The following is a 56,421-nucleotide window of genomic DNA, read 5'->3' as shown; positions in this document are numbered from 1 at the left end:
GCGTCGTCCCCGGCATCATCGCCACGATCGTCTTCGCGCTCCCGCCGGGCGTCCGCATGACCGAACTCGGCATCCGCCAGGTCGACGGCGAACTCGTCGAGGCGGCCCAGGCGTTCGGCACCACCCCGCGCAACACGCTGCTGCGCGTGCAGTTCCCGCTCGCGCTGCCGACGATCATGGCCGGCGTCAACCAGGTCATCATGCTCGGCCTCTCCATGGTCGTCATCGCCGGCATGGTCGGCGGCGGCGGGCTCGGCGGCGCGGTCTACCGCGCCATCGGCAACGTCGACATCGGCCTCGGCTTCGAGGCGGGCGTCTCCATCGTCGTCCTCGCCATGTACCTGGACCGCATGACCGGCGCCCTCGGCCGCCAGGTCTCCCCGCTGGGCCGCCGCGCCCTCGCCAAGGCCCGCGCCGCGAGCGCCGGCCGGCGCGGCGCGCAGCTGTGGGCCCACCGCCCGCAGCCCGTCACCGCCCTCGTCGGCGTCGTCCTCCTCGCGCTCGTCGCGGGCGGCACCGGCGTCCTCGGCGGCACGGGCGCCACCTCCACCGCGGCCGCCGGGGAGAACAGCGGCCACGGCAAGAAGATCAGCATCGGCTACATCCCGTGGGACGAGGGCATCGCGTCCACCTTCCTCTGGAAGGAGCTCCTGGAGCGCCGCGGCTACGAGGTGGAGACCAAGCAGCTGGAGGCCGGAGCCCTCTACACCGGTCTCGCGGGCGGCCAGCTCGATTTTCAGACCGACGCCTGGCTCCCCGTCACCCACGCCCAGTACTGGGACAGGTACAAGAACGACCTGGAGGACCTCGGCTCCTGGTACGGCCCCACCTCCCTGGAGCTCAGCGTCCCCTCGTACATGAAGGACGTGAAGTCGCTCGCCGACCTCAAGGGGAAGGGCGACCGCTTCAAGGGCAGGATCGTCGGCATCGAGCCCAGCGCCGGAATGATGGGCATCCTCAAGGACAAGGTCCTCAAGGAGTACGGCCTGGAGGGCGAGTACGAGGTCGTCGACGGCTCCACCCCCGGCATGCTGGCGGAGCTCAAGCGCGCGTACGACCGCAAGGAGCCGGTCGTCGTCACCCTCTGGTCCCCGCACTGGGCCTACTCCACCCACGACCTCACCAAGCTCGCCGACCCCAAGGGCGCCTGGGGCAAGGGCGACGGCGTCCACACCCTCGCCCGCAAGGGGTTCACCGCCGAGAACCCCGAGGTCGGCGCCTGGCTGAAGGAGTTCGAGCTGACGGAGAAGCAGCTGACGGACCTCGAGGCCGTCATCCAGAAGACCGGCAAGGGCAAGGAGCAGGAGGCCGTCCGCACCTGGCTGGACGGCAACCCCGGCCTCGCCGAGAAGCTGGCTCCGCAGTAGGAACCGACCCGGGTCCGCGGGTGCGGACGGCCCGGGAAACGACTCCCGTCCGAAAAGGGGTGGTCGCCGAGCGTGCTCGGCGACCACCCCTTTTCGCCACGGCGCGAAACCCCGGCCCAAAGCTGCGTAAGGTTCAGGTAACCGGACGTCCGCACGAGCACGAGGGAGGGAGCCACATGGACGAGAAGGAGTCGCCCCGCGTGGGCGCGGCCGTCAAGAGACGCCGCAGAGCGCTCCAGCTGACGCTGGCCGTCGTCGCGTCCCGCAGCGGTCTCTCGGTGCCCTTCCTCAGCCAGGTCGAGAACGAACGCGCCCGGCCGAGCCGCCGCTCCCTCGACCTGCTCGCCGGAGCCCTGGAGACCACGGCCGGGGAACTCCTCGCCGCCGCGGAGGCCTCCCGCACCGTCGACGTCGTCCGCGCGGACGAGGGCTCACCGGCGCTGCCCGAGGGCGTCCGGCCCGTCGTCCGCGGCCGCCACCAGCTGCACGCCATGGAGTTCACCGGCGAGCACGACCCCGGCCGCGAGTTCCAGCACCGCAACGACGAGCTGCTGTACGTCGCCGACGGCGCCGCCGAGGTCGAGGCGGAGGGCCGGGCCCACCGGCTGGGCCGCGGCGACACCATGTACCTCTCCGGCGGCGTACGGCACCGGTGGCGCGCCACCGAACCGGGCACCCGGCTCCTCGTCGTCGCGATCGCCGACCACGTCGAGGTCGAGGAGACGTGACGCCTGCCCGTCGTCCGGGCCCGGCAGGGGCGGGCGCGTGAGGGTCGTCTCGCTCGTCCCCTCGCTCACGGAGGCGGTCGCCGTCTCCACGCCGCCCGGCACCCTCGTCGGCGTCACCGACTGGTGCACCCACCCCGCCGGCCTCGGCCGCGACCGCGCCACCGCCCCCGCCCGGATCGGCGGCACCAAGAACCCCGACACGGCCGCCGTCGCCGCGCTCCGACCCGACCTCGTGCTCGCCAACGAGGAGGAGAACCGGGCCCCGGACCTCGACGCCCTGCGCGCCGCAGGGCTCGACGTCCTCGTCACCGAGATCCGCACCCTCGACCAGGGCTTCCGCGAGCTGGAGCGGGTCCTCGCCGCCTCCGGTGCCGGGCCGCGCCCCCGCTGGCTCGACGAGGCCGAGGCCGCCTGGGCGGCGGTGCGGCCGCTCGACGGCCCCACCGCCGTCGTACCGATCTGGCGCCGCCCCTGGATGGTCCTCGGCCGGGACACCTTCGCCGGCGACCTCCTCGCCCGGCTCGGCGTCCGCAACGTCTGCGCCGACCACCCCGAGCGCTACCCCCGGCTGCCGCTCGACGTGCTCCGCGCGGCCCGCCCCGACCTCGTCGTCCTGCCCGACGAGCCGTACCGCTTCACGCGCGAGGACGGCCCCGAGGCGTTCCCCGGGACCGCCGCCGCGCTCGTCGACGGGCGGATGCTCACCTGGTACGGGCCGTCACTGGCAGAGGCGCCGGCCGCGCTGTCCCGGGCGCTGCGAGCAGCTCGCCCCTGACGAGCCCGCGCACGGTGTGCGTCCCTGCCACCAGCCAGGCCGCGCACAGGAGGACGTACAGGCCGACGGCCAGCCACCGGAAGGCGTCGAGCCCGGTGTGGCGGGCGAGCCCCTCGGCGCCGGAGACGCAGGTGCCGACGGGGAAGGTGAAGGCCCACCAGGTCATCGCGAAGCCCATGCCCCGGCGCCGGGCCCGCAGCACCATCGCCCCGGCGAGCGCCAGCCACAGCAGCGCGAAGCCCATGACCGGCACGCCGTAGAGCACGGCGAAGGCGGCGAAACCGTGGGCGTACGAGGCGGGCAGCACGCCCGTGGCGGCGTCGGCGAAGACGTTCGCGGCGGTCGTCGACTGGCCCAGGGGGCCGAGGACGAGGAAGAGGGACGGGGTGAGGGCGAGGGGCAGCGGACCGACGGTCACGAGCCGGCCGAAGACCAGCGGCAGGATCAGCAGGGTGGCGAGCAGGCTGAGACCGAACATCGCGTAGCAGGCGAGCAGCAGGGTCTGCCGGGCCTGCCCGGCCGCCAGGTGGGGCACGAGCAGGGGGCCGAGCGCCGCCGAGACCATGGGCGCCACGACGGGCAGCAGCCACACCGGGGTCGCCTCGTCGATCCGGTGGTGCACCACCATCAGGTACGGCACGGCCACCGCGGCCGCCAGGCCGATCACCGTGCCCGCGACGAACAGGACGGTGTCGAGCGCGACCGCCGCGGGCAGCCCGATCCAGGTGCGGCCCACCGTCATCGCACCGCCGCCGACCGCGAGCAGCGCCATCGACAGACAGCCGTAGAAGGGCGCCATCGCCGGATCGAGGAGGTGCGCGCGGGCCTGGTCCCGGTGGCGGGCCCAGTGCGCGGCCCGTGCGGAGACGAGCGCGACCAGCATCGCGAGGGACAGCGCCCAGACGGTGGTGCAGAGGGTGCGGAGCCCGGGGACGTCCAGGGGGAGCGCGGCGCCCGCGGTGGCGACGGCGGCGGTGCCCATTACGGAGGCGTACCAGTTGGGGCCGAGGTGGCGGACCGAGCGCGTGAGCCCGGCCCCGGGCCCTGCGTCGGGGGCCTCGTGAGTGTCGGGGGCGTCGGGGGAGGGGCGGGTCGCGCGCGGGGCGGGGGTTCCCTGGGTGCCGAGGGTGGTGGCGGGGGCGGGGAGGGCCCGACGGGAAGGTGCGATGCTGGCCATGGTTCGACCCTCTCGCGCCGGAATGGGCCCCACCAGGGACGTTGGGGCTATGAGGCCATAAGCTGACTTTATGAGCAGTGAGCCGGGCGCGACGCCGTACCCCCTGTCCCACCGGGTCCCCGACCTCGGCGCGCTCGAACTGCTCCTCGCCGTCGCCCGTCACGGCAGCCTCGGCGCGGCCGCCCGCGAGGTCGGCATCACCCAGCCCGCCGCCAGCAGCCGCATCCGTTCCATGGAGCGCCAGCTCGGCGTCGCCCTCGTGGACCGCTCGCCCCGCGGCTCCCGGCTCACCGACGCGGGCGCGCTCGTCACGGACTGGGCGCGGCGGATCGTGGAGGCCGCGGAGGCCTTCGACGCGGGTGCGCAGGCGCTGCGGGCCCGGCGCGACTCGCGGCTGCGGGTGGCCGCCTCGATGACGATCGCCGAGTACCTGCTGCCCGGCTGGCTGATCGCGCTGCGCGCCGAGCGGCCCGACACGGCGGTCTCCCTCCAGGCGGGGAACTCGGCGGCCGTCGCGGAACGGCTCCTGTCGGGCGAGGCGGACCTCGGCTTCGTTGAGGGCCTCGCCGTCCCGGACGGCCTCGACGGCGCGGTCGTCGCCCACGACCGGCTCGCGGTCGTCACCGCGCCCTCCCACCCCTGGGCCCGCCGCCGCGGCCCGGTGGAACCGGCCGAGCTGGCGGCCACCCCGCTGGTGCTGCGCGAACGCGGCTCGGGCACCCGCCAGGTCCTGGACGCCGCCCTCGCGGCCCACGGCGGCCTCGCCGAACCGCTCCTCGAACTCGCCTCCACGACCGCCGTGAAGGCCGCGGCGGTGAGCGGCGCGGGTCCGGCGGTCCTGAGCGAACTGGCCGTCGCCGAGGAACTCGCCTCCCGCCGACTTGTCGCCGTCCCGGTCGCCGCCGTCGTCCTCCGCCGCGACCTCCGTGCCGTCTGGCCCACCGGCCACCGCCCCACGGGCCCCGCCCGCGACCTGCTGTCCCTGACGCGGGACCGCCCGAGCGGGCTGCGGGACGGCCCCTGAGGCCCGCCGTTCCCGCGGGTCTCAGACCCCGGGGGCCCGGTGCGTCACGCGGCCGTCGACGGCGGTGAGCAGCACCGGCAGCTCCGCCAGGTCCGTCGGGGCGGTGGCCAGGGGGTCGCCAGCGAAGGCCGTGAGGTCGGCGCGGAAGCCGACCGCGAGCCGGCCCGCCTCGTGCTCCTCGCCCGCCGCGTACGCCGGCGCCGTCGTCATGCCCCGCAGCGCCTCCAGCGCCGAGAGCGCCTGCTCAGGTCCGTGCGGCGGCAGGCCGAGGTCGCGGCTGGGGCGGCGGTGGCGGGCGCCCGCCATCACGCCCAGCGGCGGGAACGGCGCGATCGGCCAGTCCGAGCCGAGGACGACCGTCGCCCCGGCGTCCCACAGGTCGCGGCAGCGCCACGCCCGCGAGGCCCGCTCCTCGCCGAGCCGGCGGGACCAGTTGTCGGTGTGGTCGGCCCGCGTGAAGTCGCAGCAGTGCGTCGGCTGCATGGAGGCGACGACCCCCAGCTCCGCGAAGCGGCCCACGGTGTCGTCCGGCACCGTCTCGATGTGCTCGATCCGGTGCCGTACCCCGGCGCCGTCCGCGGCCCGCGCCGTGGCGACGGAATCGAGCACGTGCCGTACCGCCGCGTCCCCGATGGCGTGCGTCGCCGTGGGCACGCCCGCCCGGTGGAGCTCGCCGACGACACGGGTGTACGCCTCGGGGTCCGGCCAGAACGCGTGCGTCGACTCGCCGTGGCAGTCGGGCCGCTCCAGCCACGCGGTGCCGTTGTCGATGGTGCCGTCCATGAACAGCTTCACGCCCGCCACCCGCCACAGCGCGCCGCCCCGGCCCTGGAGGTCGATCAGCTCCCGTACGCCGTCCTCGTCCGTACCGGGCTGGCACCAGGGCGCGACCCGCAGCCGCAGCGGCAGCCGGCCGGCCGCGTCGAGTTCGGCGAAGAGGTCGAGGCTGTCGCCGTTGGCGTCCATGACGTGACCGCCCGTCAGGCCGCTCGCGGCCATCGCGCCGAGCGCGGCCGCCAGCCGTTCGAGCCGCTCGGCGCGGGTGGGCCGCGGGGCGACGCGCTCGACCAGCTCGCAGGCGGCGTCCTCCTGGAGGAGCCCGGTCGGGCGGCCCTCGGCGTCGCAGACCACCTCGGCGGAGGCCTGGTCGAAGGTCCGGGGGCCGTCGACCCCGGCGAGTTCGAGGGCCCGGCGGGAGGCCAGCGCGGAGTGCGCGTCGAAGAGGAGCAGAAAGGCGGGGACCCCGTCCAGGACGGCGTCGAAGGGCTCGGTCCCGACGGGCAGGTCGCCGAAGACGTTCGGGTCCAGGCCCCAGCCGAAGAGCCACTCCCCGCGCCCGAGCGCGCGCACCGCGTCCGCGAGCGACTCCCGTACGTCGGCGAGGTCGGCGCAGCGGGAGAGGTCGAGGCCGTGGGTGAGTTCGGCGCCCGTGACCGGGTGGACGTGGCCGTCGACGAGGCCCGGGGTGACGACGGCCCCGGCCAGGTCGACCACGGTCGTCGCGGGACCGGCCGTCGCGAGGACCTCGCGGTCCTCGCCCAGGGCGGCGATCCGCCCGTCCTCGCCCACGGCGAGCGCACTCGCCGCGAGGAAGGCGCCGGAGCCCGGATCGAGCAGGCGGGCCGAGTGCAGGACGAGGCGCGTGGTCACGTGTGGCTCCTTGCGGGGTGATGCGTACGTACGGTTCGTGGTGCGGGTGGCCGGTGCGGGTGCGAGGCCGCCGGTGGGGGTGCGAGGCCGCCGGTGGGGGTGGGGGGGCGAGGCCGCCGGTGCCGGGCCGCCGGTGCCGGGCCGCCGGTACGGGCCCGGCCCGGCCGCGGGCCGGGCCTACGCCTCCGTCGGCAGCGCCCCCGTCGCGCCCTCCGCGTCGAGGGTGCCGTGGGGGAGGCCCAGGGCCCGCTCCGCCGTCGTCACGGCCAGGCGGGTCACGGAGGCCGGACGGTCGCTGCGGTCGCTGTTGGCGTGGGCGCCGAGGCCGTCGAGGACGACCAGGATCTGGATGGCGGCCGCGCGCGGGTCCTCCGTGCGGAACTCGCCGAGCGCGACGCCCTCGCGGACGAGGGTCTCCAGACGGTCGTCCGAGGCGAGCTCCATCTCCGTGACCCGGTCGCGCAGCACCGGCCGGTAGCGGCTGAGGTGCCGGGCGTTGATCCAGAGGCGGCTGATGTCGTCGTACGCCTCGCCGCCGGAGAGGGCGAAGTAGCGCGCGAGGTACTGCGCCGGGGTGCCGTCGGGCCGGTCGGCGGGCAGCAGGGCGTCGAGCTCTCCCTGGGCGGCGACCGCGAACGCCTCCGCGACCAGGTCCTCGGCCGAGGGGAAGTAGTGGCTGATCAGACCGGGCCGGACGGCGAGTTCGTCGGCGATCCGCCGGAGCGTGACGCACTCCAGCCCCTCCGTCAGGGCGACCCGGGCGGCGGTCTCGACGATCTCCGCCCGACGGGCCTCGGGAGATTTCCGGATTCTCTTGCGCTGAACGCTTGACGGCATACCGGCGATGCTATTGAGTGTGCGACCAATAAGCAACCAGGTGGGCACGACACGCATCCGGAGGGCCGCATGGCTTCCACGCTCCCCGACCCCGGCGCCTCCCGCGCCGAGGCCACCCCGCCGGTCACCGACCGCCCGGGCCGCATCGAGGCCCACGGAATCGACCACATCCCCGACGCCGAACGGCACGGGCACCCCCGCGAGTTGTTCTCCGTCTGGGCCGCGGCCAACGTCAACTACCTCAGCCTGGTCATCGGCGGCGCCCTGGTCCTCATGGGCCTGAGCCTCTGGCAGGCCGTGGCCGTGATCGTCGTGGGCAACCTCTTCTGGGTGCTGACGGGCCTCCTCGCCACCTCGGGACCGGCCGCGGGCGCGCCCAGCGAGGTGATCACCCGCGCCCTCTACGGCGTCCTCGGCAACCGCGTGAACAACGCGATCGGCGGCTGGCTGGTCTCCGTCTGCTACTTCGCGCTCAACCTCGCCGCCGCCGCGACCGCCGCCTTCGCGCTCGTCGAGAAGGCCGGCGTCACCGCCGACACCCCGGTCAAGGTGGCCGTGATCGTGGTGATCGCCGCGCTCACCCTGGCGATCAGCGTCTACGGCCACGCCCTGATCATCATGCTCTACCTGCCGATCACCCTGGCCCTGGCCGGCGCCTTCACCGTCGTCGCCCTCGCGGTCCTCCGTCACGCCGACTTCTCGTACGTCCCCGCCGAGCCGCTCACCGGTGTCGACCTCTGGGCCGTGCTGATCGCGGGCACCACGATGATCGCCTCGGGTCCGCTCTCGTACACGACGAGCGCGGACTTCTCCCGCTATCTGCCGCGCGCGTCCTCGCCGAAGGCGATCGCCGGATGGACGGCCCTCGGCGCCTTCGTCCCCAGCGTCGTCGTCTCCTCGCTGGGCGCGTTCGCCGCGACGGCCGTGGACATGACGGACCCGCAGAGCGCACTCCAGGAGATCCTGCCGGGCTGGTTCGTGCCGGTCTTCCTGCTCGCGCTGGTCCTCGGCACGATCTCCGTCAACGCCCTGACCGCGTACAGCGCGGGCCTCGCCCTCCAGGCCGTCGGCCTGCGCGTCCGACGTACCGTCAGCGTCCTCCTCGACGGGGCCGTCGCCGTCGCCCTCACCCTCTACGGGCTGCTGGTCTCCGGCTTCCTGGACACCGTCAGCAACGCCCTCCAGGTGATCGTCGTCCTGATCGGCCCCCTGACGGCCGTCTACGCCACCGACATCGTGCTCCGCCGGAACCGGTACGACGGGCCCGCGCTCTCGGACGAGAGCCCCGCCGGCCCCTTCTGGTACGCCCACGGCGTCAACCCGGCGGGCGCCCTCGCCCTGACCGCGGGCGTGGCGGCGGCGGCCCTCTGCGTCAACACCCTCTACACGGGCCCGGTCGCCTCGGCCCTCGGCGGCGTGGACCTCTCGCTGCCCGCCGGCATGGCCGTCGCGTCCGTCCTGTACGCGGTGCTCGGCCGCCGCGCGGTCGCGTCCACCGTCGCGGCCACGACGGGCGCGGCCCGCTGAACGGCGGGGCGACCGGACGCCCATCCCGGCCGCCCCGCCGTGCGCCCACGTTCCTCACCGCGCCCCGCCGTCGCGGGCGCCCCGCCCGCCGCCGCCACCAGGCCCCGCATCACGCGCAGGTCCTCGCCCATCTCCGGGTGCCACTGCACCCCGAGCACCCAGGCGGGGGCCGCCAGCTCCACCGCCTCCACCGTGCCGTCCTCCGCGTGGGCCGACTCCGCGAGGCCCGCGCCCAGCCGGTCCACCGCCTGGTGGTGGTACGTCGGCACCTCGGTCAGCTCGGGCACGAGGGAGGCGTACAGGCTGCCCGGCACCGGCTTGACCGGGTGCCGGCCGATCACCCCGACCGCCTCCGTGTGGCCGTCGACGTGCTGGACCAGCGTCCCGCCGAGGGCCACGTTCAGGAGCTGCATGCCCCGGCAGATGCCGAGCAGCGGGGTCCCGGCGGCGAGGGCCGCGTCGATCAGGGCCAGTTCCCAGGCGTCCCGCTCACGGGCCGGGGGCCCGGTGCGGGGGTCGCGTTCGGCTCCGTACCGTACGGGCTCGACGTCCGCGCCGCCCGCGACGACCAGGCCGTCCAGCCGGGCCGCCATCGCGGCGGCGGCGCACGGATCGTCGGGCGGCAGCATGGCCACGAGCCCGCCGCAGGCCCGCACCAGCTCCGCGTACGCGGCGGGGAGCAGTGTGGCGGGCATGTCCCACACGCCCCACCGGGCCCGGTCGAGATAGGTCGTCACACCGATGAGTGGCTTGGCCACGGGGCTTCCTCCTGGGGAGCGGGGGAGTCAGTCGCGTTCGAGTTCGGCCTCGGCCGCGGCGAGCGCGGCGAACTCCTCCTCGGGCGCACGGGCGACCAGATGGTGCCGACTGTAGAACGCGAAGTAGGCGAGGGCGATCACGTACACCCCGAGCGCCATGAAGGCGGCCGTGCGGTCGACCAGGAAGGTCGCCACCAGCGCCGAGAGCGCGAGGACGAAGGCCGTGGACGAGGTCGCGATCCCGCCGGGCGTCCGGTACGGCCGGTGCAGCCCGGGCTCGCGCCGCCGCAGCACGATGTGCGAGAGCGCCATCAGGGCGTACGAGATGGTGGCGCCGAAGACGGCGATGTTCAGCATCCGCGCCCCGTTCCCGGTCCCGGCGGCGAGCGCGAAGCCGAGGGCGCCCGGGACGAGCAGCCCCAGGTAGGGCGACTTGCGGCGGCTGGTCAGGGAGAGGAAGCGGGGCAGGTAGCCCGCCCGGGAGAGGGCGAAGAGCTGGCGCGAGCCCGCGTAGATGAGGGAGAAGAAGGAGGCGACGAGACCCGCGAGGCCCGCGTAGTTCACGAACCGGCTGAGCGCGGTCGGCGCGCCGTCGCCCTGGAGCGCCACGACCAGCGGGTTCCCGGCCTCCTGCACGGCGGCCGAGCCCCGGGCGCCGGTCGCTGCGAGGAACGTCATCACGGCGAGCAGCACCAGGACGCCCATCGAGATCGCGAGCGCCTTCGGCATCGAGCGCACCGGGTCCTTCGCCTCCTCGGCGGCGAGCGGCACGCCCTCGACGCCCAGGAAGAACCACATCCCGAAGGGGAACGCGGCCCAGATCCCGAGGAGCCCGAAGGGCAGCCAGGAGCCGGCGCCGAAGGCCTCGGGGTCGACGGGGATGTCGTCGAGGCCGTCCACGTGGAAGTCGGCGAAGGCGCCGAGCGCGAAGACGACGAGGGCGGCGACCGCGATCGCCGTCACGATCAGGCTGAAGCGCAGCGCCTCGCCGACGCCCCACAGGTGGATGCCGATGAAGAGGGCGAAGCAGACCAGACAGATCGGCCAGCCGGACTCCAGACCGAACAGACCGAGGGACTCCACGTAGTCGCCGATGAAGAGGGAGATCGCGGCGGGCGCCAGGATGTACTCGATGAGGATGGCGGTGCCGGTCAGGAAGCCGCCCCAGGTGCCGAGCGCCCGGCGGGCGAAGCCGTAGCCGCCGCCGGCCGTGGGCAGGATGGCGGAGAGCTCGGCGAGGGCGAAGACGAGACAGGCGTACATGACGCCCATCAGGACGGTCGCGACGGCGAGTCCGCCGAAGCCGCCCTTCGACAGGCCGATGTTCCAGCCGGAGAAGTCCCCGGAGACGACGTACGCCACGCCGAGTCCGGTGAGCAGCAGCCAGCCGGCGCTGCCGCGCCGCAGGGCGCGGCGTTCGAGGTAGTCGTCCTTCGGTGGGGTGGTGTCTTCGAGCGTCATGGCAGCGGCTCCCCGCGACGGGCCCAATGGATTGGTCCCATACCTTTGCGGCGACCGTACGGGAAGCGCAACCCCCCTGCCCGCTTTCGCCTCAGGCCAGGAAGCCCCGCAGCAGCGCCGCCGTGCCCGCGCAGTGCTCCCGCATCACCTCGCGCGCCGCGTCCGCGTCCCCGTCGAGGACCGCCTCCACCAGCGCCGTGTGCTGGTGCTGCGAGTGCTCCAGATTGCGTACGAGCAGGGGGATGCCGTCCAGCAGGTCGTTGACCGTCGCCCGCACCGCCGCGTACTGCGCCGTCAGGCTCGGCGAACCCGACAGCTCCGCGAGCGTGAGGTGGAGCAGGGTGTCCTGGCGCCGGTAGTCGTCCAGCGGCGCGTCATGGGTCGCCGCGAGCGCCGCCCGCAGCCGCTCGGCGCCCGCCGCGTCCAGCCCGTGCGCCGCGCAGAGCCCGGCCGCGCCGACTTCCAGGACCTCGCGGAAGCGCAGGGTGTCCTCCATGTCGACCGAGGCGATCCGGCGGCGCAACTCCTCCTCGTCGGCCGTCCGGACGCGCGGCAGGACGAACGTGCCGCCGTACCGGCCGCGCCTGCTCTCCACCAGGCCCTGCTCCTGGAGGACCTTGAGGACCTCGCGCAGGGTGACCCGGCTGATGCCCATGCGGTCGGCCAGCTCCCGTTCGGCGGGCAGCCGCTCCCCGCCGGGCACCAGGCCGAGCCGTACCACCTGGAGGATCTGCTCCAGGGCCTCCTCGAAGCCGTTGCCCGCCCGCACCGGACGCAGCACGGGCGTCAGCCGGTCCGCCGATTCACTCGTACTGGCCACGTTCTCGTTTTCCCTTCCCCGACACTTCCCAAGTAATGGTCTTCCGCAATACCTTATGGCTCCCGGCAGGCCGAAGGAGGAGCAATCCCGTGGCAGACCGCACACCCCCGCTCACCGTCGAGGAGCTGCGCGTCCTCGTCGAGAGCGGTGAGATCGACACCGTCGTCCTCGCCTTCCCCGACATGCAGGGACGACTTCAGGGCAAGCGGTTCGCCGCCCCGTTCTTCCTCGACGAGGTCCTCGGCCACGGCACCGAGGGCTGCAACTACCTCCTCGCCGTCGACACCGAGATGAACACCGTCGACGGCTACGACATGTCCTCCTGGGACCGCGGCTACGGCGACTTCGCCATGCACCCCGACCTCACCACCCTCCGCCGCCTGCCCTGGAACGAGGCCACGGCCATGGTGACGGCCGACCTCGCCTGGTCCGACGGCACCCCCGTCCTCGCCGCCCCGCGCCAGATCCTCCGCCGCCAGCTCGACCGCCTCGCCGCACACGGCCTCACCGCCCACGTCGGCACCGAACTCGAGTTCATCGTCTTCAAGGACAGCTACGAGCGGGCCTGGGACGCCGGCTACCGCGGCCTCACCCCCGCCAACCAGTACAACATCGACTACTCCGTCCTCGGCACCGGCCGCGTCGAACCCCTCCTCCGCCGCATCCGCAACGAGATGACCGGCGCCGGACTCACCGTCGAGTCCGCCAAGGGCGAGTGCAACCCCGGCCAGCACGAGATCGCCTTCAAGTACGCCGAGGCCCTCGTCACCTGCGACCAGCACGCCGTCTACAAGACCGGCGCCAAGGAGATCGCCGCCCAGGAGGGCTACTCCCTCACGTTCATGGCCAAGTACAACGAGCGCGAGGGCAACTCCTGCCACATCCACCTCTCCCTCCAGGACGCCGACGGCACCAACGTCATGGCCGGGGACGACCCGCACGGCATGTCGCCGACCATGCGCCACTTCCTCGCCGGACAGCTCGCCGCCCTCCGCGACCTCTCCCTCCTCTACGCCCCCAACATCAACTCCTACAAGCGGTTCCAGCCCGGCTCCTTCGCGCCCACCGCCGTCGCCTGGGGCCAGGACAACCGCACCTGCGCCCTCCGGGTCGTCGGCCACGGCCGCTCCACCCGCTTCGAGAACCGCCTCCCCGGCGGCGACGTCAACCCCTACCTCGCCGTCGCCGCCATGGTCGCCGCCGGACTGCACGGCATCGAGCAGCGCCTCGAACCGCCCGCGCCCTGCACCGGGAACGCCTACACCGGCGACTACGCGCACGTCCCCACCACCCTGCGCGAGGCCGCCGAGCTCTGGGAGACCAGCGAGATCGCCAAGGCCGCCTTCGGTCCCGAGGTCGTCGCCCACTACCGCAACATGGCCCGCGTCGAGCTGGCCGCCTTCGACGCCGCGGTGACCGACTGGGAACTGCGCCGCTCCTTCGAACGCCACTGAGAGGAACGACTTGCTCCAGGTACTGAACCCGGCGACGGAGGAGCTCGTCGCCACCGTCCCCGCCGCCACCCCGGCCGACGTGGACGCCGCCGTCACCCGCGCCGCCGCCGCCCAGCGCGGCTGGGCCGCCGCCGCACCCGCCGACCGCGCCCGGCTCCTGCGCCGCTTCGCGACCGTCGTCGACGAGCACATCGAGGAGCTCGCCCTCCTGGAGGTCCGCGAGGCGGGCCACACCCTCGGCAACGCCCGCTGGGAGGCCGGCAACGTCCGCGACCTCCTCGACTACGCCGCCGGGGGAGTCGAACGCCTCAACGGCCGCCAGATCCCCGTCCCCGGCGGCCTCGACGTCACGATCCTCGAACCCCTCGGGGTCGTCGGCGTCATCGCCCCCTGGAACTTCCCCATGCCGATCGCCGCCTGGGCCACCGCGCCCGCCCTCGCCGCCGGCAACGCCGTCCTCCTCAAGCCGGCCGAGACCACCCCCCTGACCGCGCTCCGCCTCGCCGAACTCGCCCTCGCGGCCGGCCTCCCCGAAGGCCTCTTCCAGGTCCTCCCCGGCGAGGGCCCGGTCGCCGGGAACGCCCTCGTCGAACACCCCGGCATCGCCAAGATCGTCTTCACCGGCTCCACCCGGGTCGGCAAGGCGATCATGGCGAAGTGCGCCGGCCAGGTGAAGCGGGTCACCCTCGAACTTGGCGGCAAGAGCCCCAACATCGTCTTCGCCGACGCCGACCTCGAAGCCGCGGCCGCCGCCGCACCCATGTCGTTCCTCGACAACAGCGGCCAGGACTGCTGCGCCCGCACCCGCATCCTCGTCCAGCGCGACGCCCACGACCGCTTCCTGGAACTCCTCGCCCCCGCCGTCGAGGAGATCGTCGTCGGCGACCCCCTCGACGCACGCACCCAGATGGGCCCGCTCATCTCCCGCGCCCAGCTCGACCGCGTCCGCTCCTACGTCGGGGAGGGCCGGGAGGCCATCCGGGGCAAGGCCCCCGAGGGCCCCGGCTTCTGGTTCCCGCCGACCGTCCTCACCGATGTCGCCGAGGACGCCCCCTGCGCCGTCGAGGAGATCTTCGGACCCGTCGCCGTCGTCCTCCCCTTCGAGGACGAGGCCGACGCGATCCGTCTCGCCAACGCGACCGAGTACGGCCTGTCCGGTTCCATCTGGACCCGCGACGTCGGCCGCGCCCTGCGCACCTCCCGCGCCGTCCGCGCCGGCAACCTCTCCGTCAACTCCCACTCCAGCGTCCGCTACTGGACCCCGTTCGGCGGCTACCGCCAGTCCGGCCTCGGCCGGGAACTCGGCCCCGACGCCCTCACCGCCTTCACCGAAACCAAGAACGTCTTCCTCAGCACGGAGGCCTGACCGCCCATGACCAGCACCGAAGAGATCATCTGCCGCCGTCTCGTCGGCCGCACCGCCGTCATCACGGGAGCCGGCAGCGGGATCGGCCTCGCCACCGCCCGCCGGCTCGCCTCCGAGGGCGCCCACGTCGTCTGCGGCGACATCGACGAGGAGGCGGGCAAGGCCGCCGCCGAGGAGGTCGGCGGCACGTTCGTGAAGGTCGACGTCACCGACCCCGAGGAGGTCGAGGCGCTGTTCCGCACCGCCTTCGAGACCTACGGCTCCGTCGACATCGCCTTCAACAACGCCGGCATCTCGCCCCCCGACGACGACTCCATCCTGGAGACCGGCCTGGAGGCCTGGAAGCGCGTCCAGGACGTCAACCTGACCTCCGTCTACCTGTGCTGCAAGGCGGCGTTGCCCTACATGCGCCGCCAGGGCAGGGGCTCCATCATCAACACCGCCTCGTTCGTCGCGATCATGGGCGCCGCCACCAGCCAGATCTCCTACACCGCCTCCAAGGGCGGGGTCCTCGCCATGTCCCGCGAACTCGGCGTCCAGTTCGCCCGCGAGGGCATCCGCGTCAACGCCCTCTGCCCGGGCCCCGTCAACACCCCGCTCCTCCAGGAGCTGTTCGCCAAGGACCCGGAGCGGGCCGCCCGCCGCCTCGTCCACATCCCCGTGGGCCGCTTTGCCGAGGCCGAGGAGATCGCCGCCGCCGTCGCCTTCCTCGCGAGCGACGACTCCTCGTTCGTGAACGCCAGCGACTTCCTCGTCGACGGCGGCATCTCGGGCGCGTACGTCACCCCGCTGTAGCCCGTCACCGGGGCGGGCGGGAGCCGCGAGGCACCGGCCTAGAGGAAGGTCTTCCCCTCGCCCCGGTACGTCGGCACGGTGGCCGTGATCCGGTCACCCTCCACCAGCCGCAGGCTGTCGAACCGCTCGCACAGCTCACCGGCCTTCGCGTGCCGGAACCACACCTTGTCACCGATCCGCAGATCGTCCGCGGGCGACCCCAGCAGCGGCGTCTGCACCTCGCCCGCACCCTCCTGCGGGTCGTAGCGCAGCCCCTCCGGCAGATACGGCACGGGCAGCCGGTCCCGGCCCGCCGCCCCCGACGCCGGATAGCCGCCGCCGAGAACCGTGACCACCCCCACCCCCGGGCGACGCACCACCGGCTGCGCGAACAGCGCAGCCGGCCGGCCGCTGAAGGACGTGTAGTTGTCGAAGAGCCTCGGCACGAACAGCCCGGAACCGGCGGCGATCTCCGTCACCGCGTCCTCCGCCGCCGTGTGCTGCACGCTCCCGGTGCCGCCGCCGTTCACGAACTCCAGGTCCGGCGCCACCGCCCGTACGGCCCTGACGACCGCCGCCCGGCGCTCGGCCAGCTCCCGCCGGGCCGCCGCCTGCATCAGCCGCACCGCCCGCGACCGCACCGGCCGCCCCGCGACCGCGTCCCCGACCCCCGCCACGTGCCCCTCGTACGCCATGATCCCCACCAGCCGGAACCCCGGCCTGCGCCCCACGGAGCGGGCCAGCTCGGCGAGCGCGGCCGGGGTGCGCAGCGGCGAGCGCCGCGCCCCGACCCGTATCCGGCCGCCCAGGAGGTGCAGGGCCGTGTCCAGCTCCAGACAGACCCGCACCTCCTCCGCGCCCCCGGCCCGCGCGGCGTCGATCAGATCGAGCTGCGCCACGTCGTCGACCATCACGGTCACGGCGGCCGCCAGCTTCGGATCGCGCGCCAGCTCGGCGAAGCAGGTGCGGTCGGCGGAGGGATAGGCGAGCAGCACGTCCTCGAAGCCCGCGCGCGCCAGCCAGAGCGACTCGTCCAGCGTGAACGACATGATCCCGGCGAAACCGGGGCGCGCGAGCACCCGCTCCAGCAGCGCCCGGCACCGCACCGACTTGCTCGCCACCCGGATCGGCTTGCCCCCGGCCCGGCGCACCAGGTCGTCCGCGTTCGCGTCGAACGCCTCCAGGTCGACGATGGCCAGGGGCGCGTCGAGATGGGCGGTGACCCGGTCGTACCGGGCGCGGTCGGCGGCGCGGGGAGTCATGGCCCGAGCTTGCCAGACGGCCGGTAAGGGTGGGTAGCCCCTGGGTTCCCGCACCAGGCGGAACAGCCCGTAGAGTGACGGGCATTGTCGACAAGAACAGGGGGCGCGGATGAGCGACGACCACCCGCGTCCGATGTCCCGCATCACGGACGCCCTGCTCGCGCCCGCCCCCGGAACCCCCGCCCCGGCGCACCCGGCCGCGCCGCCCACGGGCCCGGCGGATCCCCGTTCCACCGGGGCGCCGCTTCCGGCCGAGGTCCCCGCCGCCCCCGCCGTCCCCGCCGGTTCCTGGGCCGCCCGGGCGCCGTACCCGCACGGCGGCGACGTACCCGCCGTCGAGACCACGACCCGGCTCCGCCCCGTCCGCGACGCGCACCGCCCCGTACCCCCCTCCGCCGCCGCACCCGCCCACGCACCCGCCCACGCCGAGACGCCGTTCGAGACCACCACCCGGCTGCGGCCCGTACGGGAGCGGCGGTCGGCAGGGCGGAACGCGGCCGTCGCCGCCTGCCTCGTCCTCGGCCTCGGACTCATCGGCGTGGCGCTCGCCGGGGTCTGGCTCGCCGCCTCCGAACCCCGCGGGCCCGTCGAACCCGCCGGGTACGCCGAGGCCAAGGAGCTGTGGCACAACGCCCCCGTCGACACCCTCTTCCCCCGCACCGTCTCCGGCCCCACCGCCGGACCCGGCGGCGCCGCCCGCACCTGGACCCGGATCGTCGTCGCCCCCGACGCCCCCTGCACACCGGCCGTCCTCGCCCGGAACCTCCTCGCCACGCTCCGCCCGCTCGGCTGCGAGCGCGTCCTGCGCGCCACGTACACCGACGCCACCGCCAGCAGCGTGATCACCGTCGGACTCGCCTTCACCCGCGCCGACGCCACCGCGCAGCGCGCCCTCGGTGACCGGACCTTCGCCATCCGCCTCGGCGACGACGTCCCACCCGCCCTCGCGGGCCCCGGCACGGTCGCGTCCGACTTCGGCGCCCGGCAGCGCGCCGGCTGGTGGCTGACCGCCCCCGTCGACCTGCCCGTCGTCATCACCGCCGTCTCCGGATTCGCCGACGGCCGGACCGTCGACCGCGCGCAGCGCGCCGACCGGGCCACCGCCCGGGGCCGTACGGACGCCGTCGCGCAGTCCGGCCTCGGCCACGAGGCCCGCGGCATCGCCGAGCGGTTCGAGTCGCAGCTGCGCACGACCGTCGCCGCCGCGACCAGGCAGGAGGAGGACGCCCGGTGACCCGAGCCCCGCTGCCCCGAACGCCGCTGCCCCGAACCCCGGTGACCCGAGCCGCCGCCCGTGCCCGTACGACCACGGCCGCCGCCCTCCTCGCCGCCGCCCTCCTGCCCGCCGCCGTCGCCACCCCCGCGCACGCCGACTCCATCCGCGACCGGCAGTGGGGCCTCGACGCCCTCCACACCGACGAGGCCTGGCGTACCACCAAGGGCGAGGGCATCACCGTCGCCGTCCTCGACACGGGCGTCGACGCCGACCACCCCGACCTCACCGGCTCCGTCCTCCCCGGCCGCGACCTCATCGGCTTCGGCGCCGCCCGAGGCGACCGCGCCTGGGCCCGCCACGGCACCGCCATGGCCGGCATCATCGCCGGACACGGCCACGGACCCGGCCGCGCGGACGGCGTCCTCGGCGTCGCACCCGACGTCCGCATCCTGCCCGTCCGCGTCATCCTCGAAGGCACCGACAAGGCCCGCGACAAGGCCCGCAAGAGCCGGGGCACCGCCCTGGCCCAGGGCATCCGCTGGGCCGCCGACCACGGCGCCGACGTCATCAACCTCTCCCTCGGCGACGACTCCAAGTCCGCCCACGCCGACGCGGGCGAGGACGCCGCCGTCCAGTACGCCCTCGCGAAGGGCGTCTCCGTCGTCGCCTCCGCCGGGAACGGCGGCGAGAAGGGCGACCACATCTCGTACCCCGCCGCCTACCCCGGCGTGATCGCCGTCACCGCCGTCGACAAGTACGGCACCCACGCCTCCTTCTCCACCCGCCGCTGGTACGCCACCGTCAGCGCCCCCGGCGTCGACGTCGTCATTGCCGACCCCGACCGCCGCTACTACGAGGGCTGGGGCACCAGCGCCGCCGCCGCGTTCGTCTCCGGCGCCGTCGCCCTCGTCCGCTCCGCCCACCCCGACCTCACGCCCGCCCAGGTCAAGCAGCTCCTCATCGACACCGCCCGCAACAGCCCCAAGGGCGGCCGCAGCGACGCCAAGGGGTACGGGACGGTCGACCCGGCCGCCGCCATCGAGGCCGGCGCCCGGCTGAAGGGCGGCGACCCGAAGAAGGCCACCACCGGCTACCGCGCCGCGTACTTCGGCCCCGGCCCGCTGCCGCCCGCCGAGGAGCCCCGCCGGTTCGGGCTGCTCGCCCCCGCCGCCGGAGGCCTCGGCGCGCTGCTCCTGCTCACCGCCTTCGCCCTCCGCCGCGCCCACCGCCCCCGCTGAGCACCCGGCGGCCCGGCGGGACCGGCCCGGCGGTTAGGCTCGGTGCGTGGCGCTCAAGAACATCCCGGACCCCGGCTTCTCCGACGACGACGGCACCGCCGACCCGCGGCTCGCCGCGGCCCTCGCGGCCTGGGCGGAGGACAGGACCGCGCACGGCCCGGTCCTGGAGGCCCTCAAGGGGGCCCGTCTCCTCGTCCCCGTCGTCGCCGTCCTCGGCGAGGTCGAGGTGGACCCGGTGACGGGGCTCAAGCAGGAGAAGACCAGCGACATGGCCGTCCCCACGCTGACGGCCGGCGACCGGCGGGCCCTGCCCGCCTTCACCTCGATCGCCTCGCTGGCCCAGTGGGACCCGGCCGCCCGGCCCGTCGCCGTCCCGCTCCACCAGGCGCTCGCGGCCCTCGCCCACGAGAAGGCGGACACCCTGGTCCTGGACCTGGCGGGCCCCGTCCCGTACCAGGTGGCGGGCCCCGCCCTGCTGGCCCTCGCCGAGGGCCGGGCCAGCACCGACCCGCTCGACGACCCGGCGGTACGGGACGCCGTGCGGGCCGCGGTCGCCGCCGAGCCCGCCGTGGTCCGCGCCCACCTGGGCCCCGGCGCCGCCGACGGCACCCTCGCCCTGGTGCTCGCCGAGGACGCGCCCACCGCGGAGGCCGCCCAGCGCGTGGCCCGCGCCCTGGCCGCCGACGAAACACTGAGGGCCCGCCTGGTGCGGGGCCTCGACCTGGCACTCCTGCCGGCCTCGGCCACGCCTCCGGGCGAGCCCTTCTACGTAAAGAACTGACTGCTGCCGTACGGCCCGGCGTCCTGGCCGTACACCGGCCCCGTGGCTGCGGTCTTCCGGGGGGCGACCCCCGTACCCCCGCGGCCCGGTCGGCGGGCCCGAGTCCTAGCCGTACACCGGCCCCGTGTACTTCTCGCCGGGGCCCTGGCCCGGCTCGTCCGGGATCAGGGAGGCCTCGCGGAAGGCGAGCTGGAGGGACTTCAGGCCGTCCCGCAGCGGGGCCGCGTGGAAGGAGGAGATCTCCGTCGCGCCCGCGTCCATCAGACCGGCCAGCGCGTGGATCAGCTTGCGCGCCTCGTCGAGGTCCTTGTGCCGGTCGCCCTCCTCGGTGAGACCGAGCTTCACCGCGGCGGCGCTCATCAGGTTGACGGCGACCGTCACGATCACCTCGACCGCCGGGACCTCGGCGATGTCGCGGGTCATGGCTTCGAAGTCGGGGTTGTCGGTGGAGTCGGTGGACTCGTGCTGGGGCGTCTCGCTCATGCCCCACACGATATGCCGGTCGGCGGCGGGCCCAGGACCCCTGTTCCTGTTCGCGAACAGGAACAGGGGCTGGTAGCATGGAGTAACGACCGGCCGGACACCTCTGTGCCCGGCCCACAAGTGGAGGCTCCGTACTCCCACCTGACCGCCCTCACGGGCGGCGGGTCACCGGTCAGGTGGCGCCCATCGTTCCGTACGGACGATGGAGCCGCCCGATGTGCGCCCCGCGGTTCACCGTGGTGGTGCTCCGGATTCCGTGGAGCCCCGCCTGTGTCCCGTCCGGGGCATTTTTCGTGTACCGGCTCGGTTGGTCTCAACTGTTTCACGTGACGTGTCCGTCCGCCAAGGCGGTCGCGTGGTGCTACCGAGGAGGATCCATCAGCGCCGAGCCCCGCATCAACGAGCGGATTCGCGTTCCCGAGGTGCGTCTTGTCGGCCCCAGCGGCGAGCAGGTCGGCATTGTGCCGCTTGCCAAGGCCCTGGAGCTCGCTCAGGAGTACGACCTCGACCTGGTCGAGGTCGCGGCGAACGCCCGCCCGCCCGTGTGCAAGCTCATGGATTACGGGAAGTTCAAGTACGAGTCGGCCATGAAGGCCCGTGAGGCGCGCAAGAACCAGGCGCACACGGTCATCAAGGAGATGAAGCTCCGGCCGAAGATCGACCCGCACGACTACGACACCAAGAAGGGTCACGTCGTTCGGTTCCTCAAGCAGGGCGACAAGGTCAAGATCACGATCATGTTCCGTGGTCGCGAGCAGTCCCGCCCGGAGCTCGGATACCGACTGCTGCAGCGCCTCGCCGAGGACGTGCAGGAGCTGGGCTTCATCGAGTCCAACCCCAAGCAGGACGGCCGGAACATGATCATGGTTCTCGGTCCGCACAAGAAGAAGACCGAGGCCATGGCCGAGGCGCGCGAGGCCCAGGCCGCGCGCAAGGCCGAGCGCCAGGGCGGTTCGACCGAGGCGGCCCCCGCGGCCCCCGAGGGCGCCGTCGAGGAGGCTTCGGCCGAGACTTCGGCCGAGAACACCGAGGCGTGATCGTGGGGGCTGCCCTCCGGCAGCCCCCGGGTACCGCCCGGTACACCCAATCGAAGAATTGACGCTCCCGGACGTCCGGTGTCCGCACCGGGGGAGCGCCACTGACGAGGAGATAACGGCGCTATGCCGAAGAACAAGACGCACTCCGGTGCCAAGAAGCGCTTCAAGGTCACCGGCTCCGGCAAGATCCTGCGCGAGCGCGCCGGCAAGCGCCACCTGCTCGAGCACAAGTCGTCCAAGCTGACGCGTCGCCTCACCGGCAACGCCGAGATGGCCCCGGGTGACGCCGCCAAGATCAAGAAGATGCTGGGCATCTGAGTTGATCTCCCGTCCTCGGCGACGAGGGCATCCGGCACAGACCGGGACCCATCCGATTTCCGGGTCGTGTGAGCATCACCGCGACCCCGCTACAAGGAGTTAAGAAGTGGCACGCGTCAAGCGGGCAGTCAACGCCCACAAGAAGCGCCGGGCGATCCTCGAGCAGGCCTCCGGCTACCGCGGTCAGCGTTCGCGCCTGTACCGCAAGGCCAAGGAGCAGGTCACCCACTCGCTGGTCTACAACTACAACGACCGCAAGAAGCGCAAGGGCGACTTCCGTCAGCTGTGGATCCAGCGCATCAACGCCGCTGCCCGCCTGAACGGCATGACGTACAACCGCCTCATCCAGGGTCTGAAGGCCGCCAACATCGAGGTGGACCGCAAGATCCTCGCCGAGCTGGCCGTCAACGACGCCAACGCGTTCGCCGCGCTGGTCGAGGTCGCGCAGAAGGCCCTCCCGGCCGACGTCAACGCCCCGAAGGCCGCCGCCTGATCTTCCAGGCCGCAGGACCTCTGCCCGGACCCGCAGGCGCGCACGCGCCTGCGGGTCCGGGTGCGTCCGCCCCCGTCCACTCGCAGCACCGCCACCGGCCCCGAAGAGAGAACCGCCGCACCCCATGGTCACCCCCGAGCTGATCTCCCCGCGTTCCCCGCGTGTCGTCGCCGCCCGGCGGCTCGCCAAGCGCAACTTCCGGGGCAAGGACCGCCTCTTCATCGCCGAGGGCCCGCAGGCCGTCCGCGAGGCCGTCGAGCACCGCGGCGCCACCGGCGAGCCCACCCTCGTCGAGCTCTTCACCACCGTCGAGGCCGCCGGGCGATACGCCGCGATCGTCGAGGCCGCCCGCGCCGCCGGAGCCCGCGTCCACCACGCCTCCGACGCCGTCCTCGCCGAGGTCTCCCAGACCGTCACCCCGCAGGGCCTCGTCGGCGTCTGCCGCTTCCTCGACTCGCCGTTCGAGGACATCCTCGCCGCCCGGCCCAAGCTGGTCGCCGTCCTCGCCCACGTACGCGACCCCGGGAACGCCGGCACCGTCCTGCGCTGCGCCGACGCCGCCGGGGCCGACGCCGTCGTCCTCACCGACGCCTCCGTCGACCTCTACAACCCCAAGTCCGTCCGCGCCTCGGTCGGCTCCCTCTTCCACCTGCCGGTCGCCGTCGGCGTCCCCGTCGAACAGGCCGTGGCGGGGCTCAAGGCCGCCGGCGTCCGCATCCTCGCCGCCGACGGCGCGGGCCAGGACGACCTCGACGACGAACTCGACGCCGGAACCATGGGCGGGCCCACCGCGTGGATCTTCGGCAACGAGGCCTGGGGGCTCCCCGAGGAGACCCGCGCCCTCGCCGACGCCGTCGTCCGCGTCCCCATCCACGGCAAGGCCGAGAGCCTCAACCTCGCCACCGCCGCCGCGGTCTGCCTCTACGCCTCCGCGCGCGCCCAGCGCCCCCGTACAGCCCGCTGAGACTCCATTCCGTAGCCCCGGGGCTCCATTCCGTCGCCTTCGCCCAGTAGAGTGACGCACTCGGGGGCCCACTGCGCACCACGGAGGGGTGGGGAACGGGGATGACGGTCGGCACGGACAGTCCCGCACAGGCACGGAGCGCCCCGCCGCACGCCCCGGACCCGTGGAGCGGCGTCGACCCCGACGACCTGCCGGACGGGCTCGTCGTCGCCGACGAGCACGGCCGGGTCGTCTGCTTCAACGCCGCCGCCAGCCGCATCACCGCCGTCCCCGGCCCTCGCGCCCTCGGCCTGCCCCTCGACCAGGCCCTGCCGCTCGAAGACCTCAAGGGCCGCCGCTGGTGGACCCTCACCGACCCGTACGGCGGCCTCGCCACCCGCAGGGGCCAGCCCGAGCGCAACCTGCTGCTGCCCGGCGGCCGCGAGGTCCTCGTCTCCGCCCGGTACGTCCGCCGGCACCCCACCGGCCCCGTCCACCGGGTCGTGATCTCCCTGCGCGGCACCGACGCCCGCCGTCGTACCGAACGCGGCCACGCCGAACTCATCGCCACCGTCGCCCACGAACTGCGCTCCCCGCTCACCTCCGTCAAGGGCTTCACCGCCACCCTCCTCGACAAGTGGGAGCGGTTCACCGACGAGCAGAAGCGCCTCATGCTGGAGACCGTCGACGCCGACGCCGGCCGCATCAAGCGGCTCATCGCCGAACTCCTCGACATCTCCCGCATCGACTCCGGCCGCCTGGAGGTCCGCCGGCAGCCCGTCGACATCGCCGCCGCCATCGGCCGCCACATCCAGGTGCACACCACCGGCGGCCAGTCGCCCGACCGCTTCTTCGTACGGATCAGGCCACAGCTGCCCGCCCTCTGGGCCGACCCCGACAAGATCGACCAGATCCTCGGCAACCTCCTCGAAAATGCGGTGCGCCACGGGGAGGGAACCGTCACCATCGAGGTGGCCCCCAGCACGGCGGGCGACGACGGAGAAGAGGGGACGGAGGTCACCGTGAGCGACGAGGGCCCCGGCATCCCCGAAGAGTCGATGAGCCGTGTCTTCACCCGTTTCTGGCGGGGCAGCAAGCGCGGCGGCACCGGACTCGGCCTCTACATCGTCAAGGGCATCGTCGAAGCCCACGGCGGCACCATCACCGTCGGACGAGGCCCCCGCGGCGGGGCCGAGTTCCGATTTATCCTGCCCGTCGGCACCCCGGCCCACCTCCTCTGACGTCTCATCCCGCGAGACCGTACGAGATCAGGAGCCGCCGGGCCGCCCACGGGCTCATGCGCGTCCCCCCACCCCGTTAGACTCGACCTTTGGCACGTTTGCGCCCTTGTCGTCGAGCGGGGTCGCCCCAGCCAGCCAAACGGAAGCACGGGAAGAGATGTCGGCACCGAATAAGTCGTACGACCCGGTCGAGGTCGAGGCCTTGAAACCGGAAGAGATCGAGCGCATGCGGGACGAGGCGCTCGCCGCCTTCGCGGCCGCAGGCGACCTCGACGCGCTCGCGCACGCGAAGACCGCCCACACCGGCGGCACCTCGCCGCTCGCGCTCGCCAACCGGGAGATCGGCGCCCTGCCCCCGCAGGCCAAGGCCGCGGCCGGCAAGCTCGTCGGACAGGCCCGCGGCGCGGTCTCCAAGGCCCTCGCCGCCCGCCAGGCCGAGCTGGAGGCCGAGCGCGACGCGCGCGTCCTGGTCGAGGAGGCGGTGGACGTCACCCTGCCGTACGACCGCGTGCCCGCGGGCGCCCGCCACCCGCTGACCACCCTCATGGAGCGCGTCTCCGACGTCTTCGTCTCCATGGGGTACGAGGTCGCCGAAGGCCCCGAGGTCGAGGCCGAGTGGTTCAACTTCGACGCCCTCAACTTCGTGCCGGACCACCCCGCCCGGCAGATGCAGGACACCTTCTTCGTCCAGGGCCCCGAGGGGACGACCGGCGACGAGTCCGGCGTCGTGCTCCGTACGCACACCTCGCCCGTCCAGGCCCGCACCCTCATCGACCGGGAGCCCCCGGTCTACGTGGTGTGCCCCGGCCGCGTGTACCGCACCGACGAGCTCGACGCCACGCACACCCCGGTCTTCCACCAGATCGAGCTGCTCGCCGTCGACGAGGGCCTCACCATGGCCGACCTCAAGGGCACCCTCGACCACATGGTCCAGGCGCTCTTCGGCCCGGACATGAAGACCCGGCTCCGCCCGAACTTCTTCCCCTTCACCGAGCCGTCCGCCGAGATGGACATGCTCTGCTACGTCTGCCGCGGCGAGTCCGTCGGCAACGCCGACCGCCCCTGCCGCACCTGCGGCAGCGAGGGCTGGATCGAGCTCGGCGGCTGCGGCATGGTCAACCCGAAGGTGCTCGTCGCCTGCGGCGTGGACCCGGAGAAGTACAGCGGATTCGCCTTCGGGTTCGGCATCGAGCGGATGCTGATGTTCCGCCACAACGTGGAAGACATGCGAGACATGGTCGAGGGTGACGTCCGGTTCACCCGGCCGTTCGGGATGGAGATCTGATGCGGGTCCCGCTTTCTTGGCTGCGGGAGTACGTCGACCTGCCGGCGACCGAGACCGGCCGTGACGTACAGACCAAGCTCATTTCGGCAGGCCTCGAGGTCGAGACCGTCGAGCAGCTGGGCGCCGGCCTGACCGGCCCCCTCGTCGTCGGCAGGGTCCTCACCATCGAGGAACTGACCGAGTTCAAGAAGCCGATCCGCTTCTGCACCGTCGACGTCGGCCGGGCCAACGGCACCGGCGAGCCCCAGGAGATCATCTGCGGCGCCCGGAACTTCGCCGAGGGCGACAAGGTCGTCGTGGCCCTGCCCGGCGCCGTGCTCCCCGGTGACTTCCGGATCGCCGAGCGCAAGACGTACGGCCGGGTGTCCCGCGGCATGATCTGCTCCAGCGAGGAGCTGGGCATGGGCGAGGACCCGAACCACGGCATCATCGTCCTGCCGCCGGAGATCGAGATCGGCATCGACGCCACCGCGCTCCTGGAGCTGTACGACGAGGTCCTCGACATCGCCGTCACCCCGGACCGCGGCTACTGCCTCTCGATGCGCGGCGTCGCCCGCGAGACCGCCATCGCCTACGGCCTGCCGCTGCGCGACCCGGCGCTCCTCGACGTGCCCGCCCCCAACGCGTACGGCTACCCGGTCCAGATCGCCGACCCCATCGGCTGCGACCGCTTCACCGCCCGCACCGTCGTCGGCCTCGACCCCGAGGCCCGGTCGCCGATCTGGCTCCAGCGCCGCCTCCAGAAGGCCGGCATGCGCCCGATCTCGCTCGCCGTCGACATCACCAACTACGTGATGCTGGAGCTCGGCCAGCCGCTGCACGCCTACGACCGGACCCGTATCGACGGCCCGATCGGCGTCCGCCGCGCCGAGGCCGGCGAGAAGATCACGACCCTCGACGGCACCGTGCGCGTCCTCGACGCCGAGGACCTGGTCATCACCGACAACCGCGGCCCCATCGGCATCGCGGGCGTCATGGGCGGGGCCAACACGGAGATCGCCGACCCGGTCACCGACCCCGAGACCGGCGCCGTCACCGGCTCCACCGAGGTCGTCATCGAGGCCGCGCACTTCGACGCCATCTCGATCGCCCGCACCGCGCGCCGCCACAAGCTGTCCTCCGAGGCGTCCAAGCGCTTCGAGCGCGGCGTCGACCCGCGGGCCGCCGCCGCGGCCGCCCAGCGCACGGTCGACCTGCTCGTGCTCCTCGCGGGCGGCACCGCCGAGGCCGGCGTCACGGAGGTCGTCGCGCCCTCCGCGCCGCGCACGATCACCCTGCCGGCGAACCACCCGGACAAGGTCGCGGGCGTCGACTACGGCCGCGAGACCGTCGTCCGCCGCCTCCAGGAGGTCGGCTGCGACGTCTACGGACAGGACGAGCTCGTCGTCACCGTGCCCTCGTGGCGCCCCGACCTGAACGAGCCGAACGACCTCGCCGAAGAGGTCATCCGCCTGGAGGGCTACGAGAACCTGCCCTCCACGCTGCCGAAGCCCCCGGCCGGCCGCGGCCTCACCGAGCGCCAGCGCACCCACCGCCGGGTGGGCCGTGCCCTGGCCGGCGTCGGCTACGTCGAGGCGCCGAACTACCCGTTCATCGGCGAGCAGGCCCTCGACCAGCTCGGACTGGACGCGGACGACGCCCGCCGCCGGGTCGTGACCCTGGTCAACCCGCTCTCCGACGAGGAGCCCGCGCTCCGCACGACGCTGCTCCCGGGGCTGCTCGGCGCGCTCCGCCGCAACGACAGCCGCGGCAGCCACGACCTGGCCCTCTTCGAGACCGGCCTGGTCTTCCGGCCGGACGGAGAGCCGGGCAAGGCCGTCCGGCTGCCCGTCGACCGCCGCCCCACCGACGCGGAGATCGCCGGCGTCAACGCCGCGCTGCCCCGGCAGCCGCTGCGCGCGGCCGTCGTCCTCGCCGGTGCGCGCGAGCAGTCCGGCTGGTGGGGCAAGGGCCGCCCGTCGGACTGGGCCGACGCGATCGAGGCCGGCCGGACCGTGGCCGCCGAGGCCGGCGTCGAGCTGATCATCAGCGCCGACCAGCACGCCCCGTGGCACCCCGGCCGCTGCGCCGCGTTCCACGTCGAGGTCGACGGCGAGAAGGTCCTCGTCGGCCACGCGGGCGAGCTCCACCCGCGCGTGGTGAAGGCGTTCGGCCTGCCGGCCCGCGCCTGCGCGATGGAGATCGACCTCGACCTGTTGGCGCAGGCGAACGAGGGCCCTGTCAAGGCCCCCCGCATCTCCGCCTTCCCGGTCGCCACCCAGGACGTCGCCCTGGTCGTCGCCACCGAGGTCCCGGCCGCCGAGGTCGAGGCCGCGCTGCGCGAGGGCGCGGGTGAACTCCTTGAGTCCATCCGGCTGTTCGACGTCTACACCGGCGACCAGCTCGGCGAGGGCAAGAAGTCCCTGGCGTACGCCCTGAAGTTCCGCGCCACGGACCGCACCCTGACGGTCGACGAGGCCACCGCGGCCCGCGACGCGGCCGTCGCCCTGGCCACGGACCGCACGGGCGCCACCCTCCGCGGCGCCTGACCCGCCACACCCCCGAAAGGGCCGCCCCGGACACCCCCGGGGCGGCCCTTTCGCCGTCCTGGCAGGAGAAGGGCATCCGGACGCGAGGGCCGTTTCTTGACGTACTCGGAGCCGCCGCGTGTGACGGACACCACGGGGTCCCGGGCGGCCTGGACGGGCAGTGGCCGCCCCCGTCCGGCCGACAGGGGAGTCGCGCGGGTTCCGGTCCCGGCGGCAGCGGCCCCTTCTCTCCGCACGCGGACGGGTCGTGTGCGAGCATCTGGCCCACAGAGCCGGGGGCCGGGCGTAGGAAGGCCCAGGGGGAGGAGTGGTGACATGCCGCTGGTCGCGATCCAGCCGTCCTTTGGAAATCCGACAGCGAGGCGCCACTGGCGCGACACCTTGGACCGGGAGGTGCCGTTCGGTTCGGCGCCTCACGTGGCCGCGTTGACTTCCGGACAGCATCGGGAGCTCACACGCGTCCACCCGTCGGGTGGGGCGCGCTTCTGGGGCGCCACGTCGGTGCAGGACAAGAAGATGTCCCTGCTGAGCACGGGCGACGTGGTGCTCTTCACGGGACAGAACCTGGTGCGTGGCATCGGGGAAGTGGGGGTCACCTTCAGGAACGCCGCCTTCGCCGACACCATGTGGAGCCGGGATCCCGTGAAGGGCAGCTGGCTCAACGTCTACAGCCTCCTGGCCTTTCGGCACGTCGAGATCCCCTATGCGGAGATATGGGACCTGCCGAGCTTCAACGCCGGGGACAACTTCATGGGGCTCCGGCTGCTCGACGGCGCCAAGGCCGAGGAGATCCTGCAGGGGCTCCGCATCGGAACGGTGACGGAGTCCCGGCGCAAGCTCGCGAAGGACATCGCGACGGCACGTGCCATCGCGGAAGGAACGAGCGTCGTCCCCGTCGAGGGCGTGCACACGTCGAAGGCCGTGTATGTGCGGGAGCAGCGCGAGATAGAGGTACGTCGCACCGAGGCGCTGTTGGTCAAGGAGTACCGGGCGACACTGAGCGGTTTTCAGGTCGATCGCCTGCGGACGCCGTCCGGCCTGACCGACCTGCACGTCGTGGGTGCCGGCGGCTCGGAGGTCGTCGAGGCGAAGAGCGGGAGCGACCACGAGTACGTGCGGCTGGCGCTGGGGCAGCTCCTCGACTACGCGCCGCACAGCCCGGAGCCGCCGGAGCGGCTCGGCGCCCTCTTCCCCGAGCGGCCGGCCGACCGGGACATCGCGCTCCTGCACCGCTACGGGATCGACTGCCTGTACCGTTCGGCGCCGTTCTCGTTCGAGCGGCTCAAGGCTCCGGAAGACGCCAGGAAGCACATGCGCGAGGTGTGGGGGCGGTGACCTGAGCAGGGGACGGCCGGGCTCCGGAGACGGGCACGCGCGTACGGATGTCCGACGGGTGTGCGCGTGGCGGAGCCCCGGCGGGGGGCGGCGTGGTGGGGGTGGTCACTCCTTCGGGTGAGGTCGTCGAAGGGCGTTCCCCCGGGGTGCGGGCGGTCGGGAGAATCGACGCGGCCGCAGGGGCGGACCTGTGGGCCGCAGGGCCTTCGGGCGCTGTCGGGGCTCGGGAAGGGCCGTGCATGATCCGTACCAGGTCGTTCGTCACCGATGGATCCCGGCTCCGCCGGCTGACCCCGCTCGCGCTGCCCACCGCCTGGGGTGCGGTGGCCGTGGTGTGGAAGTTCGGCTGTCCGCTGGCGAGGCAGCCGGGGCTGCCCATGCGGATCGCCACCAGCGTCGTCTTCCTCACCGTGGGCACCGGGCTCGTGCTCGGCGTCCGGCGCGGCCTTGCCCGGGAGCTCGCGCGGGTGCGGGCCGTCGCGGACGCCGCGCAGCAGGTGCTGCTGCGTCCGCCGCCCGCGCGGCTCGACGGGCTGGCGCTCGCGGCCGGGCAGTTGTCCGCGTCGCGCGGGGCGGCCGTCGGCGGTGACCTGTACGAGGCGGTGGCCACGCCGTACGGGGTGCGCATCGTCATCGGGGACGTGCGCGGGCACGGGCTCGGCGCTCTCGGGGCGGTCGTCGCCGTCCTCGGCAGCTTCCGCGAGGCCGCCCACGACGAGCCCGAACTCAGCGGTGTGCTGCGCCGGTTGGAGCGGGCGCTGCAGCGGCACCTGCGGGAGCGGGCGCGGGACGAGCATCCGGCGCGGGGCGGGGGCGAGCCGGAGCATCCGACGGCCGAGGAGTTCGTGACCCTGCTGCTCCTCGAGGTGCGCGCCGACGGGCGGCTCGCCGTCCTCAACTGCGGGCACCCCGGCCCGTACCGCATCGGGCGCCGGGCCGAACGGTTTCCCGTCGGCGACCCGTTGCCGCCGCTGGGCGCCTTCGAACTGCCGGCCGTGCTCGTCCCGTACACCGCGTCCCGGCTGCTCCCCGGCGAGACGCTCGTCCTGCACACGGACGGCGCCGAGGAGGCGCGCGACCGGCGCGGACGGTTCTTCGCGCTCGACGCGGCCCTCGCCGGGGCCACCCGGCAGTCGCCCGACGCCGTGGTCCGGCGGATCCGCACGGCGCTGCTCCGGCACACGGGCGGTCGGCTCGCCGACGACGTGGCGCTCCTTGTCGTGCGCAACGACCGCGTCCGGGTTCCGGCGCAGCCCGCCGAACCCGGGCTGCGCCGCCCCCGGCCCGCCCCCTCCTCCCACTGCTGAGAGGAGGGGCGGGGGCCGTGCGCCGCCCGCCCCGCCACGGAGTGTCGGGCAGATCGGCGGGGCGGGCGGCACGGACCGGGCGGCCGCACTGTTCGAGGGGGAGCCGGCGGCCCGGTCGTCGCCTTGCGGCGAGAAGGACAGTCAAGCGGTGCGGGGCCGGTCTCCGGCAGAGCGCGCGGACCGGAAGAACGGGTACTCCGTTCACACCCCGTGCGAAACAGGACCGCCAGAATCCGGCCACAGCCGAAATCGGCCACCGCTACGCTGAGTTCACCGAGCGACCGGAGGGGCCATGCAGCCCAACACCCTGCTGGACGCCCTCCTCGACGAGGCGGGCGTCTCCCACGCCGGGCTGGCGGCCCGCGTCAACCGGGCCGGCCGGGCCCGGGGCCTCACCCTGCGCTACGAACACACCGCCGTGGCCCGGTGGTTGAAGGGCCAGCGGCCGCGCGGCCAGGTGCCGGACCTGATCTGCGAGGTGCTGGCCGCGCGGCTGCACCGGCAGGTGACGCTCGACGACATCGGGCTCGGCGTGCCGGGCGGTCCGGTGCCCGCCCCCGGTTCACCGCTGTCCCACTTCGTGGAGCGGGCGGCCGCCCTCTGGCGCTCCGACGAACAGCAGCGCCCGCATCTCGTCGCCGCGCAGGCCGTCACCGGCACCCCGGCGGTGATGCCGGTCTGGGAGTGGGAGAACCCGCCGGAGGACGTGGACGTCTCGCGCGACGGCCGCACGAAGGTCTCCGCGGCCGACATCGTGATGCTGGGCGCGGCCCGGTCCCACTACGAGCAGATGTACCGGAAGGCCGGGGGGATCGCGACCCGCGCGCGGATCGTCGGCTTCCTCACCACCGAGACCGCCCCTCTGCTGCGCGGCGCCTACAACGACGCCCTGGGCCGCAGGCTGCACCGCGCCACCGGCGGCCTCGTCGCGGTGGCGGGCATCTGCGCGTACGACGCCGACGCGCACGGGCTCGCCCAGCGCTACTTCCACCAGGCGCTGCGCCTGGCGAAGGCGAGCGGCGACCGGGGGCTCGGCGCCTACGTCATCGCGCTCCTGGTCAACCAGTCGCTGTTCATGGGGGAGTACCGGCAGGCCGTCGCCTTCGCGGAGGCGGCGCTGCGGGCGGCGGGGCGGCGGATCACCCCGGCGCTCGCCGCCGACCTGACGGCGATGCAGGCGAAGGCGTACGCGCACCTGGGCGACGGGGCCGCCGCGTTGGCCTGCATCCGGCGGGCGGAGGCGGAGGCGGAGCGGATCAGCCCGGGGGACGAGCCGGCCGAGACCGGGTACGTACAGCCGGGGCTCGTCAACGTGCAGGTCGCGGAGGCCCTGCTCATTCTGGGTGATCTTCCGGCGGCCCACGAGCACGCTTCGGTGGCGGTCGGGGTGCCCTCGCACGACCGGGGGCGGGTGCACCGGCTGGCGATGCTCTGCCAGATCGAGCTGCGCCAGGGGGAGTCGGACGCGGCGGCGCGCACCGCCGTGGAGATGACGGAGCGGGCGCGGGGGATGGAGTCGCGACGGCTGCGCGACCGGCTGCGCGAGGTGCGGGAACACCTCCTGGCGAGCGGGGGAGGGGACGCCCGGGAGGCGGCCGCTCTCATCGACGGGGCGCTGCGCGTTCCCCTCTGACCCAGTACCTGCTGCGATATTGCCACCAAACAAGCGCCGACCAGTCGGAAGGTGGCAAGAACGTGCAGTGGACGAAACTGAGTGAACACTCTGTCTATGAGAATCGCTGGTTCCAGGTGAACCTCGCGGACGTCGAACTCCCGGACGGCCGCCACCTCGACCACTATCTGATCCGGCTCCGCCCGGTCGCCGTCGCGACCGCCGTCAACGAGGCCGACGAAGTCCTCATGCTCTGGCGCCACCGCTTCATCACCGACAGCTGGGGCTGGGAGCTGCCCGCCGGTGTCGTCGAGGACGGCGAGGACGTCGAGTCCGCGGCCGCCCGCGAGATGGAGGAGGAGACCGGCTGGCGGCCGGGGCCGCTCCGCCACCTCCTCACCGTCGAACCCTCCAACGGCCTCACCGACGCCCGGCACCACCTCTACTGGGCGGACCGCGCCACCTACACGGGACCTCCCGAGGACGACTTCGAGTCCTCGCGGCGGGCCTGGATCCCGCTGAAACAGGTCCCCGACATGATCGTCCGGGGTGAGGTCCCGGCCGCGAACATGGCGGCGGGGCTGCTGATGCTCCACCACCTGCGGCTGGGGTGACGCCACCTCGGCCGGGCCGGCGTCCGGGGCGACGCGCCGGCCCCGGACGTGCCGGACGGCCCGTACCTGTGCGGTGGTACGGGCCGTCCGGCCGGGGCGGCGGCGCCAGGGGTCGCGGCGCCGCCGCCCCGGGTCTGTGGTCGGGAGGACGTGTCCTGGATCAGGAGTTCCGGATCAGGAGTACGGGTCCCGGACCGGGAGAGCGGGGTCCCGGATCAGGAGTACGGGTAGAAGCCCGAGCCGGTCTTGCGGCCCAGCCGGCCCGCGTCCACCATGCGCTGCAGCAGCGGGGGAGCGGCGTACAGCGGCTCCTTGAACTCCGCGTACATCGAGTCGGCGATCGAGGCGATCGTGTCCAGGCCGATCAGGTCCGACAGCTTCAGCGGACCCATCGGGTGGGCGCAGCCGAACTCCATGCCGTTGTCGATGTCCTCGCGGCTCGCGATGCCCGACTCGAACATCCGGATCGCCGAGAGCAGGTACGGCACGAGGAGGGCGTTGACCACGAAGCCGGAGCGGTCCTGCGCGCGGATCGCGTGCTTGCCGAGCACCTTCTCGGCGAAGGCCTGCGCCCGGCTGATCGTGCCCTCGGAGGTGGTGAGGGCCGGGATCAGCTCGACGAGCTTCTGGACCGGCGCCGGGTTGAAGAAGTGGATGCCGATGACCTGGTCGGGGCGCGCGGTCGCCACGGCCAGCTTCACCAGCGGGATCGAGGAGGTGTTCGAGGCCAGGATGGCGTCCGGCCGGGTCATGACCTGGTCGAGGACCTGGAAGATCTCGGTCTTGACCTGCTCGTTCTCCACGACGGCCTCGATGACGAGGTCGCGGTCCGCGAACTCGCCCAGGTCGGTGGTGAAGCTGAGGCGGGCCAGCGTCGCGTCGCGCTCCTCCTCGCTGATCTTGCCGCGCTCGGCGGCCTTGGCGAGGGAGTTGTACAGCCGTGTGCGGCCGATCTCCAGCGCCTCGCCGGTGGTCTCGGCGACCTTCACCTCGAGCCCGCTCCGGGCGCACACCTCTGCGATGCCCGCGCCCATCTGGCCGCAGCCCACCACTCCGACGCGCTCAATGTCGGCCATGGAGTCCGTCACCTCGTGCCTCTCGCTTCTCACTGGCGGCGGGCCCGTGTGATTCCGGTGCGTCCGCCTCGATCCCACGACGTTACTCCGATTCGCACGATGATCGATCGTCCGGGAGGCAGGCATGCTGTCCGGGAAGGTGTGACGTATCCGACACAAGAGGGGTACAAGTGCGGCCTATCGACAGAAGAGGGTTCGTGACAGGGGTGGCGGGGGCGGCGTTCGCCGTGACGGGCGCCTCAGCGGCGGGCGCGGCGGCGAGCCCGCCGCCGGGGGCGGCGACCCCGCCCGGGGTGGCGACGACCCCGGCAGGGGCGGCGACCACCCCGACGGTGGCGGCGACCGCGCCCGGGGCGGGGAGGCCGCGCCGGGGCGGTGCCTTCCGCGGCGTGTGGGTCGCGACCGTCGCCAACCGGGACTGGCCCTCGCGCCCCGGGCTCACCGCCGCCGCGCAGCGCGCCGAGCTGCTCGCCCACCTCGACCGGGCGGTCGAGCGCCGGCTCAACGCGGTCGTCCTCCAGGTCCGGCCGACCGCCGACGCGCTCTGGCCCTCCCCGTACGAGCCGTGGGCCCAGTGGCTGACCGGCACGCAGGGCCGCGATCCCGGCTGGGACCCGCTGGGCACGGCCGTCACGGAGGCCCATGCGCGGGGCCTGGAACTGCACGCCTGGTTCAACCCGTACCGCGTGGCCAACCACACCGACCCGGCCCGGCTGACCGCCGGCCATCCGGCCCGGCTCCACCCGGACTGGGTGCTGCCCTACGGCGGGAAGCTGTACTACGACCCGGGGCTGCCGGAGGTCAGGACGTTCGTCCAGGACGCGATGCTGGACGCGGTGCGCCGCTACGACATCGACGCCGTCCACTGGGACGACTACTTCTATCCGTATCCGGTGGCAGGGGAGAGCTTCGGCGACGACGACACCTACGCGCGGTACGGCGGCGACTTCCCCGACCGGGCGGCCTGGCGGCGGAACAACATCGACCTGCTGGTCTCCGGGATGGCCGACCGGATCAAGGAGGTGAGGAAGGACGTCGCCTTCGGGGTGAGCCCCTTCGGCGTCTGGCGCAACAAGGCCGACGACCCGGAGGGCTCGGACACGGACGCGGGCCTGGCGGCCTACGACGACCTGCACGCCGACGTGCGCACGTGGATCAGGGAGGGCTGGATCGACTACGTCGTGCCCCAGCTCTACTGGCACATCGGCCTGCGCTCCGTCGACTACGCCAAGCTGCTGCCCTGGTGGGCGCGGACGGTGCGGGGGACGGGGGTCCGGCTCTACGTCGGCGAGGCCCTCTACAAGGCGGGCGACCCGGCCCAGCCGGCGGCCTGGCAGGACCCGAAGGAGCTGTCGCGCCACCTGACGCTCGCCGCCGAGTACCCGGCGGTCCAGGGGCACTGCTTCTTCGCGGCCACGGAGGTGACGAAGGACCGGATCGGCGCCATGGCCGCCGTGGTCGCCGACCACTACCAGGACCGGGTGAGCCCGCCAGGAAGAACCGCGCGCGGAAACACACCGGGCGGACAGACCCCGCCCGCATAGACCCCGCCCGCATAGACACCGCCCGGACAGACCCCGCCCGGACAGACCCCGCCCGGACGGACCGCGTCACCCCACCGCGGCCGCGGGGCGCGCCTTCGGCAGCGGCGCGCCCGCGTGGCCCGCCCGCCCGCGCGGGCTCAGAAGGTTTGTTCGTGCGGGCGTACGACGGTGTCGGGACCCGGCGACATCAGGGTCTCGTGACCGTCGTCGAACCTCACGCGGTACGGGGGAGTGCCGTTCTCCCCCAGCACCTCGACGACCTCGGCCGTTCGGTCGTGCTGACCGACGGTCCGGCCGTGCACCAGCAGCTTGTCGCCCACGCTCGCGTGCATGCGGCTGACCTCCTCCTCGCCCCTCGTACGGGTGCTCGGGGCCTCTGACTGTCATTGTGTCCCACGTCACCCCCGCCCGTCGCGTCAGCTCTTCGCCCGCTGGGTGACCGCGATGCAGACCAGGACCGCCACGGCGGCGACCGGCGCGGCCAGCGGCAGGCTCTCGCCCAGCAGGGAGACGGACCAGAAGAGGGTGAGCAGCGGCTGGGCGAGCTGGAGCTGGCTCGCGCGGGGGATGCCGATCGCCGCCATGCCGCGGTACCAGACGTACAGGCCGAAGAAGGTCGAGCCGGCCGCCACCCAGACCAGGCCGATGACGCCGTGGGCGTTCAGCCGCACCGGCTCCACGGACAGCGCCACCGCGGAGGCGGCCGCCATCAGCGGGAGGCAGAGGATCAGCGCCCAGCCGATGACCTGCCAGCCCGGCATGAGGCGGGCGAGGCGCCCGCCCTCGGTGTAGCCGGCGGCGCAGACGAGCAGCGCGCCGAAGAGGTAGAGGTCGCCCGTGGAGACCGCCCCGCCGCTCTGCTGCACCGTGAAGGCGATGACGACGGCGGCGCCGGAGACGGCGGCTATCCAGAAGGTACGGGACGGGCGCCTGCCGGTACGGATCGCGGCGAACGTCGCGGTGGTGAGCGGCAGCAGGCCCACGACCACGGCGGCGTGCGAGGTGGTCGAGGTCCGCAGCGCCAGCGTCGTCAGGAGCGGGAAGCCGATCACCACCCCGCCGGCGACGACCGCGAGGCCCAGCCAGTGGCGCCGGTCCGGCAACGGGACCCGGCCCGCGAGGAGGAAGACGCCCGCGATGAGCGCGGCCAGCGTCGAGCGCACCGCCACCAGGGACCAGGGGCCGAAGCTCTCCAGGCCCCAGACGGTGGACGGGAAGGTCAGTGAGAAGGAGACCACGCCCAGGGCGGCGAGCAGGGTGCCGCGCGACTGCGGGGAGGTGGTGACCGCTATCGCGGTCGGGGCGGTAGCGCTATTCTGTGCTGTCATGAATGAGCGTAGCAGTGTCGCCGAGCTGGCGAACTCCCTGAGGTCTGAGCTCAACCGCTACTCACCAGGTGGAAAGCTGCCGTCGAGTCGCGCACTCGTCGAGCGCTACCGGGTCTCCCCGGTCACGGTCACCCGCGCCCTCGCCCAGCTCGCCGCCGAAGGGCTCGTCGTCACCCGCCCCGGCGCGGGAGCCTTCCGCGCCGAGCCCCGTACGCCCACGCCCGCGACCGGCGACACCTCCTGGCAGGAGGTCGCCCTCAGCGCCGACCCCGCGGGTGAGCTCGTCCCCCGCTCCGTCGACGCCTCCGGGGTGCTCGCCACCCTCGCCGCGCCGCCGCCCGGCGTCGTGGAGTTCAACGGCGGCTACCTCCACCCCTCGCTCCAGCCCGAGCGCGCCCTCGCCGCCGCCCTCGCGCGCGCCGGGCGGCGCCCCGGCGCCTGGGGCCGGCCGCCCACCGAGGGACTTCCCGAACTGCGCGAGTGGTTCGCCCGCGAGATCGGCGGCAGCGTCACCGCCGCCGAGGTCCTCATCACGGCGGGGGCGCAGTCCGCCCTCACCACCGCGCTGCGCGCCCTCGCCGCGCCCGGCACCCCCGTGCTCGTCGAGTCGCCCACCTACCCGGGCATGCTCGCCGTCGCCCGCGCCGCCGGGCTCCGGCCCGTCCCCGTGCCCGTCGACCCGGAAGGCGTCCGCCCCGAACTCCTCGAAGCCGCCTTCCGCGCCACCGGCGCCCGCGTCCTCGTCTGCCAGCCGCTCTTCCAGAACCCCACCGGAGCCGTGCTCGGCACGGAGCGGCGGACCCAGGTCATCCGCATGGCCCGCGCCGCCGGGGCCTTCGTCGTCGAGGACGACTTCGCGCGCCGCCTCGCCCACGAGGACGCGGGACCGCTGCCGCCGCCGCTCGCCGCCGAGGACCCCGACGGAGTCGTCGTCCACGTCTGCTCGCTCACCAAGGTGACCTCGGCCAGCCTGCGCGTCGGCGCCCTCGCAGCCCGGGGCCCCGTCCTGGAGCGGCTGCGCGCCATCCAGGTCGTCGACAGCTTCTTCGTCCCCCGGCCCCTCCAGGAGGCCGCACTCGAACTCGTCGGCTCCCCGGCCTGGCCCCGCCACCTGCGCGCCGTCTCCCAGGAGCTCAGGAACCGGCGCGACGCGCTGGCCGGCGCCCTCGCCCACCACCTGCCCGACCTCGCCCTGCCCCACATCCCCTCCGGCGGCTACCACCTCTGGGTCCGCCTGCCCGAGGCGCTCCCCGAGGCGTCGCTGCTCGGCGCCGCCCTGCGCGCCGGGGTCGTAGCGGCCCCCGGGCGCCCGTACTTCTCCGCCGAACCCCCCGCCGGGCACATCCGGCTGAGTTTCGCGGGTGTCGCCGGGCCCACGGAGATCGCGGAGGGCGTCCGGCGGCTGCGCTCGGCGGTCGACGAGCTCCTCGGCCGGCCCGTTGCCGCCCCCGCCCCGGCGAAAAGCGGCTGACAGGATCCGGCGGCCCTGGCAGCCTTCCGCCCATGAGCGACAGCACGGCCCCCGAGCCCGTCGTCCGACACGGGGCGTACGAGATCTCGGCCGACCCCGCCCGGATCGACGCGGCCCGCGTCCACCACTGGCTCTCCACGGACGCCTACTGGGCCCTTGGCCGACCTCGGGACACGCAGGACCGCGCCATCGCCGGCTCGTTCAACCTCGGCGCCTACCACCGCGAGACCGGCGACATGGCCGCGTACGCGCGCGTCGTCACCGACTACGCCACCTTCGGCTGGCTCTGCGACGTCTACGTCGACCGTCCCGCCCGCGGCGCCGGCCTCGGGACCGCCCTCGTCACCGCCGCGCGCGACCACCTCGCCCCGTACGGACTGCGCCGCATCATGCTGGCCACCGCCGACGCGCACGGTGTGTACGAGAAGGTCGGTTTCACGCCACTCCAGAACCCGGACAAGTGGATGGCTCTCGGGCAGCACTGACCCGCTCGTCCCTCCCGTTCCGGTGGCGACCCCTTGACCCGCGGCCCCACCGGCCCCACGATCCCGCCATGAGTCTTCGGGTGACGCTCGTCGCGGCGGCACGCAGCTCCTCCCTGCTCGCCGAACGCTTCGACGACGACCGGCCACTGGACGAGGCCGGCTGGTACGAGGTGCAGCAGGCCGCGCCCGCGCTGATCCCGCTCGGCGCGGCCGAACTGCGCTACTGCTCCCCGACCGCGCGCAGCCGCGCCACCGGCACCGCGCTCGGCTACGCCCCCCTCGCCCAGCTCGCGCTGCGCGACTGCGACATGGGCCGGTGGCGCGGGCTCACGCTCGCCGAGGTCGCCGCCCTCGAACCCGCCGCCGTCGACGCCTGGCTCGCCGACCCCCGCACCGCCCCGCACGGCGGCGAACCGCTCCTCGCCTTCATCTCCCGCATAGGGACCTGGCTCGACACCCGCCCCGCCGAGGACGGAGCCATCGTCGCGGTGGCCGAACCCGCCGTCGTCCGGGCCGCCCTCGTCTACGCCCTGAGGGCCCACCCCGCCACGTACTGGAACGTCGACGTGCGACCCCTCTCCACCGTCACCCTCACCGGCCGCCCCGGACTCTGGCACCTCCAGCTCGACGCGGCCCTGCGCTGAACCCCGCCCGGCGCGCGGCGGGCCGGGCGGCCGCGACCGGCTAGCCTGAGAGCACGATGAACCGTTTGACCACGTCATGGGGCGCCTTCACGCTCACCCGTCACCCCGAGGACCCGCGCGACCCCCTGCGCGCCTGGGACGCGGCCGACGAGTACCTCCTGGGCCACCTCGCCGAGACCGGCACCGACCTGTCCGGCACCGTCGCCGTCCTCGGCGACCGCTGGGGCGCCCTCGCCACCGCGCTCCACGCCGCGGGCGCGGGGGGCGCCGAGCCTGCGGGGTCCGCCGGGTCCGCCGGGGGGCTCGTCCAGATCTCCGACTCGTACCTCGGCCGCGAGGCCACCGCGGCCAACCTCGCCCGCGCCGGCGCCGCCCCGGACGCGGTCCGCCTCCTCACCACCCAGGACCCGCCCCCCGAGCGGATCGACGTCCTCCTCGTCCGCGTCCCCAAGAGCCTCGCGCTCCTGGAGGACCAGCTGCACCGCCTCGCCCCCGCCGTGCACGAGGGGACGGTCGTCGTCGGCACCGGCATGGTCAAGGAGATCCACACCTCCACGCTCCGGCTCTTCGAGCGGATCCTCGGCCCCACCCGCACCTCCCTCGCGGTGAAGAAGGCCCGGCTGATCCACACGACCCCGGACCCGGCCGCCGCCCCGGGCCCGAACCCGTGGCCGTACCGCTACGACCTCCCCTCCGACACCCCCGCGCCGGACCTGGCCGGACGGACCGTCACCAACCACGCCGGCGTCTTCTGCGCCGACCGGCTCGACATCGGCACCCGCCTCCTCCTCGGCCACCTGCCCCGCGGCCTCGGCGCGGCCCGCGTCGCCGACCTCGGCTGCGGCAACGGCGTCGTCGGCCTCGCGGTCGCCCTCGCCGAGCCCGAGGCCCAGCTCGTCTTCACCGACGAGTCGTACCAGGCGGTCGCCTCCGCGGAGGAGAACTTCCGCGTCCACGCCGGCACCGGACGCCCGGCCGAGTTCCTCGTCGGCGACGGCCTCGCCGACCTCGCCCCCGGCTCCCTGGACCTGGTCCTCAACAACCCGCCGTTCCACAGCCACCAGGCGACCACCGACCGCACGGCACGCCGGATGTTCACCGACGCGCGGCGCGCCCTGCGCCCCGGCGGCGAGCTGCGGGTCGTGGGCAACCGGCACCTCGGCTACCACGTCGCCCTGCGCCGGATCTTCGGCAACAGCGACGTCGTCGCCAGCGACCCGAAGTTCGTCGTCCTGCGCGCCGTCAAGCGCCCGGACGGGAAGGCGGCCGGGGGCCTGCGGTAGGCGAGGGCCGGCGTCGGGGGCGCGGGGCCGGGAGCCGGCCGACGGCCCCCGGGCAGCGCCCGTCCTCCACGTCGTCACCCGTCGGGGAAGGTCAGGTCGAGGGCGGCCACCCGGTCCTCGCCCGTGACCACGTCGAGGGTGACGATCCGGTCGCCCCGCAGGGTGCACGCCATCGCCGAGACCGGCCTGCCCGCCGTGAACCCGACCACCCCGACCGCCCCGCCGATCAGCGCGGCCCGCGAGGTGTCGGCGAGCCGGGCGAGGGCGGCGGCGCACTCGGCGCCGGCCGGTGCACCGTGCACGGCCCCGCGCGCGGTACGGACGACCAGGGCCGGGTCCAGGACCGCCGCGAGGCCCCGCGCGTCGCGCGTGCGGACGGCCACGAGGAACCGTTCCACCACCCGGCGCTCCCGGCCCGAGGTGGCGTCCGCCGGGCGGCTCGCGCCCCCGCCCCGGAGGCGCTCGCGGACCCGCCGGGCGATCCGCGCCGTCTCCTCCGGCGGCCGTCCGGTGATCCGGGCGGCCTCGTCATCCGGCAGCCCGAAGAGGTCGTGGGCGACGTACGCCAGGCGCTCGGCCGGTTCCAGGGACTCCAGGACGACGAGGAGGGCGAGCCACACGGCGTCGACCCCGACCGGAGGCAACCCCGCCGCACCCCTCCCCGCCCCCGCCGCACCCCTCTTCGCCCCCGCCCGTGAACCCCGCGCCGCCCGCTCCTGGAGGCGCCGGACGCACGCCAGCCCCACGCTCGCCGCCAGCCAGCTCCGTACCGTCGCCGCCCCACCGCCCCGCCCGATGTCCGCCCGGGCCTCCGCGAGGACCGCCTCGGCCTCCTCGCGCGAGCCGAGCACGTACAGGGCCATGCCCCGCAGGCGCTCCCGGTCGGCGTCGAACCGTGACGTGAGCGCGGTCGCAAAGGTGTCGTCGTGCACGGGCCTCACTCCTCGTCGGTGCCGTCGCCCGTATGACGCACCTCCCGCGCCCGATGTGACGGTCCCCTCGGAGGGCCGCAGGACGGCCTGGGGGCGCCCCTCAACAGGGCGTTGCATAAAACTACAGCGCCACGTATAGTCATGCCATCCATGAGGAGGACTTCGATGACGGTACGAGCAGCAGTGGCGGGCGCGAGCGGGTACGCCGGAGGGGAACTCCTGCGCCTTCTTCTCACCCACCCCCACGTCGAGATCGGCACGCTGACCGGCCACTCCAACGCCGGCCAGAAGCTCGGGGCGCTCCAGCCCCACCTGCTGCCGCTCGCCGACCGCGTCCTCGCGCCGACCACGGCCGAGGAGCTCGCCGGCCACGACGTGGTCTTCCTCGCCCTGCCCCACGGCCAGTCCGCCGCCGTCGCCGAGCAGCTCGGCCCGGACGTCCTCGTCGTCGACATGGGCGCGGACTTCCGCCTCGTGGACCCCGCCGACTGGGAGACGTACTACGGCTCGCCGCACGCCGGGACCTGGCCCTACGGCCTCCCCGAACTGCCGGGCGCCCGCGCCGCGCTGGAGGGGTCCAAGCGCATCGCGGTGCCCGGCTGCTATCCCACCGCCGTCTCGCTCGCGCTCTTCCCCGCGTACGCGAACGGGCTCGCCGAGCCAGAGGCCGTGATCGTCGCCGCCTCCGGCACCTCCGGCGCGGGCAAGGCCCTGAAGCCGCACCTCCTCGGCAGCGAGGTGATGGGCAACATGTCCCCGTACGGCGTCGGCGGCGGCCACCGGCACACCCCCGAGATGATCCAGAACCTCAGCGGACCGGCGGGCGAGCGGGTCACCGTCTCCTTCACGCCCACGCTGGCCCCGATGCCCCGCGGCATCCTCGCCACCTGCACGGCCGCCGCCAGGCCGGGCGTCACCGCCGAAGCCGTACGGACCGCGTACGAGAAGGCCTTCGCGGACGAGCCCTTCGTGCACCTGCTGCCGGAGGGGCAGTGGCCGGCCACGGCGTCCGTCCGCGGTTCCAACGCCGTTCACGTCCAGGTCGCCCTCGACGCCAACGCGCACCGGATCATCGCGATCAGCGCCATCGACAACCTCACCAAGGGCACCGCCGGCGGCGCGGTGCAGAGCATGAACATCGCCCTCGGGCTCCCCGAGGACACAGGACTCTCCACGATTGGAGTCGCTCCGTGAGCGTCACCGCAGCGAAGGGATTCACGGCGGCCGGCATCGCCGCCGGGATCAAGCAGAACGGCACCCCGGACCTGGCCCTCGTGGTCAACACCGGGCCGCGCCGCGCCGCCGCGGGCGTCTTCACCTCCAACCGCGTCAAGGCCGCCCCCGTCCTCTGGTCCCAGCAGGTCCTCGCCGACGGCGAGCTGACCGCCGTCGTCCTCAACTCCGGCGGCGCCAACGCCTGCACCGGACCGCAGGGCTTCCAGGACACCCACGCCACCGCCGAGAAGGCCGCCGAGGTCCTCGGCATCGGCGCGGGCGAGGTGGCCGTCGCCTCCACCGGCCTCATCGGCGTCCTGCTGCCCATGGACAAGGTGCTCCCCGGCGTCGAGAAGGCCGCCGCCGAACTCTCCGTCCACGGCGGCGAGAAGGCCGCCCTCGCCATCAAGACCACCGACACCGTCCACAAGACCGCCGTCACGGGCGGCGATGGCTGGACGGTCGGCGGCATGGCCAAGGGCGCGGGCATGCTCGCCCCCGGCCTCGCCACCATGCTCGTCGTGCTCACCACGGACGCCGACGTCGACGCGGCGGGCCTCGACGACGCCCTGCGCCGGGCCACCCGCGTCACCTTCGACCGGGTCGACTCCGACGGCTGCATGTCGACCAACGACACCGTGCTCCTCCTGGCCTCCGGCGCCTCCGGCGTCACCCCGGCGCGGGACGAGTTCGCCGCCGCCGTCCGGTCCGTCTGCGACGACCTCGCCCGCCAGCTGATCGGCGACGCCGAGGGGGCGAGCAAGGACATCCGCATCGAGGTGATCAACGCGGCGAGCGAGGACGACGCCGTCGAGGTGGGCCGCTCCATCGCCCGCAACAACCTCCTCAAGTGCGCCATCCACGGCGAGGACGCGAACTGGGGCCGGGTGCTCTCCGCGATCGGCACCACCCGGGCCGCCTTCGAGCCCGACCGGCTCAACGTCGCCATCAACGGCGTCTGGGTCTGCAAGAACGGCTCGTTCGGCGAGGACCGCGACCTCGTCGACATGCGGTACCGCGAGGTCACCATCACCGCCGACCTGGCCGCCGGCGACGAGTCGGCCGTCATCTGGGCCAACGACCTCACCGCCGACTACGTGCACGAGAACAGCGCCTACTCGTCATGAGCGGCCCCCGTACGAGCGGCACGAGCACGACCAGCGACACCAGCACGAGCACGACCAGCGACACGAGCGACGACTCCACCGACCCGGGGAAGAATCCTGTGAAGAATCCTGCCGGCGGCGCCCGCAAACACACCGCGCTCCCCAAGGCGCAGATCCTCATCGAGGCGCTGCCCTGGCTCACCCGCCACCACGGCAAGACCGTCGTCATCAAGTTCGGCGGCAACGCCATGGTCGACGACGCGCTCAAGGCCGCCTTCGCCCAGGACGTCGTCTTCCTGCGCCACGCCGGTCTCCGTCCGGTCGTCGTGCACGGCGGCGGCCCCCAGATCAGCGCCGCCCTCGACAGGCACGGCCTCGTCAGCGAGTTCAAGGCCGGGCTCCGCGTCACCACGCCCGAGGCGATGGACGTCGTACGGATGGTGCTGGCCGGCCAGGTCCAGCGCGAGCTCGTCGGACTGCTCAACCAGCACGGCCCGTTCGCCGTCGGTCTCACCGGCGAGGACGCGCACACCATCACCGCCACCAAGCACCAGCCGGTGATCGACGGCGAGTCCGTCGACATCGGCCGCGTCGGCGAGATCACCGCCCTCGACACGGGCGCCATCCAGGCGCTGCTCGACGACGGCCGCATCCCGGTCATCTCCTCCATCGCACGCTCCCAGGACGACGGACATGTCTACAACGTCAATGCTGATACGGCGGCTGCGGCTCTCGCTGCGGCGCTGGGCGCCGAGACCCTGATGGTCCTGACCGACGTCGAGGGCCTCTACGAGGACTGGCCCAACAGCGACGAGGTCATCAGCCGGCTCACCGCGAGCGAGCTGGAGAAGCTGCTGCCCGAGCTCTCCAGCGGCATGGTCCCCAAGATGGAGGGCTGTCTGCACGCCGTACGGAACGGGGTCACGACGGCCCGCGTCATCGACGGCCGCGTCCAGCACTCCATCCTGCTGGAGATCTTCACCGACGAGGGCATCGGCACGATGGTCGTGCCGGACGGACAGGGGGAAGCATGACCAACGGGGAACTGACCGAGCGGTGGCAGGGCTCGCTCATGAACAACTACGGCACGCCCAGGCTGCCCCTGGTGCGCGGCGCGGGCGCCAGGGTCTGGGACGCCGACGGCAAGGAGTACCTCGACTTCGTCGGCGGCATCGCCGTCAACGCCCTCGGCCACGGCCACCCGGCGGTCGTCGAGGCGGTCTCCCGCCAGATCGCGAGCCTCGGCCACGTCTCCAACCTGTTCGTCGCCGAGCCGCCCGTGGCCCTCGCCGAGCGGCTGCTCGGCCTCTTCGGCCGCCCCGGCAAGGTGTTCTTCTGCAACTCGGGCGCCGAGGCCAACGAGGCCGCGTTCAAGCTCGGCCGACTCACGGGCCGTTCGCACATGGTCGCCACCGACGGCGGCTTCCACGGCAGGACCATGGGCGCCCTGGCGCTGACCGGCCAGCCCGGCAAGCAGGGCCCGTTCCTGCCGCTCCCCGGCGACGTCACCCACGTCCCGTACGGCGACGTCGAGGCGCTGCGGGCCGCCGTCACCGAGGAGACGGCGTTCGTCGTCATCGAGCCGATCCAGGGCGAGAACGGCGTCGTCGTCCCGCCCGTCGGCTACCTCAGGGCCGCCCGGGAGATCACCCGTGCCACCGGCACCCTCCTCGTCCTCGACGAGGTGCAGACCGGCATCGGCCGCTGCGGCCAGTGGTTCGAGTACCAGGCGCACGAGGGCGTCGACCCCGACGTGGTCACCCTCGCCAAGGGCCTCGGCGGTGGCCTCCCGCTGGGCGCGACCGTCGCGTTCGGCCCGGCGGCCGAGCTCTTCGCCCCCGGCCACCACGGCACCACCTTCGGCGGGAACCCGGTCGCCTGCGCCGCCGGCCTCGCCGTCCTGGACACCCTCGGTGCCGACGCGGCCCTCGACCACGTGAAGGCGGTCGGGGAGCGGCTCCGCCACGGAATCGAGGGTCTCGGCCACCCCCTCGTCTCCCACGTCCGTGGTGCGGGCCTCCTGCTGGGTATCGTGCTCACCGGGCCCCTCGCACCCCAGGTGCAGCAGGCGGCCCAGGACGCCGGCCTCCTGGTGAACGCGCCCGCGCCCGACGTCGTACGGATCATGCCTCCGCTGGTCCTGACCGACGCCGAGGCGGACGCCTTCCTCCGGGCCCTGCCCGGGGTCCTGGACGTGGCGAACGGGCAAGGACGAACCGGAGAATGAGACGACGATGACCGACGCGCAGGAGAACGAGCACTGGGGGTCCCCCCAGGCAGAGCCTGGGGGAGGGCCGTCCGTTCCGCAGACCCGCACCGCACGCCACCGCAGGATCGTCGACATCCTCAACCGGCAGCCGGTGCGCTCGCAGAGCCAGCTCGCCAAGCTCCTCGCGGACGACGGGCTGAGCGTCACCCAGGCGACGCTGTCCCGGGACCTCGACGAGCTCGGCGCGGTGAAGATCCGCAACACGGGCGGCGAGCTGATCTACGCCGTGCCCAGCGAGGGCGGGTTCCGCACCCCGCAGGCACCGCTCGGCGAGTCCGCCAAGGAGGAGCGCATGCGCCGCCTCTCCGGCGAGCTGCTGATCTCCGCCGAGGCCTCGGCCAACCTCGTGGTCCTGCGGACCCCGCCGGGCGCCGCCCAGTTCCTCGCGTCGGCCATCGACCAGGCCGAACTCCACGCGATCCTCGGCACGATCGCGGGTGACGACACCCTGCTGCTCATCTCCCGCGACCCGGTCGGCGGCCAGGCGCTCGCCGACCACCTGCTGCGGCTCGCGCAGAAGGGCGCCTGAGGCGCGTCGGAGTCGCAGGACCGCTCAGTACGCCGTGATCGCCGTCGGACCCTCCCGGGTTCCGACGGCGATGTGCGGTCGGCGCGACGGATCGGCCCAGGCGAGGATCGCGCGCATCGCGTCCGCCGGGACGGAGACGCAACCGGCGGTCGCCCCCTCCCCGTTGACGTGCAGGAAGATCCCGGCGCCCCGGCCCCGCATCGGGCGCTCGTAGTTGTAGCCGATGACGAGTGCGTGCGCGTACTGCGTGCCGTACGTCACGAGGTGCTCGGCCTCGTCGGCCCGGCAGTCGCGGGGCAGCCCCTCGACCCAGCGGTTGTACGCACGGGAGTCGTTGTCCTGGCACCACCAGGACCGGTCGGTGACCCTGGCGTACGGGTAGGCCGTACCGGCGGGTGCGGGCCGGATGCCGAAGGCGTACGGGAGCCGGTAGAGCCCGGTGGGCGTGGTGCGGGTGCCCTGCCGCCGCGTCGCGCCCTCGGCGAGGCCGTTGGCCCCGAACCGCGCGGGCGCCGACCCGGCCGCCACCCACCGCCCGCCGCGCCGGTCCCACCAGGTGACGGTGCCGCCGGTGGCCGAGGGACCGGCGGCCTCCGCCGTGATCAGCTGGGTGCCCCCGCCGGTGTCCGCCATCCGTGCGGGCAGCGGGACCGGGGGAGCGGCGGAGGAGGCGGAGGAGGGCGACGGGGCGGTGCCCAGGGCCAGCAGGGCCGCGCCGAGGACGAGAAGGGTGCGCATGGCGGCGACGCTAGGCGCCCGCGCTCACCACCGCCCGTCGTGCGGGGCCAACGGGCGCAACGGGCCGTCGGGGCCTTCGGGGCCGACGGGGGCTACGCCCGGGGCTGCCCGGCGGGCTGCGGAGGGAGCGGCAGCGGAAGACCGGGGAGGCCGTCGAGGCTGGTGGCGATGTGGTCCTTGCGCGTGCAGTACGCGTTGAACTCCTCGTCCGACTTCCGGTTGAAGTACTCGGCGTGCAGCGACCGCTCCTCCTGGTACTCCATCAGCGGGACGGCGTACCCGCACGCGTCGCTGACCCGCCGGGCGTGCACCACGATCACCGCGCGGGCACTGCCCTGCCCTTCGACGGCCTCGGCCGGGAACCGCGCGAAGAGCTCGCTCCAGCGCGGGTCGTCCCGCAGCACGACCTCGCCCTGGCCGTGCACCCGCACCACGGTCGGCGGCCCGCTGAACGCGGTCCACATGAGGGTGATGCGGCCGTTCCCGGGCTCCCGCAGGTGTGCGATGGTCTCGGCGCCGCTGCCGCCGAAGTCCACGTAGGCGAGCGTCAGTTCGTCGAGGACGACGAGGGTGCCCCGGCGTCCCTTCGGCGAGAGGTTGACGTGCCCGTCACCGGAGAGGGGCGCGGTCGCGGTGAAGAAGACCGGCTGGGCCTCGATGAAGGCACGGAGCCGCCCGTCGATGCGTTCGTACGTTTTTCCCATGGTCCGATTATCCGCTCTGGGGGGCGGTCGCCGCGGGGGCGTCTCATCCACCGGCCCATCGCCTCACGGGCGTTCGGGTGCCCGGCCGCGTGGACTCAGCGCCTCGCGTCCCGCCGTGCCGCCGCGCGCTCCCGCATCTCCCGGAGCCAGGAGGGGAGTCGAGGCGCGTGACGCTCCCTCAGGAAGCGGATCTCCGCCGCGTACGGCCCGGTGGCGCCCAGCCGGTTCCGCAGCCCGCCCACCGCCCGCTCCCTTGCCATCGCCCGCACACGGACGTCCGGGTCGTCGACCAGGCGCAGCGCCGCGAGGAGCGACTCCGGTTCCCGGCGGCCCCGGATCAGGGCGAGGCCCGCGGCCCGGCGCGCCCGCGGGCCGCCGGGAGCGGCGAGGTCGAGCAGCAGCGCCAGGGGCACGGCCTCCGCGTCCCCCCGCAGCGCGTCACCGGCCACCCGCACCACCCTCGGTGACGGGTCGTCGAGGAAGGGCAGGGCCTCCCGCCATCCCAGGCCGTGCCGGTCGGCCAGCTGCGACAGCGCCTCGGCCCGTACGTCCTCGTACGGCAGCGAGAGGATGCGGCGCAGCGCCTCCGGCCGGTCGCGCAGCGCGCTCAGGGCCGTCGCCCGCACCACCGGGTCCGGGTCGGCGGCGAACGGCTCCGGCCCGTCGCCCGGCAGCGCGCCCCGCATCCGCAGCGCGGCGAGGGCCCGGGCGCGTACCGCCCCGCTCGGGTGACGGGCCAGGGAGCGCAGCAGCGGGAGGTCCTCCGGCCCGCCCTGCTCGGCGAGCCCGCTGACGGCTCCTGGCGTGACGGTCGCCGGGTCGGCGCACGCCGTCCTGTACGCGCTCCGCGGCTCACCGCCCGCCGCCCGGAACTCGCGGCAGGCGACGGCGCGCACCCGCGCGTACGGGTCGGTCAGGTGTCGCTTCAGTTCGTCACCCCGCCCGGCGGCCCGCAGCCGCGCGACGGCCGCCGCCCGTACGACGGCGTCCCGGGCCGCCACCAGGCGGTCGAGATGCGGGTCCCCGGCGCCGTCGGCCGTCAGCGCCTCCACGGCGCGCCGCCGGAGTACGGCGTCCCGGTGGGTGAGCGCGAGCCGGGCGAGGTCACCGGCCCGGAGGGCCCCCGCCTCCTGCGCGGCGGCCAACGCCGCGTGCCGCAGCGAAGCGTCCCGGCAGTCCTCCAGAAAGACATGGAACCGCTCAAGAGGGTCCTCGATGTCCCCGTCCCCACCCGCAGACCCGTCCGCCTCCCGGTCCGCGAGTCCGCCCTCGCCCGCAGGCCTGTCCCCGCTCGCAGGCCCGCCCCCGCCAGCGCGTTCCGCCTCCGCCACCATCCCGAGCGCCATGCGGAGCGCCTGGACCCGGACGCCCGTGTCCGGGTCCCCTTCCGCGAGGTCGTACGCCTCCGCCGCAGTCAGCCGCCCGGCCGCGGCCGCGGCCCGCAGCGCGGCGATGCGGAACTCCGGGCGTCGGCTCGCCCACAGTTCGGCCACCGCCTCCGCCGGTGCCCCGCCGATCCGGGCGAGGACGGCGTCGCGGACCCAGGCCCCGTGGCGGCGCAGCCCCAGGACGAGGGCGAGCGGCGCCAGGGCCCGCAACGCGTCCTCGTCGGCATCCGTGAGCGCCCGGCCGGCGACCGATCTGGCCCGCTCGCGGACCGTCTCGTCCGTGTCCGTGCAGCGGACGAGGACGAGGGGCAGGACGGCGGCGGGCGGCGCCCCGCCCTCCGCGTGGTCGAGCGCGGCGGCACGGACCCGGGGGTCGTCGTGGCAGAGGGCGATCGCGAGCTCGGACTCGCCGGGCGGCGCGGGCCACCACACCCCCGCGGGGGTGCCCGCCGCCGCGTCGGCCTCGTGCCAGTGCGGTGACCTCCGCCAGTCCGCGACCTCGCGGGCATCGAACGTGTGGAAGCCGACGCTCAGGGTGCTCCGCATCCTCGACCGCACGCCCCACGTGCACGACCACACGTCCCGGTCCAGCCTCAGCCAGTCCTCGGCCCGGCCCGCTCCGACGGCCGCGGCGATGCCCTTCCCGTGCAGCAGTCGTTCTCCGGGGGAGTGGTGCCGGGTCGGCAGGAGCGGCGGCAGCGGATGGTGAGCGGTCATGCGCGGGACTGTAGTGCCGGTTCGCGGCGCGCCGCCCGCGTATATTCCCCCGCCGAGGCCGTGGATTGACGAAACATGCGGCACTCTGCATACTCATGCATAGGGCAGGTGGCCCGCCCGTGCACAACCGCCCACGTTCGACTGAGGAGCATCAGCTGTGAGCAGCAACAACGGTGACGTCCGGCTCTGGGGCGGCCGCTTCGCCGACGGCCCCGCCGAGGCCCTGGCCAAGCTGTCCGCGTCGGTCCACTTCGACTGGCGCCTCGCGCCGTACGACATCGCCGGCTCCCGCGCCCACGCGCGCGTGCTCCACTCCGCCGGACTGCTCACCGAGGGCGAGCTGACCCGCATGCTCGCCGGGCTCGACCAGCTGGAGGCGGACGTCGCCGACGGCTCCTTCGTCGGCACCATGGCCGACGAGGACGTCCACACCGCCCTGGAGCGGGGCCTCCTGGAGCGCCTCGGCCCGGACCTCGGCGGCAAGCTGCGCGCCGGCCGCTCCCGCAACGACCAGGTCGCCACCCTGTTCCGGATGTACATGCGGGACCACGCCCGGATCATCGGCGGCCTGATCGCCGACCTCCAGGACGCGCTCGTCGGCCTCGCCGAGGCCCACCCGGACGTCGCCATGCCCGGCCGGACCCACCTCCAGCACGCCCAGCCCGTGCTCTTCGCCCACCACGTCCTCGCCCACGTGCAGTCCCTCTCGCGGGACGCCGAGCGGCTGCGCCAGTGGGACACCCGGACGGCGGTCTCCCCGTACGGCTCCGGCGCGCTCGCCGGGTCCTCGCTCGGGCTCGACCCGCAGGCGGTGGCGAAGGACCTCGGCTTCGAGCGCGGCTCGGCGGGCAACTCGATCGACGGCACTGCCTCCCGCGACTTCGTCGCCGAGTTCGCCTTCATCACGGCGATGATCGGCGTGAACCTCTCCCGGATCGCCGAGGAGATCATCATCTGGAACACGAAGGAGTTCTCCTTCGTGACCCTGCACGACGCCTTCTCGACCGGCTCGTCGATCATGCCGCAGAAGAAGAACCCGGACATCGCCGAGCTGGCCCGGGGCAAGTCCGGCCGCCTCATCGGCAACCTCTCCGGTCTGATGGCGACCCTCAAGGCCCTCCCGCTCGCCTACAACCGCGACCTCCAGGAGGACAAGGAGCCGGTCTTCGACTCCTGCGACCAGCTGGAGGTCCTGCTGCCCGCCTTCACCGGCATGATGGCCACGCTCACCGTCAACCGGGAGCGGATGGAGGAGCTCGCCCCGGCCGGCTTCTCGCTCGCCACGGACATCGCGGAGTGGCTGGTCAAGCAGGGCGTGCCGTTCCGGGTGGCGCACGAGGTGGCGGGCGAGTGCGTGAAGGCCGCCGAGGCCGAGGGCAAGGAGCTGGACGAGCTCACCGACGAGCAGTTCGCCAAGATCTCGGAGCACCTCACCCCCGAGGTCCGTACGGTCCTCAACGTCCCCGGCGCCCTCGCCTCCCGTAACGGCCGGGGCGGCACGGCCCCCTCGGCGGTCGCCGCCCAGCTGGTCGAGGTGAAGGCGGACCTGGTCGTCCAGCACGCCTGGGCCGACGCCAAGAAGCGGTAACCGTCGCGCACGTCCGCAGCGCCGTCGCCCTCCCCCTCGGGAGGGCGACGGCGCTTCGTCATGTCCCTGGGCGCCCGCCACCCCTCGCGATGAGACATTGATGTCTCATTTGGTGTACGGTTGTCTCATGTCCCTCGATCGCCGCACCCAGGTGCTCCACAGCGCCGCCGCCCTGCTGTCCCGCAAAGCGACCGCCACCATGGACGAGGTCGCCAGGAACGCCGGGATCGGCCGCGCCACCCTCCACCGGCACTTCGCCGGCCGGGACGCCCTGATCAGGGCCCTGGAGGAGATGGGCATCGCGGAGCTGGAGGCCGCGCTCGACGAGGCGGCGCTCGACGAGGGACCCGCCGACGAGGCGGTCCGCCGGCTCGTCGCCGGGGTGGAGCCCGTGGCCCCGCTGCTCTCGTTCCTCGTGACCGAGAACCAGCTGTTCGAGGGCGACGAGCAGAACGAGGGCTGGGCCCGCCTCGACGCCCGGGTCGGCGCCCTCTTCAGGCGGGGCCAGCAGGAGGGCACCTTCCGCATCGACCTGAGCCCCGCCTGGCTGACCGAGGCCCTCTACGGGCTCGTCGGCAGCGGCGCCTGGGCCGTCATGGACGGCCGGGTCGCCCCCAAGGACTTCCAGTACATGATCACCGAGCTGCTGCTCGGTGGCGCACGACGGAGCGTGGAGTGATGAGCAGGACCCAGCAGCTGAACCCGACGACGGGGACGGAGGTGAGGAGCCCCGGACGATGGCTCGCGCTGTCGGTCCTCGTGCTCGCGGTTCTGCTGGTCGCGGTCGACGCCACCGTGCTCGGCCTCGCCACCCCCTCGCTGAGCGAGGACCTCAAGCCGACCGGCACCCAGTTGCTCTGGATCGGCGACATCTACTCGTTCGTGATCGCCGGTCTGCTCGTCTCCATGGGCTCCCTCGGCGACCGCATCGGCCGCAAGAAGCTGCTGCTCGTCGGCGCCACCGCCTTCGGCGCCGTCTCGGTGCTCAACGCGTACGCCACCAGCCCCGAGATGATGATCGTCGCCCGCGCGCTCCTCGGCGTCGCCGGCGCGACCCTGATGCCCTCGACGCTCGCGCTGATCCGGAACATCTTCCACGACCCCAAGGAGCGCAGCCTCGCCATCGGCATCTGGGGCGCCACCGCCTCCGCCGGCGCCGCCATCGGCCCGGTCATCGGCGGCGCGCTGCTCCAGCACTTCTACTGGGGTTCCGTCTTCCTCATCAACCTGCCCGTCATGGCCGTCCTCGTCCTCGTCGGCATCAAGCTCCTGCCCGAGTCGAAGAACCCGGTCGCGGGCCCCTGGGACCTCGTCTCCGTCGGCCTCTCGCTCGTCGGCGTCATCGGTGTCGTGTACGCGATCAAGGAACTCGCCTCGCACGGCGCCACCCCCGACGTCGGGATCGCCGCGCTCGTCGGCGCGGCCAGCCTCTACGCCTTCGTCCGCCGCCAGTACGCGCTGAGCGCGCCGCTGCTCGACATGCGGCTGTTCAAGCACCGGGGCTTCTCCGGCGCCGTCCTCGCCGACCTGCTCACCGTCTTCGGCCTCTCCGGCCTGGTCTTCTTCCTCTCCCAGTTCCTCCAGCTGGTCCAGGGACGCCAGCCGCTGGAGGCCGGCCTCGCCGAACTGCCCGCGGCCGTCGGCGCCGTGGTCACCGGCCTCGTCGCCGGCCGCTACGCCCGCCGGTACTCGGTGCGGACCGTGGTCTCCGGCGGTCTCGCGGCCATCGGCACCGCGCTCGCCGTGATCACCCTCGTCCACAAGGAGACCGGCTACCCGCTGCTCGGCGCCGCCCTGCTCGTCGTCGGACTCGGCGCGGGCTTCTCCTTCACCGTCACCGCCGACGTCATCCTCTCCAGCGTCCCCAAGGAGCAGGCCGGTTCCGCCTCCGCGGTCTCCGAGACGGCGTACGAGCTCGGCGCCGCCCTCGGCATCGCGCTCCTCGGCTCCATCGTGACCGGCGTCTACCGGGGCTTCGCCACCCCGGCCGGCGTCCCCGCCGACACGGCGGCCGCCGCCCACGAGTCGCTCGGCGGCGCCGTCGAGGCCTCCGCCGCGCTGGCGCCCGGGACGGCGACGGCCCTGGTGGGGGCGGCCCAGGAGGCCTTCGTCGACGGCCTGCGCATCGCCGCGGGCGTCGGAGCGGCCGTCCTCCTCGCCACGGCGGCCGCCGCCTGGTTCCTGCTCAGGGGGCAGGAGCTGGAGGAGGGCGTCGAGCACTGACGGCCTCCCGCAGCCGAAGCCGAAGCCGCAGCCGCAGCTGCCGCGCCCGAGCCCGACCCTGAGTCCGGGTCGCTCCCGGCCCCGCACACGACGGTGCCCCGTACGGAACCTCTCCGTACGGGGCACTTTCACGCCAATCCGCTACGCGGCCTTCGCCTTCGTGGCGTACATGTCCACGTACTCCTGCCCGGACAGCCGCATGACCTCGGTCATCACCGAGTCCGTCACCGCCCGCAGCACATAGCGGTCGCGGTCCATCCCCTCGTACCGCGAGAACTCCATCGCCTCGCCGAACCGGACCGTCACCCGGCCCGGACGCGGGAAGCCCGCGCCGCCCGGCTGGATCTTGTCGGTGCCGATCATCGCGAACGGCACCACCGGCGCGCCCGTCATCAGGGTCAGCCGCGCGATGCCGGTACGGCCCCGGTACAGTCGGCCGTCGGGGGAGCGGGTGCCCTCCGGGTAGATCGAGAAGATCTTGCCCTCGTCCAGGACCCGGCGGCCCGTCATCAGCGCCGCCACACCGCCCCGGCCGCCGTCCCGGTCCACCGGGATCATGCCGACGCTGGTGAAGAACCAGGCCATCGCCCGGCCCTTGAGACCCTTGCCCGTGACGTACTCGTCCTTGCCGATGAAGAAGACCTGACGCTCCAGGCAGATCGGCATGATCATCGAGTCGATGAAGGTCAGGTGGTTGCCCGCCAGGATGACGGGCCCCGTCCCGGGGATGTTCTCGGCGCCCTCCACGCGGGGGCGGAACATCAGGCGCATGACCGGCCCGAGCACTGCCTTGATGATCGCGAGACGGGACAACGGTTCCTCCGGTGGGACGCGGGTCAGTCGGGCCGACGGTGCAGCTGGCGACGATACTCGCGGGTCACCACCGTACGCACATCGGGTTCACCGAGTGGATACACGGTGTTGACGCGTGTTTCCGCCATGTTCCCCCCAGGTCCGCCGCCCGTAGGGGCGCGCTGCCTACCGTCGGGGGCGCTCCCACAGGTGTGGGGCAGGACACAGGAGGCACTCCATGACACAGGGCGCGCGCCCGACCCCGGCACGACGGACGGTTATCGGAGCGGCGGGAGCGGCCGTCCTCGGCGCCTCCGCGGCGCTGACGACCACCGGCACCGCACAGGCGGACGACGGGGGCAGGGCCCTCGGCGCCGACCGCGCGGACCGCCACCGCGGCTACCGCTCCCTCCCCGTCCCCACCGTCATCGCCCACCGCGGCGCCAGTGGCTACCGGCCCGAACACACCCTCGGCTCCTACCAGCTGGCCCTCGACCTCGGCGCCCACGTCATCGAGCAGGACCTCGTCCCCACCAAGGACGGGCACCTCGTCTGCCGCCACGAGAACGACATCACCGGAACCACCGACGTCGCCGACCACCCCGAGTTCGCCTCCCGCAGGACCACCAAGAGCGTCGACGGCACCTCCCTCACCGGCTGGTTCACCGAGGACTTCACGCTCGCCGAGCTGAAGACCCTGCGGGCCAAGGAGCGCATCCCGGGCACCCGCCAGGAGAACACCCTCTACGACGGCCGGTGGACCGTCCCCACCTTCGAGGAGGTGCTGCGCTGGGCCGAGCAGGAGGGCCGCCGCCGGGGCCGCGAGATCTGGCTGCACGTCGAGACGAAGCACCCCACCTACTTCCGCTCGATCGGCCTCGGCCTGGAGGAGCGGCTCGCGAAGCTGCTGCGCCGCTACGGCCGCCACCGCGCCGACTCCCCGACCTTCCTCCAGTCCTTCGAGCCGACCAGCATGCA

The 56,421-nt window shown here is 73.9% G+C and carries 51 protein-coding genes and 1 pseudogene (2 of these 52 running past the window's edge); 36 read left to right on the top strand and 16 right to left on the bottom strand.

The window, feature by feature from the left end:
• The 3 genes from ACWDVG_RS12495 to ACWDVG_RS12485 form a co-directional block, all read left to right on the top strand.
• A protein-coding gene (locus ACWDVG_RS12495) for an ABC transporter permease/substrate binding protein (RefSeq protein ID WP_451698842.1) crosses the window boundary here: on the top strand, window positions 1-1,367 show its 3' portion. 442 nt of this gene lie to the left of the window's left edge; 1,367 of the gene's 1,809 nt are visible here — the last part of the coding sequence; the start codon falls outside the window, past its left edge; it ends in the stop codon at window positions 1,365-1,367.
• A 176-nt stretch (window positions 1,368-1,543) separates the two neighbouring features.
• On the top strand, window positions 1,544-2,095 hold the full coding sequence (locus tag ACWDVG_RS12490) for a helix-turn-helix domain-containing protein (RefSeq protein WP_451698840.1): 552 nt from the start codon (window positions 1,544-1,546) through the stop codon (window positions 2,093-2,095).
• A gap of 37 nt (window positions 2,096-2,132) precedes the next feature.
• Window positions 2,133-2,870: a helical backbone metal receptor gene (locus tag ACWDVG_RS12485; RefSeq protein ID WP_451698838.1), complete on the top strand. Its 738-nt coding sequence runs from the start codon at window positions 2,133-2,135 to the stop codon at window positions 2,868-2,870.
• On the opposite strand, the gene ACWDVG_RS12480 is transcribed toward ACWDVG_RS12485, so the two are convergent.
• Complete coding sequence (locus ACWDVG_RS12480; protein WP_451698889.1) at window positions 2,797-3,852, bottom strand: TDT family transporter; 1,056 nt, start codon at window positions 3,850-3,852, stop codon at window positions 2,797-2,799. The genes ACWDVG_RS12485 and ACWDVG_RS12480 overlap by 74 nt on opposite strands.
• Before the next feature lie 265 nt (window positions 3,853-4,117).
• On the opposite strand from ACWDVG_RS12480, the gene ACWDVG_RS12475 reads away from it, so the two are divergent.
• Complete coding sequence (locus tag ACWDVG_RS12475) at window positions 4,118-5,071, top strand: LysR family transcriptional regulator (RefSeq protein ID WP_451698836.1); 954 nt, start codon at window positions 4,118-4,120, stop codon at window positions 5,069-5,071.
• A 21-nt stretch (window positions 5,072-5,092) separates the two neighbouring features.
• Here ACWDVG_RS12475 and ACWDVG_RS12470 read toward each other — a convergent pair whose 3' ends face one another.
• Entirely contained in the window at window positions 5,093-6,721 is a 1,629-nt protein-coding gene (locus tag ACWDVG_RS12470) for an amidohydrolase (RefSeq protein ID WP_451698834.1), read from the bottom strand.
• Between the two features lie 177 nt (window positions 6,722-6,898).
• Complete coding sequence (locus ACWDVG_RS12465; protein WP_451698832.1) at window positions 6,899-7,558, bottom strand: TetR/AcrR family transcriptional regulator; 660 nt, start codon at window positions 7,556-7,558, stop codon at window positions 6,899-6,901.
• 69 nt (window positions 7,559-7,627) lie between these two features.
• Between ACWDVG_RS12465 and ACWDVG_RS12460 the strand changes: the two genes are divergently transcribed.
• Window positions 7,628-9,085: a purine-cytosine permease family protein gene (locus ACWDVG_RS12460; RefSeq protein ID WP_451698831.1), complete on the top strand. Its 1,458-nt coding sequence runs from the start codon at window positions 7,628-7,630 to the stop codon at window positions 9,083-9,085.
• Between the two features lie 77 nt (window positions 9,086-9,162).
• Here ACWDVG_RS12460 and ACWDVG_RS12455 read toward each other — a convergent pair.
• From ACWDVG_RS12455 to ACWDVG_RS12445, 3 genes and pseudogenes are all read right to left on the bottom strand, one after another.
• A pseudogene (locus tag ACWDVG_RS12455) lies at window positions 9,163-9,843 on the bottom strand (gamma-glutamyl-gamma-aminobutyrate hydrolase family protein); the annotation flags it as partial.
• A 27-nt stretch (window positions 9,844-9,870) separates the two neighbouring features.
• A complete protein-coding gene (gene eat / locus ACWDVG_RS12450) occupies window positions 9,871-11,304 on the bottom strand; it encodes an ethanolamine permease (protein WP_451698829.1) in 1,434 nt (477 codons plus the stop codon).
• Between the two features lie 91 nt (window positions 11,305-11,395).
• Window positions 11,396-12,124 (bottom strand): FadR/GntR family transcriptional regulator, encoded by a 729-nt coding sequence (locus tag ACWDVG_RS12445; RefSeq protein ID WP_451698827.1) that lies wholly within the window; start codon window positions 12,122-12,124, stop codon window positions 11,396-11,398.
• 89 nt (window positions 12,125-12,213) lie between these two features.
• Between ACWDVG_RS12445 and ACWDVG_RS12440 the strand changes: the two genes are divergently transcribed.
• Genes ACWDVG_RS12440 through ACWDVG_RS12430 form a run of 3 tightly spaced genes read left to right on the top strand, consistent with a single transcriptional unit; the run spans window position 12,214 to window position 15,739 of the window.
• Entirely contained in the window at window positions 12,214-13,578 is a 1,365-nt protein-coding gene (locus tag ACWDVG_RS12440) for a glutamine synthetase family protein (protein ID WP_451698825.1), read from the top strand.
• Window positions 13,579-13,588: 10 nt separating this feature from the next.
• On the top strand, window positions 13,589-14,944 hold the full coding sequence (locus ACWDVG_RS12435) for an aldehyde dehydrogenase family protein (RefSeq protein ID WP_451698823.1): 1,356 nt from the start codon (window positions 13,589-13,591) through the stop codon (window positions 14,942-14,944).
• A gap of 6 nt (window positions 14,945-14,950) precedes the next feature.
• Window positions 14,951-15,739, top strand: coding sequence for a 3-oxoacyl-ACP reductase (locus tag ACWDVG_RS12430; protein WP_451698821.1), 789 nt, complete (start codon window positions 14,951-14,953; stop codon window positions 15,737-15,739).
• Between the two features lie 38 nt (window positions 15,740-15,777).
• On the opposite strand, the gene ACWDVG_RS12425 is transcribed toward ACWDVG_RS12430, so the two are convergent.
• Entirely contained in the window at window positions 15,778-16,980 is a 1,203-nt protein-coding gene (locus ACWDVG_RS12425; protein ID WP_451698819.1) for an amino acid deaminase/aldolase, read from the bottom strand.
• Between the two features lie 109 nt (window positions 16,981-17,089).
• Here ACWDVG_RS12425 and ACWDVG_RS12420 point away from each other — a divergent pair, with 109 nt between their 5' ends.
• From ACWDVG_RS12420 to ACWDVG_RS12410, 3 genes are read left to right on the top strand one after another with little or no spacing between them, the layout of a single operon-like run.
• The gene (locus tag ACWDVG_RS12420; protein ID WP_451698817.1) at window positions 17,090-18,214 is read left to right on the top strand and encodes a hypothetical protein; all 1,125 of its coding nucleotides are present in this window, start codon (window positions 17,090-17,092) and stop codon (window positions 18,212-18,214) included.
• A 26-nt stretch (window positions 18,215-18,240) separates the two neighbouring features.
• Window positions 18,241-19,434: a type VII secretion-associated serine protease mycosin gene (gene mycP / locus ACWDVG_RS12415; RefSeq protein WP_451698887.1), complete on the top strand. Its 1,194-nt coding sequence runs from the start codon at window positions 18,241-18,243 to the stop codon at window positions 19,432-19,434.
• Window positions 19,435-19,480: 46 nt separating this feature from the next.
• Complete coding sequence (locus ACWDVG_RS12410; RefSeq protein WP_451698815.1) at window positions 19,481-20,215, top strand: SseB family protein; 735 nt, start codon at window positions 19,481-19,483, stop codon at window positions 20,213-20,215.
• Window positions 20,216-20,320: 105 nt separating this feature from the next.
• On the opposite strand, the gene ACWDVG_RS12405 is transcribed toward ACWDVG_RS12410, so the two are convergent.
• A complete protein-coding gene (locus ACWDVG_RS12405) occupies window positions 20,321-20,698 on the bottom strand; it encodes a DUF1844 domain-containing protein (RefSeq protein ID WP_451698813.1) in 378 nt (125 codons plus the stop codon).
• 326 nt (window positions 20,699-21,024) lie between these two features.
• Between ACWDVG_RS12405 and infC the strand changes: the two genes are divergently transcribed.
• From infC to ACWDVG_RS12350, 11 genes are all read left to right on the top strand, one after another.
• The gene (gene infC / locus ACWDVG_RS12400) at window positions 21,025-21,735 is read left to right on the top strand and encodes a translation initiation factor IF-3 (protein WP_451698811.1); all 711 of its coding nucleotides are present in this window, start codon (window positions 21,025-21,027) and stop codon (window positions 21,733-21,735) included.
• Window positions 21,736-21,858: 123 nt separating this feature from the next.
• Window positions 21,859-22,053 carry a 50S ribosomal protein L35 gene (gene rpmI, locus ACWDVG_RS12395; protein WP_015032399.1) on the top strand — a complete coding sequence of 65 codons (195 nt, stop codon included), beginning with the start codon at window positions 21,859-21,861 and terminating at the stop codon, window positions 22,051-22,053.
• A 106-nt stretch (window positions 22,054-22,159) separates the two neighbouring features.
• Window positions 22,160-22,546 carry a 50S ribosomal protein L20 gene (gene rplT / locus ACWDVG_RS12390; RefSeq protein ID WP_019884941.1) on the top strand — a complete coding sequence of 129 codons (387 nt, stop codon included), beginning with the start codon at window positions 22,160-22,162 and terminating at the stop codon, window positions 22,544-22,546.
• A 124-nt stretch (window positions 22,547-22,670) separates the two neighbouring features.
• A complete protein-coding gene (locus ACWDVG_RS12385) occupies window positions 22,671-23,510 on the top strand; it encodes a TrmH family RNA methyltransferase (RefSeq protein WP_451698809.1) in 840 nt (279 codons plus the stop codon).
• A 101-nt stretch (window positions 23,511-23,611) separates the two neighbouring features.
• Window positions 23,612-24,730, top strand: a complete 1,119-nt coding sequence (locus ACWDVG_RS12380; protein ID WP_451698808.1) for an ATP-binding protein — start codon at window positions 23,612-23,614, stop codon at window positions 24,728-24,730.
• 157 nt (window positions 24,731-24,887) lie between these two features.
• A complete protein-coding gene (pheS, locus tag ACWDVG_RS12375) occupies window positions 24,888-26,015 on the top strand; it encodes a phenylalanine--tRNA ligase subunit alpha (RefSeq protein ID WP_451698806.1) in 1,128 nt (375 codons plus the stop codon).
• The gene (gene pheT / locus ACWDVG_RS12370) at window positions 26,015-28,543 is read left to right on the top strand and encodes a phenylalanine--tRNA ligase subunit beta (protein ID WP_451698804.1); all 2,529 of its coding nucleotides are present in this window, start codon (window positions 26,015-26,017) and stop codon (window positions 28,541-28,543) included. The genes pheS and pheT overlap by 1 nt, the downstream gene beginning before the upstream one ends.
• A 315-nt stretch (window positions 28,544-28,858) precedes the next feature.
• Entirely contained in the window at window positions 28,859-29,878 is a 1,020-nt protein-coding gene (locus ACWDVG_RS12365) for a hypothetical protein (RefSeq protein ID WP_451698803.1), read from the top strand.
• A gap of 239 nt (window positions 29,879-30,117) precedes the next feature.
• Window positions 30,118-31,185: a PP2C family protein-serine/threonine phosphatase gene (locus tag ACWDVG_RS12360; RefSeq protein ID WP_451698801.1), complete on the top strand. Its 1,068-nt coding sequence runs from the start codon at window positions 30,118-30,120 to the stop codon at window positions 31,183-31,185.
• A gap of 292 nt (window positions 31,186-31,477) precedes the next feature.
• A complete protein-coding gene (locus ACWDVG_RS12355) occupies window positions 31,478-32,818 on the top strand; it encodes a transcriptional regulator (RefSeq protein WP_451698799.1) in 1,341 nt (446 codons plus the stop codon).
• 62 nt (window positions 32,819-32,880) lie between these two features.
• Window positions 32,881-33,411, top strand: a complete 531-nt coding sequence (locus ACWDVG_RS12350) for an NUDIX hydrolase (protein ID WP_451698797.1) — start codon at window positions 32,881-32,883, stop codon at window positions 33,409-33,411.
• Window positions 33,412-33,626: 215 nt separating this feature from the next.
• On the opposite strand, the gene ACWDVG_RS12345 is transcribed toward ACWDVG_RS12350, so the two are convergent.
• Window positions 33,627-34,487 (bottom strand): 3-hydroxybutyryl-CoA dehydrogenase, encoded by an 861-nt coding sequence (locus ACWDVG_RS12345; protein ID WP_451698795.1) that lies wholly within the window; start codon window positions 34,485-34,487, stop codon window positions 33,627-33,629.
• Window positions 34,488-34,657: 170 nt separating this feature from the next.
• Between ACWDVG_RS12345 and ACWDVG_RS12340 the strand changes: the two genes are divergently transcribed.
• The gene (locus tag ACWDVG_RS12340) at window positions 34,658-36,031 is read left to right on the top strand and encodes a glycoside hydrolase family 10 protein (protein ID WP_451698793.1); all 1,374 of its coding nucleotides are present in this window, start codon (window positions 34,658-34,660) and stop codon (window positions 36,029-36,031) included.
• 137 nt (window positions 36,032-36,168) lie between these two features.
• On the opposite strand, the gene ACWDVG_RS12335 is transcribed toward ACWDVG_RS12340, so the two are convergent.
• Window positions 36,169-36,363: a DUF1918 domain-containing protein gene (locus ACWDVG_RS12335; RefSeq protein ID WP_451698792.1), complete on the bottom strand. Its 195-nt coding sequence runs from the start codon at window positions 36,361-36,363 to the stop codon at window positions 36,169-36,171.
• A gap of 84 nt (window positions 36,364-36,447) precedes the next feature.
• On the bottom strand, window positions 36,448-37,359 hold the full coding sequence (locus ACWDVG_RS12330; RefSeq protein WP_451698790.1) for a DMT family transporter: 912 nt from the start codon (window positions 37,357-37,359) through the stop codon (window positions 36,448-36,450).
• Between ACWDVG_RS12330 and ACWDVG_RS12325 the strand changes: the two genes are divergently transcribed.
• From ACWDVG_RS12325 to ACWDVG_RS12310, 4 genes are all read left to right on the top strand, one after another.
• Window positions 37,358-38,830: an aminotransferase-like domain-containing protein gene (locus tag ACWDVG_RS12325; RefSeq protein ID WP_451698788.1), complete on the top strand. Its 1,473-nt coding sequence runs from the start codon at window positions 37,358-37,360 to the stop codon at window positions 38,828-38,830. The two genes, ACWDVG_RS12330 and ACWDVG_RS12325, sit on opposite strands and share 2 nt — an antisense overlap.
• A 32-nt stretch (window positions 38,831-38,862) precedes the next feature.
• Complete coding sequence (locus tag ACWDVG_RS12320; RefSeq protein ID WP_451698786.1) at window positions 38,863-39,315, top strand: GNAT family N-acetyltransferase; 453 nt, start codon at window positions 38,863-38,865, stop codon at window positions 39,313-39,315.
• Window positions 39,316-39,383: 68 nt separating this feature from the next.
• Window positions 39,384-39,959: a histidine phosphatase family protein gene (locus tag ACWDVG_RS12315; protein WP_451698785.1), complete on the top strand. Its 576-nt coding sequence runs from the start codon at window positions 39,384-39,386 to the stop codon at window positions 39,957-39,959.
• Between the two features lie 56 nt (window positions 39,960-40,015).
• Entirely contained in the window at window positions 40,016-41,242 is a 1,227-nt protein-coding gene (locus ACWDVG_RS12310) for a methyltransferase (protein ID WP_451698784.1), read from the top strand.
• Window positions 41,243-41,316: 74 nt separating this feature from the next.
• On the opposite strand, the gene ACWDVG_RS12305 is transcribed toward ACWDVG_RS12310, so the two are convergent.
• Window positions 41,317-42,174 (bottom strand): RNA polymerase subunit sigma-70, encoded by an 858-nt coding sequence (locus ACWDVG_RS12305; protein WP_451698783.1) that lies wholly within the window; start codon window positions 42,172-42,174, stop codon window positions 41,317-41,319.
• A 165-nt stretch (window positions 42,175-42,339) separates the two neighbouring features.
• Between ACWDVG_RS12305 and argC the strand changes: the two genes are divergently transcribed.
• Genes argC through ACWDVG_RS12280 form a run of 5 tightly spaced genes read left to right on the top strand, consistent with a single transcriptional unit; the run spans window position 42,340 to window position 47,293 of the window.
• A complete protein-coding gene (argC, locus tag ACWDVG_RS12300; protein WP_451698781.1) occupies window positions 42,340-43,368 on the top strand; it encodes an N-acetyl-gamma-glutamyl-phosphate reductase in 1,029 nt (342 codons plus the stop codon).
• Window positions 43,365-44,516, top strand: coding sequence for a bifunctional glutamate N-acetyltransferase/amino-acid acetyltransferase ArgJ (argJ, locus tag ACWDVG_RS12295; RefSeq protein ID WP_451698779.1), 1,152 nt, complete (start codon window positions 43,365-43,367; stop codon window positions 44,514-44,516). The genes argC and argJ overlap by 4 nt, the downstream gene beginning before the upstream one ends.
• Window positions 44,513-45,529: an acetylglutamate kinase gene (gene argB / locus ACWDVG_RS12290; protein ID WP_451698777.1), complete on the top strand. Its 1,017-nt coding sequence runs from the start codon at window positions 44,513-44,515 to the stop codon at window positions 45,527-45,529. The genes argJ and argB overlap by 4 nt, the downstream gene beginning before the upstream one ends.
• Complete coding sequence (locus ACWDVG_RS12285) at window positions 45,526-46,722, top strand: acetylornithine transaminase (protein WP_451698775.1); 1,197 nt, start codon at window positions 45,526-45,528, stop codon at window positions 46,720-46,722. The genes argB and ACWDVG_RS12285 overlap by 4 nt, the downstream gene beginning before the upstream one ends.
• 7 nt (window positions 46,723-46,729) lie before the next feature.
• Complete coding sequence (locus tag ACWDVG_RS12280) at window positions 46,730-47,293, top strand: arginine repressor (RefSeq protein ID WP_451698773.1); 564 nt, start codon at window positions 46,730-46,732, stop codon at window positions 47,291-47,293.
• A gap of 24 nt (window positions 47,294-47,317) precedes the next feature.
• On the opposite strand, the gene ACWDVG_RS12275 is transcribed toward ACWDVG_RS12280, so the two are convergent.
• The 3 genes from ACWDVG_RS12275 to ACWDVG_RS12265 form a co-directional block, all read right to left on the bottom strand.
• On the bottom strand, window positions 47,318-48,031 hold the full coding sequence (locus ACWDVG_RS12275; RefSeq protein ID WP_451698771.1) for a L,D-transpeptidase family protein: 714 nt from the start codon (window positions 48,029-48,031) through the stop codon (window positions 47,318-47,320).
• A gap of 92 nt (window positions 48,032-48,123) precedes the next feature.
• Entirely contained in the window at window positions 48,124-48,735 is a 612-nt protein-coding gene (locus tag ACWDVG_RS12270; RefSeq protein ID WP_451698769.1) for a pyridoxamine 5'-phosphate oxidase family protein, read from the bottom strand.
• A 95-nt stretch (window positions 48,736-48,830) separates the two neighbouring features.
• On the bottom strand, window positions 48,831-50,840 hold the full coding sequence (locus tag ACWDVG_RS12265; protein ID WP_451698767.1) for a hypothetical protein: 2,010 nt from the start codon (window positions 50,838-50,840) through the stop codon (window positions 48,831-48,833).
• A gap of 157 nt (window positions 50,841-50,997) precedes the next feature.
• Here ACWDVG_RS12265 and argH point away from each other — a divergent pair, with 157 nt between their 5' ends.
• The 3 genes from argH (at window position 50,998) to ACWDVG_RS12250 (ending at window position 54,651) form a co-directional block, all read left to right on the top strand.
• The gene (gene argH / locus ACWDVG_RS12260) at window positions 50,998-52,428 is read left to right on the top strand and encodes an argininosuccinate lyase (protein ID WP_451698765.1); all 1,431 of its coding nucleotides are present in this window, start codon (window positions 50,998-51,000) and stop codon (window positions 52,426-52,428) included.
• A 127-nt stretch (window positions 52,429-52,555) separates the two neighbouring features.
• Window positions 52,556-53,107, top strand: coding sequence for a TetR/AcrR family transcriptional regulator (locus tag ACWDVG_RS12255; RefSeq protein WP_451698763.1), 552 nt, complete (start codon window positions 52,556-52,558; stop codon window positions 53,105-53,107).
• Complete coding sequence (locus ACWDVG_RS12250; RefSeq protein ID WP_451698761.1) at window positions 53,107-54,651, top strand: MFS transporter; 1,545 nt, start codon at window positions 53,107-53,109, stop codon at window positions 54,649-54,651. Before ACWDVG_RS12255 ends, ACWDVG_RS12250 begins: the two co-directional genes overlap by 1 nt.
• A gap of 141 nt (window positions 54,652-54,792) precedes the next feature.
• Here ACWDVG_RS12250 and ACWDVG_RS12245 read toward each other — a convergent pair whose 3' ends face one another.
• Complete coding sequence (locus ACWDVG_RS12245) at window positions 54,793-55,464, bottom strand: lysophospholipid acyltransferase family protein (protein ID WP_451698759.1); 672 nt, start codon at window positions 55,462-55,464, stop codon at window positions 54,793-54,795.
• Window positions 55,465-55,681: 217 nt separating this feature from the next.
• On the opposite strand from ACWDVG_RS12245, the gene ACWDVG_RS12240 reads away from it, so the two are divergent.
• Window positions 55,682-56,421: the 5' portion of a glycerophosphodiester phosphodiesterase gene (locus ACWDVG_RS12240; RefSeq protein WP_451698757.1), read on the top strand. The gene runs 442 nt beyond the window's last position; the window shows 740 of its 1,182 coding nt (coding positions 1-740); its start codon is at window positions 55,682-55,684; the stop codon falls past the right edge of the window.

This window comes from Streptomyces sp. NPDC003327, assembly GCF_053589515.1.
The sequence above is the reverse complement of the archived record's forward strand: the minus strand, read 5'-3'. Positions and strand labels throughout refer to the sequence as shown.

Bases quoted from the DNA above. Each gene is read 5' to 3' on its own strand.
- ACWDVG_RS12490 (WP_451698840.1), top strand. From the start codon at position 1,544: ATGGACGAGAAGGAGTCGCCCCGCGTGGGCGCGGCCGTCAAGAGACGC.
- ACWDVG_RS12480 (WP_451698889.1), bottom strand. From the start codon at position 3,852: ATGGGCACCGCCGCCGTCGCCACCGCGGGCGCCGCGCTCCCCCTGGAC.
- ACWDVG_RS12475 (WP_451698836.1), top strand. From the start codon at position 4,118: ATGAGCAGTGAGCCGGGCGCGACGCCGTACCCCCTGTCCCACCGGGTC.
- ACWDVG_RS12465 (WP_451698832.1), bottom strand. From the start codon at position 7,558: ATGCCGTCAAGCGTTCAGCGCAAGAGAATCCGGAAATCTCCCGAGGCC.
- ACWDVG_RS12460 (WP_451698831.1), top strand. From the start codon at position 7,628: ATGGCTTCCACGCTCCCCGACCCCGGCGCCTCCCGCGCCGAGGCCACC.
- eat (WP_451698829.1), bottom strand. From the start codon at position 11,304: ATGACGCTCGAAGACACCACCCCACCGAAGGACGACTACCTCGAACGC.
- ACWDVG_RS12430 (WP_451698821.1), top strand. From the start codon at position 14,951: ATGACCAGCACCGAAGAGATCATCTGCCGCCGTCTCGTCGGCCGCACC.
- ACWDVG_RS12425 (WP_451698819.1), bottom strand. From the start codon at position 16,980: ATGACTCCCCGCGCCGCCGACCGCGCCCGGTACGACCGGGTCACCGCC.
- ACWDVG_RS12420 (WP_451698817.1), top strand. From the start codon at position 17,090: ATGAGCGACGACCACCCGCGTCCGATGTCCCGCATCACGGACGCCCTG.
- ACWDVG_RS12405 (WP_451698813.1), bottom strand. From the start codon at position 20,698: ATGAGCGAGACGCCCCAGCACGAGTCCACCGACTCCACCGACAACCCC.
- rpmI (WP_015032399.1), top strand. From the start codon at position 21,859: ATGCCGAAGAACAAGACGCACTCCGGTGCCAAGAAGCGCTTCAAGGTC.
- ACWDVG_RS12385 (WP_451698809.1), top strand. From the start codon at position 22,671: ATGGTCACCCCCGAGCTGATCTCCCCGCGTTCCCCGCGTGTCGTCGCC.
- ACWDVG_RS12380 (WP_451698808.1), top strand. From the start codon at position 23,612: ATGACGGTCGGCACGGACAGTCCCGCACAGGCACGGAGCGCCCCGCCG.
- pheS (WP_451698806.1), top strand. From the start codon at position 24,888: ATGTCGGCACCGAATAAGTCGTACGACCCGGTCGAGGTCGAGGCCTTG.
- pheT (WP_451698804.1), top strand. From the start codon at position 26,015: ATGCGGGTCCCGCTTTCTTGGCTGCGGGAGTACGTCGACCTGCCGGCG.
- ACWDVG_RS12365 (WP_451698803.1), top strand. From the start codon at position 28,859: ATGCCGCTGGTCGCGATCCAGCCGTCCTTTGGAAATCCGACAGCGAGG.
- ACWDVG_RS12360 (WP_451698801.1), top strand. From the start codon at position 30,118: ATGATCCGTACCAGGTCGTTCGTCACCGATGGATCCCGGCTCCGCCGG.
- ACWDVG_RS12355 (WP_451698799.1), top strand. From the start codon at position 31,478: ATGCAGCCCAACACCCTGCTGGACGCCCTCCTCGACGAGGCGGGCGTC.
- ACWDVG_RS12345 (WP_451698795.1), bottom strand. From the start codon at position 34,487: ATGGCCGACATTGAGCGCGTCGGAGTGGTGGGCTGCGGCCAGATGGGC.
- ACWDVG_RS12335 (WP_451698792.1), bottom strand. From the start codon at position 36,363: ATGCACGCGAGCGTGGGCGACAAGCTGCTGGTGCACGGCCGGACCGTC.
- ACWDVG_RS12325 (WP_451698788.1), top strand. From the start codon at position 37,358: ATGAATGAGCGTAGCAGTGTCGCCGAGCTGGCGAACTCCCTGAGGTCT.
- ACWDVG_RS12330 (WP_451698790.1), bottom strand. From the start codon at position 37,359: ATGACAGCACAGAATAGCGCTACCGCCCCGACCGCGATAGCGGTCACC.
- ACWDVG_RS12320 (WP_451698786.1), top strand. From the start codon at position 38,863: ATGAGCGACAGCACGGCCCCCGAGCCCGTCGTCCGACACGGGGCGTAC.
- ACWDVG_RS12315 (WP_451698785.1), top strand. From the start codon at position 39,384: ATGAGTCTTCGGGTGACGCTCGTCGCGGCGGCACGCAGCTCCTCCCTG.
- ACWDVG_RS12310 (WP_451698784.1), top strand. From the start codon at position 40,016: ATGAACCGTTTGACCACGTCATGGGGCGCCTTCACGCTCACCCGTCAC.
- argC (WP_451698781.1), top strand. From the start codon at position 42,340: ATGACGGTACGAGCAGCAGTGGCGGGCGCGAGCGGGTACGCCGGAGGG.
- argB (WP_451698777.1), top strand. From the start codon at position 44,513: ATGAGCGGCCCCCGTACGAGCGGCACGAGCACGACCAGCGACACCAGC.
- ACWDVG_RS12285 (WP_451698775.1), top strand. From the start codon at position 45,526: ATGACCAACGGGGAACTGACCGAGCGGTGGCAGGGCTCGCTCATGAAC.
- ACWDVG_RS12280 (WP_451698773.1), top strand. From the start codon at position 46,730: ATGACCGACGCGCAGGAGAACGAGCACTGGGGGTCCCCCCAGGCAGAG.
- ACWDVG_RS12275 (WP_451698771.1), bottom strand. From the start codon at position 48,031: ATGCGCACCCTTCTCGTCCTCGGCGCGGCCCTGCTGGCCCTGGGCACC.
- ACWDVG_RS12270 (WP_451698769.1), bottom strand. From the start codon at position 48,735: ATGGGAAAAACGTACGAACGCATCGACGGGCGGCTCCGTGCCTTCATC.
- ACWDVG_RS12265 (WP_451698767.1), bottom strand. From the start codon at position 50,840: ATGACCGCTCACCATCCGCTGCCGCCGCTCCTGCCGACCCGGCACCAC.
- ACWDVG_RS12255 (WP_451698763.1), top strand. From the start codon at position 52,556: ATGTCCCTCGATCGCCGCACCCAGGTGCTCCACAGCGCCGCCGCCCTG.
- ACWDVG_RS12250 (WP_451698761.1), top strand. From the start codon at position 53,107: ATGAGCAGGACCCAGCAGCTGAACCCGACGACGGGGACGGAGGTGAGG.